The sequence below is a fragment of the Gemmobacter nanjingensis genome (assembly GCF_014652195.1).
Taxonomy (GTDB): Bacteria; Pseudomonadota; Alphaproteobacteria; order Rhodobacterales; family Rhodobacteraceae; genus Gemmobacter; species Gemmobacter caeni.
The window spans coordinates 1-57,671 of sequence record NZ_BMYI01000019.1 but is presented as its reverse complement, the minus strand read 5'-3'; the positions used below and the strand labels follow the sequence as shown (position 1 = coordinate 57,671).

At 63.4% G+C, this 57,671-nt stretch carries 43 protein-coding genes and 2 pseudogenes (1 of these 45 running past the window's edge); 18 read left to right on the top strand and 27 right to left on the bottom strand.

Annotated features, from left to right (window positions below; genetic code table 11):
* Positions 1 to 107 carry the 5' end (the start) of a hypothetical protein gene (locus IE126_RS21235; protein WP_189382151.1) on the bottom strand. Its footprint begins 430 nt before the window's first position, so the window shows 107 of its 537 coding nt (coding positions 1-107); it begins with the start codon at positions 105 to 107; its stop codon lies beyond the left edge, outside the window.
* A 234-nt stretch (positions 108 to 341) separates the two neighbouring features.
* On the opposite strand from IE126_RS21235, the gene glmU reads away from it, so the two are divergent.
* The 5 genes from glmU to galU all read left to right on the top strand — a co-directional run bounded on the left by glmU (position 342) and on the right by galU (position 7,957).
* A complete protein-coding gene (gene glmU / locus IE126_RS21230; RefSeq protein WP_189382150.1) occupies positions 342 to 1,697 on the top strand; it encodes a bifunctional UDP-N-acetylglucosamine diphosphorylase/glucosamine-1-phosphate N-acetyltransferase GlmU in 1,356 nt (451 codons plus the stop codon).
* Complete coding sequence (glmS, locus tag IE126_RS21225) at positions 1,697 to 3,511, top strand: glutamine--fructose-6-phosphate transaminase (isomerizing) (protein WP_189382149.1); 1,815 nt, start codon at positions 1,697 to 1,699, stop codon at positions 3,509 to 3,511. The genes glmU and glmS overlap by 1 nt, the downstream gene beginning before the upstream one ends.
* Positions 3,512 to 3,606: 95 nt before the next feature.
* Positions 3,607 to 4,947, top strand: coding sequence for a phosphoglucosamine mutase (gene glmM, locus IE126_RS21220; RefSeq protein WP_189382148.1), 1,341 nt, complete (start codon positions 3,607 to 3,609; stop codon positions 4,945 to 4,947).
* A gap of 110 nt (positions 4,948 to 5,057) precedes the next feature.
* Positions 5,058 to 6,896, top strand: a complete 1,839-nt coding sequence (gene ilvD / locus IE126_RS21215; protein ID WP_054303361.1) for a dihydroxy-acid dehydratase — start codon at positions 5,058 to 5,060, stop codon at positions 6,894 to 6,896.
* Positions 6,897 to 7,060: 164 nt separating this feature from the next.
* Complete coding sequence (gene galU, locus IE126_RS21210) at positions 7,061 to 7,957, top strand: UTP--glucose-1-phosphate uridylyltransferase GalU (protein WP_189382147.1); 897 nt, start codon at positions 7,061 to 7,063, stop codon at positions 7,955 to 7,957.
* A gap of 69 nt (positions 7,958 to 8,026) precedes the next feature.
* Here the strand turns inward: galU and IE126_RS21205 are convergent, their stop codons facing one another.
* A complete protein-coding gene (locus IE126_RS21205) occupies positions 8,027 to 10,339 on the bottom strand; it encodes an ELWxxDGT repeat protein (RefSeq protein WP_189382146.1) in 2,313 nt (770 codons plus the stop codon).
* A 183-nt stretch (positions 10,340 to 10,522) separates the two neighbouring features.
* On the opposite strand from IE126_RS21205, the gene cysD reads away from it, so the two are divergent.
* The 3 genes from cysD (at position 10,523) to IE126_RS21190 (ending at position 14,960) form a co-directional block, all read left to right on the top strand.
* The gene (gene cysD, locus IE126_RS21200; protein WP_054303370.1) at positions 10,523 to 11,455 is read left to right on the top strand and encodes a sulfate adenylyltransferase subunit CysD; all 933 of its coding nucleotides are present in this window, start codon (positions 10,523 to 10,525) and stop codon (positions 11,453 to 11,455) included.
* A gap of 1 nt (position 11,456) precedes the next feature.
* Complete coding sequence (gene cysN, locus IE126_RS21195; RefSeq protein ID WP_054303371.1) at positions 11,457 to 13,370, top strand: sulfate adenylyltransferase subunit CysN; 1,914 nt, start codon at positions 11,457 to 11,459, stop codon at positions 13,368 to 13,370.
* A 141-nt stretch (positions 13,371 to 13,511) separates the two neighbouring features.
* Positions 13,512 to 14,960 (top strand): mannose-1-phosphate guanylyltransferase/mannose-6-phosphate isomerase, encoded by a 1,449-nt coding sequence (locus IE126_RS21190; RefSeq protein ID WP_189382145.1) that lies wholly within the window; start codon positions 13,512 to 13,514, stop codon positions 14,958 to 14,960.
* Here IE126_RS21190 and IE126_RS21185 read toward each other — a convergent pair whose 3' ends face one another.
* The gene (locus tag IE126_RS21185; RefSeq protein ID WP_189382144.1) at positions 14,961 to 16,331 is read right to left on the bottom strand and encodes a phosphohexomutase domain-containing protein; all 1,371 of its coding nucleotides are present in this window, start codon (positions 16,329 to 16,331) and stop codon (positions 14,961 to 14,963) included. It abuts the gene before it with no gap.
* 173 nt (positions 16,332 to 16,504) lie between these two features.
* Between IE126_RS21185 and glf the strand changes: the two genes are divergently transcribed.
* Complete coding sequence (glf, locus tag IE126_RS21180; protein WP_189382143.1) at positions 16,505 to 17,668, top strand: UDP-galactopyranose mutase; 1,164 nt, start codon at positions 16,505 to 16,507, stop codon at positions 17,666 to 17,668.
* Between the two features lie 53 nt (positions 17,669 to 17,721).
* Here the strand turns inward: glf and galE are convergent, their stop codons facing one another.
* From galE to IE126_RS21160, 4 genes are all read right to left on the bottom strand, one after another.
* Positions 17,722 to 18,705, bottom strand: coding sequence for a UDP-glucose 4-epimerase GalE (galE, locus tag IE126_RS21175; protein WP_189382142.1), 984 nt, complete (start codon positions 18,703 to 18,705; stop codon positions 17,722 to 17,724).
* Between the two features lie 145 nt (positions 18,706 to 18,850).
* Positions 18,851 to 23,710, bottom strand: coding sequence for a calcium-binding protein (locus tag IE126_RS21170; protein ID WP_189382141.1), 4,860 nt, complete (start codon positions 23,708 to 23,710; stop codon positions 18,851 to 18,853).
* 169 nt (positions 23,711 to 23,879) lie between these two features.
* Positions 23,880 to 24,914, bottom strand: coding sequence for a ParB/RepB/Spo0J family partition protein (locus tag IE126_RS21165; RefSeq protein ID WP_189382140.1), 1,035 nt, complete (start codon positions 24,912 to 24,914; stop codon positions 23,880 to 23,882).
* 107 nt (positions 24,915 to 25,021) lie between these two features.
* Complete coding sequence (locus IE126_RS21160; RefSeq protein WP_189382139.1) at positions 25,022 to 26,416, bottom strand: AAA family ATPase; 1,395 nt, start codon at positions 26,414 to 26,416, stop codon at positions 25,022 to 25,024.
* A gap of 454 nt (positions 26,417 to 26,870) precedes the next feature.
* Here IE126_RS21160 and IE126_RS21155 point away from each other — a divergent pair, with 454 nt between their 5' ends.
* Positions 26,871 to 27,914 (top strand): replication initiator protein A, encoded by a 1,044-nt coding sequence (locus tag IE126_RS21155; protein ID WP_189382138.1) that lies wholly within the window; start codon positions 26,871 to 26,873, stop codon positions 27,912 to 27,914.
* A 220-nt stretch (positions 27,915 to 28,134) separates the two neighbouring features.
* Here the strand turns inward: IE126_RS21155 and IE126_RS21150 are convergent, their stop codons facing one another.
* The 3 genes from IE126_RS21150 to IE126_RS21140 are packed head-to-tail and all read right to left on the bottom strand — an operon-like array spanning position 28,135 to position 29,746.
* Entirely contained in the window at positions 28,135 to 28,347 is a 213-nt protein-coding gene (locus IE126_RS21150) for a hypothetical protein (protein WP_189382137.1), read from the bottom strand.
* Positions 28,344 to 29,021, bottom strand: coding sequence for a hypothetical protein (locus tag IE126_RS21145; protein ID WP_189382136.1), 678 nt, complete (start codon positions 29,019 to 29,021; stop codon positions 28,344 to 28,346). The genes IE126_RS21150 and IE126_RS21145 overlap by 4 nt, the downstream gene beginning before the upstream one ends.
* Positions 29,021 to 29,746, bottom strand: coding sequence for a nucleotide-binding protein (locus IE126_RS21140; protein ID WP_189382135.1), 726 nt, complete (start codon positions 29,744 to 29,746; stop codon positions 29,021 to 29,023). The genes IE126_RS21145 and IE126_RS21140 overlap by 1 nt, the downstream gene beginning before the upstream one ends.
* Before the next feature lie 573 nt (positions 29,747 to 30,319).
* Here IE126_RS21140 and mobC point away from each other — a divergent pair.
* Complete coding sequence (mobC, locus tag IE126_RS26080) at positions 30,320 to 30,832, top strand: plasmid mobilization relaxosome protein MobC (RefSeq protein ID WP_229825761.1); 513 nt, start codon at positions 30,320 to 30,322, stop codon at positions 30,830 to 30,832.
* The gene (locus IE126_RS21130; RefSeq protein ID WP_189382134.1) at positions 30,825 to 32,648 is read left to right on the top strand and encodes a relaxase/mobilization nuclease domain-containing protein; all 1,824 of its coding nucleotides are present in this window, start codon (positions 30,825 to 30,827) and stop codon (positions 32,646 to 32,648) included. Before mobC ends, IE126_RS21130 begins: the two co-directional genes overlap by 8 nt.
* Positions 32,649 to 32,731: 83 nt before the next feature.
* Here IE126_RS21130 and rfbA read toward each other — a convergent pair whose 3' ends face one another.
* From rfbA to IE126_RS21100, 6 genes are read right to left on the bottom strand one after another with little or no spacing between them, the layout of a single operon-like run.
* On the bottom strand, positions 32,732 to 33,619 hold the full coding sequence (gene rfbA, locus IE126_RS21125; protein ID WP_189382133.1) for a glucose-1-phosphate thymidylyltransferase RfbA: 888 nt from the start codon (positions 33,617 to 33,619) through the stop codon (positions 32,732 to 32,734).
* A 2-nt stretch (positions 33,620 to 33,621) separates the two neighbouring features.
* Positions 33,622 to 34,470: a dTDP-4-dehydrorhamnose reductase gene (rfbD, locus tag IE126_RS21120; protein ID WP_189382132.1), complete on the bottom strand. Its 849-nt coding sequence runs from the start codon at positions 34,468 to 34,470 to the stop codon at positions 33,622 to 33,624.
* A complete protein-coding gene (locus tag IE126_RS21115; RefSeq protein ID WP_189382131.1) occupies positions 34,467 to 34,931 on the bottom strand; it encodes a metal-dependent hydrolase in 465 nt (154 codons plus the stop codon). The genes rfbD and IE126_RS21115 overlap by 4 nt, the downstream gene beginning before the upstream one ends.
* Positions 34,931 to 35,992: a dTDP-glucose 4,6-dehydratase gene (gene rfbB / locus IE126_RS21110; RefSeq protein WP_189382130.1), complete on the bottom strand. Its 1,062-nt coding sequence runs from the start codon at positions 35,990 to 35,992 to the stop codon at positions 34,931 to 34,933. The genes IE126_RS21115 and rfbB overlap by 1 nt, the downstream gene beginning before the upstream one ends.
* A complete protein-coding gene (gene rfbC, locus IE126_RS21105) occupies positions 35,989 to 36,549 on the bottom strand; it encodes a dTDP-4-dehydrorhamnose 3,5-epimerase (protein WP_189382129.1) in 561 nt (186 codons plus the stop codon). The genes rfbB and rfbC overlap by 4 nt, the downstream gene beginning before the upstream one ends.
* A gap of 48 nt (positions 36,550 to 36,597) precedes the next feature.
* Positions 36,598 to 37,443 carry an ABC transporter permease gene (locus IE126_RS21100; RefSeq protein ID WP_189382128.1) on the bottom strand — a complete coding sequence of 282 codons (846 nt, stop codon included), beginning with the start codon at positions 37,441 to 37,443 and terminating at the stop codon, positions 36,598 to 36,600.
* Positions 37,444 to 37,620: 177 nt separating this feature from the next.
* On the opposite strand from IE126_RS21100, the gene IE126_RS21095 reads away from it, so the two are divergent.
* A complete protein-coding gene (locus tag IE126_RS21095) occupies positions 37,621 to 38,967 on the top strand; it encodes a sugar transporter (RefSeq protein ID WP_229825757.1) in 1,347 nt (448 codons plus the stop codon).
* 9 nt (positions 38,968 to 38,976) lie between these two features.
* Positions 38,977 to 39,633 (top strand): ABC transporter ATP-binding protein, encoded by a 657-nt coding sequence (locus tag IE126_RS21090; protein ID WP_189382127.1) that lies wholly within the window; start codon positions 38,977 to 38,979, stop codon positions 39,631 to 39,633.
* Between the two features lie 49 nt (positions 39,634 to 39,682).
* On the opposite strand, the gene IE126_RS21085 is transcribed toward IE126_RS21090, so the two are convergent.
* From IE126_RS21085 to IE126_RS21070, 4 genes are all read right to left on the bottom strand, one after another.
* The gene (locus IE126_RS21085; protein ID WP_054304706.1) at positions 39,683 to 40,618 is read right to left on the bottom strand and encodes a hypothetical protein; all 936 of its coding nucleotides are present in this window, start codon (positions 40,616 to 40,618) and stop codon (positions 39,683 to 39,685) included.
* A 128-nt stretch (positions 40,619 to 40,746) separates the two neighbouring features.
* On the bottom strand, positions 40,747 to 42,552 hold the full coding sequence (locus IE126_RS21080; protein ID WP_189382126.1) for a hypothetical protein: 1,806 nt from the start codon (positions 42,550 to 42,552) through the stop codon (positions 40,747 to 40,749).
* The gene (locus IE126_RS21075; RefSeq protein WP_189382125.1) at positions 42,549 to 45,158 is read right to left on the bottom strand and encodes a polysaccharide pyruvyl transferase family protein; all 2,610 of its coding nucleotides are present in this window, start codon (positions 45,156 to 45,158) and stop codon (positions 42,549 to 42,551) included. Before IE126_RS21075 ends, IE126_RS21080 begins: the two co-directional genes overlap by 4 nt.
* A gap of 531 nt (positions 45,159 to 45,689) precedes the next feature.
* Positions 45,690 to 46,622: an IS5 family transposase gene (locus IE126_RS21070; RefSeq protein WP_189382124.1), complete on the bottom strand. Its 933-nt coding sequence runs from the start codon at positions 46,620 to 46,622 to the stop codon at positions 45,690 to 45,692.
* 437 nt (positions 46,623 to 47,059) lie between these two features.
* Between IE126_RS21070 and IE126_RS21065 the strand changes: the two genes are divergently transcribed.
* The 3 genes and pseudogenes from IE126_RS21065 to IE126_RS26410 form a co-directional block, all read left to right on the top strand.
* The gene (locus tag IE126_RS21065; protein WP_189382123.1) at positions 47,060 to 48,313 is read left to right on the top strand and encodes a hypothetical protein; all 1,254 of its coding nucleotides are present in this window, start codon (positions 47,060 to 47,062) and stop codon (positions 48,311 to 48,313) included.
* Positions 48,310 to 50,421 (top strand): glycosyltransferase family protein, encoded by a 2,112-nt coding sequence (locus IE126_RS21060; RefSeq protein WP_189382122.1) that lies wholly within the window; start codon positions 48,310 to 48,312, stop codon positions 50,419 to 50,421. Before IE126_RS21065 ends, IE126_RS21060 begins: the two co-directional genes overlap by 4 nt.
* Before the next feature lie 141 nt (positions 50,422 to 50,562).
* A pseudogene (locus IE126_RS26410) lies at positions 50,563 to 50,775 on the top strand (IS110 family transposase); the annotation flags it as partial.
* Between the two features lie 101 nt (positions 50,776 to 50,876).
* Here IE126_RS26410 and IE126_RS21055 read toward each other — a convergent pair.
* The 7 genes and pseudogenes from IE126_RS21055 to IE126_RS21025 all read right to left on the bottom strand — a co-directional run.
* Positions 50,877 to 51,164, bottom strand: a pseudogene (locus tag IE126_RS21055) (transposase domain-containing protein); the annotation flags it as partial.
* Positions 51,148 to 51,321, bottom strand: coding sequence for a DUF1153 domain-containing protein (locus tag IE126_RS21050; RefSeq protein ID WP_229825763.1), 174 nt, complete (start codon positions 51,319 to 51,321; stop codon positions 51,148 to 51,150). The gene IE126_RS21050 and the pseudogene IE126_RS21055, both read right to left, overlap by 17 nt.
* A 45-nt stretch (positions 51,322 to 51,366) precedes the next feature.
* Positions 51,367 to 51,606 carry an IS66 family insertion sequence element accessory protein TnpB gene (gene tnpB / locus IE126_RS21045; protein ID WP_189382121.1) on the bottom strand — a complete coding sequence of 80 codons (240 nt, stop codon included), beginning with the start codon at positions 51,604 to 51,606 and terminating at the stop codon, positions 51,367 to 51,369.
* Positions 51,603 to 51,992 (bottom strand): IS66-like element accessory protein TnpA, encoded by a 390-nt coding sequence (gene tnpA, locus IE126_RS21040; protein ID WP_189382120.1) that lies wholly within the window; start codon positions 51,990 to 51,992, stop codon positions 51,603 to 51,605. Before tnpA ends, tnpB begins: the two co-directional genes overlap by 4 nt.
* Before the next feature lie 223 nt (positions 51,993 to 52,215).
* Positions 52,216 to 53,364, bottom strand: a complete 1,149-nt coding sequence (locus IE126_RS21035; RefSeq protein WP_189382119.1) for a glycosyltransferase — start codon at positions 53,362 to 53,364, stop codon at positions 52,216 to 52,218.
* A gap of 7 nt (positions 53,365 to 53,371) precedes the next feature.
* Entirely contained in the window at positions 53,372 to 55,963 is a 2,592-nt protein-coding gene (locus IE126_RS21030; RefSeq protein ID WP_189382118.1) for a glycosyltransferase family protein, read from the bottom strand.
* A 20-nt stretch (positions 55,964 to 55,983) separates the two neighbouring features.
* A complete protein-coding gene (locus tag IE126_RS21025) occupies positions 55,984 to 56,970 on the bottom strand; it encodes a polysaccharide pyruvyl transferase family protein (RefSeq protein WP_189382117.1) in 987 nt (328 codons plus the stop codon).
* 25 nt (positions 56,971 to 56,995) lie between these two features.
* On the opposite strand from IE126_RS21025, the gene IE126_RS21020 reads away from it, so the two are divergent.
* Positions 56,996 to 57,616 (top strand): hypothetical protein, encoded by a 621-nt coding sequence (locus IE126_RS21020; protein WP_189382116.1) that lies wholly within the window; start codon positions 56,996 to 56,998, stop codon positions 57,614 to 57,616.
* Positions 57,617 to 57,671: the final 55 nt, after the last annotated feature.

Genomic DNA, 57,671 nt, shown 5'->3' with positions numbered 1-57,671 from the left:
AGGCCCTGCCCGGCAGAATGGGGCGCCTCGTCAATATCCAGTTCCCGCAACACGGCAAGACGTGAGTTGATCCCCGTTTCAGGGCCGAGGTCGAGGCTGTCGGTCATCAGAAATCCCTTGCGTTCCGGCGGTAAGGTCACAGATCCAGTTTATATCAATCCCGCCCTGACCGGAAGTGCCGGGCGGCACGGGCGCCGCGATCCGGGGCATTTCCGCCCGTGTTTCTGGATTGGTATTGTTAGACTCGGCCCGCTGTGGCACATAGCAGCCGCGTGTTGATTTGCCCGTTTCCCCCGGCTTTCGCTTATCTTATTGAATATTTGACTCAACCTTGAGGTATCATGCCCGTCTCTCTCGTCATTCTTGCCGCGGGGCAAGGCACGCGGATGAATTCGGATCTGCCGAAAGTGCTGCACCGGGTGGCCGGTGCACCGCTTCTGCATCACGCGATGCAGGCCGGAGCCGCGCTGTCGCCCGAGCGTGTGGTGGTGGTTGCCGGGCACGGAGCCGAGGCGGTCGGCAAGGCGGCCCGCGCCTGCGACGAGGCTTGCGAAATCGTGGTGCAGGCCGAACAGCTTGGCACCGGACATGCGGTGGCGCAGGCCGCCCCCGCCCTTGCGGGGGTGGCGGGAGATTGCGTCGTGCTTTACGGCGACACGCCCTTCATCCGCCCCGAAACGCTGGAGGCGATGCTGGACGCGCGCGCGCGTCACGCCGTGGTGGTGCTGGGCTTCGAGGCGCGCGATCCGGGGCGCTATGGCCGGTTGATCGCGCAGGGCGAGGTGCTGGACCGTATCGTGGAATACAAGGATGCCACGGATAAGGAACGCGCGATAACGCTTTGTAATTCTGGCGTGATTTGTGCCGATACCGCTTTGCTGCTCGATCTGGTCGCAGCGATTGGCAATGACAATGCAGCCGGGGAATATTATCTGACCGATGTGGTAGAGCTTGCTCGCAAGCGCGGTCTTTCGGCGGGCGTTGTCACCTGCGACGAGGCCGAGACGCTGGGTGTCAACACCCGCGCCCAACTGGCCGAGGCGGAGGCCGCCTTTCAGGCGCGCGCGCGGGCCGAGGCACTGGACAACGGTGTAACCCTGACCGCGCCGGAGACGGTGTTCTTTGCGCTGGATACGGTGGTGGGGCGCGATGCGATCATCGGGCCGAACGTGGTGTTCGGCCCCGGTGTTACCATCGAAAGCGGTGCAGAAATCAAGGCTTTCTGCCATCTGGAAGGCTGCCATGTCAGCCGCGGCGCGGATGTCGGGCCGTTCGCGCGGCTGCGCCCCGGTGCCGAGCTGGCCGAGGATGTGCATGTCGGCAACTTCGTCGAGATCAAGAACGCCATTCTGGAAGAAGGCGTGAAGGTCGGTCACCTGACCTATCTGGGCGACGCCGATGTGGGTGAAGGCACCAATATCGGCGCGGGCACGGTGACCTGCAATTATGACGGGGTGAACAAGCATCGCACCCGGATCGGCAAACGCGTCTTCATCGGGTCCGACACCATGCTGGTGGCGCCGGTGACGGTGGGCGACGGGGCGATGACGGGCTCGGGCTCTGTCATCACTGCGGACGTGCCCGCCGAGGCGGTGGCGCTGGGACGGGCGCGGCAGGTCGTCAAACCCGGTCTCGCCCCCAAGATGTTTGAAATGTATAAGTCGATTAAAGAAAAACGACAGAAAGGCGCCAAATAATGTGCGGTATTGTCGGGGTTCTGGGAAACCATCATGTTGCGCCCCTCCTGGTCGAGGCGTTGAAACGGCTGGAATATCGCGGCTATGACAGCGCCGGGATCGCCACAGTGAACGAGGGGCGGCTGGATCGCCGCCGGGCTGTGGGCAAGCTGGTAAACCTGTCAGACCTGCTGGTGCACGAGCCGCTGACCGGGCGGTCGGGTATCGGCCACACCCGGTGGGCGACGCATGGTGCGGCAACCGTGGCCAATGCGCATCCGCACCGCGCCGGGAATGTCGCCGTGGTGCATAACGGGATCATCGAGAACTACCGCGATCTGCGGGCTGAACTGACGTCCGCAGGCTACAGTTTCGAGTCCGAGACCGACACCGAAACGGTCGCCCTGCTGATGCGGCACGAACTGGCACAGGGCCGCACCCCGGCCGAGGCGACGGCCGGCATCCTGCCACGCCTGCACGGCGCCTTTGCCTTGTGCTTCCTGTTCGAGGGCGAAGACGATCTGATAATCTGCGCCCGGAAGGGCTCGCCTCTCGCCATCGGACACGGGGATGGCGAGATGTTCGTGGGCTCGGACGCCATCGCACTGGCGCCGATGACCGACCGCATCACCTATCTGGAGGAAGGCGACTGGGCGGTGATCACCCGTAAGGGCGCCGAGATCTTCGATTCCGAAGGCCGCCATGCCAATCGCGCGATGACCCGCATCCAGATCGACGCGACCCGCATCGAAAAGGCGGGCTTCAAGCATTTCATGGCGAAGGAAATCGCCGAACAGCCGGTGGTGCTGGCCGATGCGCTGCGCCACCATCTGCGCGACGGCGGGTTGAACCTGCCGGCCGAGGTGGATTTCAACGGCGTGGACCGGCTGACACTGGTGGCCTGTGGCACCGCGCATTACGCCTGCCATGTGGCGAAATACTGGTTTGAAAGCCTTGCTGGCCTGCCTTGCGACATCGACATCGCGTCGGAGTTCCGTTACCGTGCGCCGCCTTTGTCGGAACGCGGCTGGGCGGTTTTCGTCAGCCAGTCCGGCGAAACCGCCGATACGCTGGCGGCGCTGCGCTATGCGCAGGACAAGGTGGCGCGCACGCTTGCAGTGGTGAATGTCACAACCTCCTCCATCGCGCGGGAATGCGATGTGACGCTGCCGATCATGGCGGGGGTCGAGGTCGGCGTCGCCTCGACCAAGGCCTTCACCTGCCAGTTGACAGTGCTGCTGGCGCTGGCGCTGAAGGCCGCGCAGGATCGCGGCCGTCTGACCGAAGCACAACTGTCGGCGCATCTGGCCGACCTGCGGCTGCTGCCGGGGCTGATGAATGCAGTGCTGACCCTTGCACCCGAGATCGAGGCACTGGCCGAAGAACTTGCCAAGGCGCAGGACGTGCTGTTCCTCGGTCGGGGGGCGATGTATCCGCTGGCGCTGGAAGGCGCGCTGAAGCTTAAGGAAATCAGCTATATCCATGCCGAGGGCTATGCCAGCGGCGAGCTGAAACACGGCCCCATCGCCCTGATCGACGCCAGCGTCCCGGTGCTGGTGCTGGCCCCGCGCGATGCACTGTTCGAAAAGACCGTGTCGAACATGCAGGAAGTCATGGCCCGCCACGGCAAGGTCTTGCTGCTGTCGGATCAGCCCGGCATCGCCGAAGCGGGCGCCGAATGCTGGCGCTGCCTCACGCTGCCAAAGGCCCCCGACCTGCTCGCCCCCATCCTCTACGCCGTCCCCGCGCAGCTTATCGCCTACCACACCGCAATCGCAAAAGGCACAGACGTCGACCAGCCCAGAAACCTGGCCAAATCCGTAACCGTGGAGTAGTCTGGAGGCAGTTCAGCGGGCCGCAAGGGCCGCCATTGTCATTTTTCCGGCCGGTTTTCCCGGTCACCACCTGCATTTTCAGAAGGAACACCGGAATGGACAAATTGTTCGGAACAGATGGTATCCGGGGGCAAGCCAACCAGTTCCCCATGACGGCCGAAATGGCCCTGCGGCTCGGGGCTGCGGCCGGGCGGTTCTTCCGCCGCGATCACAGTGACGGGCACCGGGTGGTGATCGGCAAGGACACGCGGATGTCGGGTTACATGCTGGAAAACGCGCTGACCGCCGGTCTGACCTCGACCGGGATGAATGTGCTGCTGCTGGGGCCGGTGCCGACGCCGGCGGTGGGGTATCTGACCCGCTCGATGCGGGCCGATCTGGGGGTGATGATCTCGGCCAGCCACAACCCGCATACCGACAATGGCATCAAGTTCTTCGGTCCCGACGGGTTCAAGCTGTCGGATGAGGCCGAGGCCGGGATCGAGGCCATCGTAGCGGGAGAGATCCAGCCAGCGCAGCCGCAGAACATCGGCCGCGCCCGGCGGATCGAGGATGGTCGCGGGCGTTATCAGGAATTCGTCAAGACTTCGTTCCCGTCGGGGCTGCGACTTGACGGGCTGAAGGTTGTGGTCGATTGCGCCCATGGCGCCGCCTATCGCACCGCCCCCGAAGTGCTGTGGGAACTGGGTGCAGAGGTCATCCCCGTCGGCGTCGCGCCGGACGGGCGCAATATCAATGCGGGCTGTGGTTCGACCCACCCGGAAACGGCGGCGGCGGCGGTTCTGGCGCATGGCGCGGATATCGGTATCGCGCTGGATGGCGATGCCGATCGTATCATTCTGGTGGACGAGACCGGGAAGGTTGCCGATGGCGACCAGATCATGGCCCTGCTGGCGGTTCGCTGGGCGACCGAGGGGCGGCTGCGCGGCAATACGCTGGTGGCAACGGTCATGTCGAACCTAGGGCTGGAAACCTTTCTGACCGGGCAGGGGCTGCGGCTTCAGCGCACGGCGGTGGGTGACCGTCATGTCGTTACCGCGATGCGTGCGGGCGGGTTCAACCTGGGCGGCGAACAATCCGGCCATATCGTCATGACGGATCATGCCACCACGGGTGACGGCCTGCTGGCCGCGCTGCAATTTCTGTCCGAAATGGTGCGCTCGGGTGAAAAGGCAAGCCGTCTGGTCCGTCAGTTCCAGCCGGTGCCGCAACGGTTGCGCAATGTGCGTCTGCCCGCCGGGGCCGATCCGCTGAAAAGTGATCTGGTGCAACGGCTGATCGCTGGCAAGGAAAGCAGCCTGATGGGCCGGGGGCGGTTGCTGATCCGTAAATCCGGGACCGAGCCGCTGATCCGCGTCATGGCCGAATGCACGGACGAGCATCTGCTGGCCCAGACCGTGGACGAGATCGCCGAGGCATTGCAGGGCGCAGCCTGACCGCCCCGGCAGGAAAGCCCGGAAACGGGACAAAAATCGCAGGGGCGGTTGATTTTTCTCGCCCGAAGGCGCAGTGCTGTCCCCGGACAGCCAGCCTTCGGATCAGACACATGCCCGCATATCGTTCCCGCACCACTACCCATGGCCGCAACATGGCAGGGGCCCGTGGCCTCTGGCGTGCGACCGGCGTGAAGGACAGCGATTTCGGCAAGCCGATCATCGCCATCGTCAACAGCTTCACCCAGTTCGTGCCGGGCCACGTGCATCTGAAAGACCTTGGCCAGATGGTCGCGCGCGAGGTCGAGGCGGCGGGCGGCATCGCCAAGGAATTCAACACCATCGCGGTGGATGACGGTATCGCCATGGGTCATGACGGGATGCTCTATTCCCTGCCCTCGCGCGAGCTGATTGCCGACAGCGTGGAATATATGGTCAATGCCCATTGCGCCGATGCGATGGTCTGCATCTCCAACTGCGACAAGATCACCCCCGGCATGCTGATGGCCGCCATGCGGCTGAACATCCCCGCGATCTTCGTCTCGGGCGGGCCGATGGAGGCGGGCAAGGTCCAGATGGGCGACGGGCGGGTGCTGAAGCTCGACCTGATCGACGCCATGGTGGCGGCGGCCAATGACAAGGTCTCGGACGAGGATCTGGCGGCCATCGAACAGGGCGCCTGCCCGACCTGCGGCTCGTGTTCCGGCATGTTCACCGCCAATTCGATGAACTGTCTGGCCGAGGCGCTGGGTCTGGCGCTGCCGGGCAATGGCTCGACCCTTGCCACCCATGCCTTCCGCAAGGGGCTGTTCCTTGAGGCCGGGCGCCGGTCGGTCGAACTGGCCCGCCGCTGGTATGAGGAAGAGGATGCCTCTGTGCTGCCGCGCACGATTGCCAGCAAGGCTGCTTTCGACAATGCGATGTCGCTGGATATTGCCATGGGCGGCTCGACCAATACCGTGCTGCACCTTCTGGCCATCGCGCAGGAAGGTGGGGTGGATTTCGGCATGGATGACATCGACCGGCTGTCGCGCAAGGTGCCGTGCCTGTGCAAGGTCGCGCCGAATATCGCCAATATCCATATGGAGGACGTGCACCGCGCCGGGGGCATCATGGCCATTCTGGGCGAGCTGGACCGCGGCGGGCTGATCGTGCGCGACTGCCCCACCGTCCATGCCCCGACCATCGGTGCCGCCATCGATCAGTGGGACATCGCCAAGTCGAACAATCCCGAGGCGCGCAAGCTTTACCTCGCCGCGCCGGGCGGCGTGCCGACGCAGGTGGCCTTCAGCCAGGCCTCGGAATGGCCGGATCTGGATCTGGACCGCACGCAGGGCGTGATCCGCTCCACCGAGGCGCCGTTCTCCAAGGATGGCGGGCTTGCGGTGCTGAAGGGAAATATCGCGCTGGACGGCTGCATCGTGAAAACCGCCGGTGTGGACGAGTCGATCCTGAAATTCACCGGCAAGGCCGTGGTCTTTGAAAGCCAGGATGCGGCGGTCTACGGCATCCTGAACGGCAAGGTCACGGCTGGCGATGTGGTGGTGATCCGCTACGAGGGGCCGAAAGGCGGCCCCGGCATGCAGGAAATGCTCTATCCGACCAGCTATCTGAAATCGAAGGGTCTGGGCAAAGCCTGCGCGCTGATCACCGATGGCCGCTTCTCGGGTGGCACTTCGGGCCTGTCGATCGGCCATGCCTCGCCCGAGGCGGCGGCGGGCGGCACCATCGGCCTCGTGCAGGATGGCGACCGGATCGAGATCGACATTCCGAACCGCACCATCCATCTGGCGGTGCCGGAGGCGGAACTGGCGACCCGCCGCGCCGCGCAGGAGGCGAAGGGCTGGAAACCGGCGGAACCCCGCAAACGGCAGGTGTCCACCGCGCTGAAAGTCTATGCGCAATTCGCGTCTTCCGCCGACAAAGGGGCCGTGCGCGTCCTGCCGGAGTGATCCGGCACAAGCGGGACTTGCCTTCCACTGGAAACTGCGGATGCCCGTCCTTCTCCGGGGCGGGCATTGATCCACGCGGCATCAGGCAATAGGGTTTGCGCCGCGCCCGTCTTTGAGCGGCTCATTGCGATTCATGTTTCATGCATTATCGGACAGGACATTCCATGACAAAGAAAGTGACCAAGGCGGTATTTCCGGTTGCGGGTCTCGGGACCCGTTTTCTGCCTGCGACGAAGTCGATCCCGAAAGAGATCATGACGCTGGTGGACCGTCCGCTGATCCAGTACGCGATCGACGAGGCGCGGGCGGCGGGGATCAAGGAGTTCATCTTCGTGACCTCGCGCGGCAAGTCGGCGCTGGAGGATTACTTCGACCACGCGCCGGAGCTGGAAAGCGCGCTGCGCAAGAAGGGCAAGGATGATCTGCTGGAGGTCCTGAAGGACACCAACATGGATTCGGGCGCCATCGCCTATGTGCGGCAGAACCGGCCGATGGGGCTGGGCCATGCCGTCTGGTGCGCCCGCCGCCTGATCGGCAACGAGCCCTTCGCGGTGCTGCTGCCCGATGACGTGATCGCGGCCGAGAAATCCTGTCTGGCGCAGATGGTGGAGGCCTACGAACAGACCGGCGGCAACATGGTCGCCGCGATGGAAGTGCCGCCGCCCAAGGCCTCGGCCTATGGTGTGCTCGACATCGCCGAGGACATGGGCACCATCGTCCGGGCCAAAGGCATGGTCGAGAAGCCGAAGGCGGAAGAGGCGCCGTCGAACCTTGCGGTCATCGGCCGCTACATCCTGTCGCCGAAGGTGCTGACCAACCTGAACCGGATGAAACAGGGCGCGGGCGGCGAGATCCAGCTGACCGATGCCATCGCCGAAGAGATTGGCGAGGACGGCTCGGGCGTCTACGGCTACCGCTTCCGGGGCCAGCGCTACGACTGCGGCTCGAAAGCCGGGTTCCTGCAGGCCACCGTCGCCTTCGGCATGGCCCGCGACGACCTCCGCGACGAATTCTCCGCCTACCTCCACGACACCCTGGCCCAACAGAAAGCCGCGCAGTAACACGCGTGCCCGCCAGAGGAATGACACAGGCCCGCCGTCCGGCGGGCCTGATGCATTAAGAGGGCCGGGTCAGATGAAGTCGAACATATGGGCGCGCAGATCGCCTTCCTCGAACCCTTCCAGCAGGATCCGGTTGCGCCCGACCACGATCAGCGTATCCAGCCCGCCGTTCACCGACCTTGTGTCCAGATCGCGGAAGGTCAGCCCGCGTCCCGACAGGTCGATGATGTCGCGGCCATCGCGGAAATCGCTGATCACATCCTGACCGAACCGCCCGGTGAAGACGAAACGGTCCGCATCGGCCCCGCCGGTCAGCGTATCCTTGCCGCTTCCGCCATCCAGCGTATCGCGGCCGGTGCCTCCCAGAAGAATGTCATTGCCGCTGCCGCCGTTCAGGATATCTCTGCCGCCTTCGCCGCGCAGCAGGTCGGCTCCGGTCTGGCCCGCCAGAGAGTCATTGCCGCTGCCCCCCAGCAAGGTGTCGTTGCCACTGCCGCCCAGCAATGTGTCCCGACTGCTGCCGCCCAGCAGGCGATCCGCGCCACTGCCGCCGTTCAGTGTATCGTTGCCGGATTCGCCATAGAGACTGTCATTGCCCGACCCGCCCAGCAGCCGGTCATTGCCGCGGCCGCCGCGCAGGATATCGTGGCCGCGGTCCCCCGACAGCTGGTCATCGCCGCCGAGCCCGCGCAGCACATCATCCCCGGCAAGGCCGCGGATCGTATCGGGCCCCGCCGTGCCCGGCAGCGTGTCATCGCCCGGGGTCGCATCGTTCAGGTTGCGGATGTCGATGGTGAAGCTGCGGCTGATCTTGCCGCCCGCGCTGTCATCCACCTCGACCGTCACCTGATGCGTGGTCGCCGTCTCGAAATCCAGCGCACCGGCCACCACCAGCCGGTTGCCATCCAGCGCGAAACGCCCGCCCGCATCATCGGTCAGCCGGAAGGTCAGGCTGTCGCCATCCGGGTCATCGGCTGAAAGCCTGCCGACCAGCGTGCCTGCGGCCGAATTCTCGTTCACCGCCGTGCCCGACAGCGCCAGATCGGCAGGTGCGCCGTTCACATCCAGAATGCCCATGATATGCGGGAAAGAGCCGTTGGCACCCGGATTGATATCCTCCACCCGCTGCGTGCCGTCGGCGGTGCCGTCCGTCACCCAGAGTTCAGTGCCGCCGTCAGCATCATAGGCCACGAAATAGACCAGATTCCCCACCGCAGTCAGCGAATAGGGATTGGAGGAGCTGCCGCCCGCCACGATATCCTTCAGCAGCACGGTGCCGGTCGCCGTGCCGTCGGAAATCCACAACTCCGTGCCGCCCGATCCGTTTGTGCCGGCAAAGACCACCTTGCCGCTGGCGCCCAAGGCCGCGATCTGGCCGGTGCCATAGCCCACACCATCGAAGCTGCCGTTCAGGTTCAGAACCTGTTTCGTCCCCGTCGAGGTGCCGTCGGAGACCCAGAGCTCATTGCCCTGACCGGCGGCCTGGGCCGCGAAGAACAGCTTGCCGCCCGCCAGCGTCATCGGCTGCGGAGAGCTGCTGCTGTTGCCAGGATTGATATCCTTCACGATCTGGGTGCCGCCCGTGGTGCCGTCGCTGCGCCACAACTCCAGCCCCTGCCCCGTGGTCGAGGCAGCGAAATAGGCCACGCCATCCATCAGCACCAGATTCTGCGGTGCGGAGGATCCGGCCCCGGCATTGATGTCCTTCAGAAGTTCGGTGCCCTCCGTGGTGCCGTCCGTCACCCAGAGCTCGGACCCCTCGCCTGCGGTATAGGCGCTGAACAGCGCCCGACCGTCGCCCAGGGCCAGGAAACCCCACGGGCCACTGCCATCGGTGCCCGGGTTGATGTCCTTCAGCAGCCGGGTGCCGAATTCGGTGCCGTCGCTGATCCACAGCTCGGTGCCATTGGTCGCGTCATAGGCCTGGAACAGCAGCTTCCCATCCAGATCCAGCAAGGGCCAGGTGCCGGAACCGCCGCTGCCGGGGTTGATGTCCTTCACCAGCACCGTGCCGTCGCCGGTCCCGTCGGTCTTCCACAGCTCATAGCCGTTGGTATCGTCATAGGCCGTGAAATAGACGGTCTGTCCCACGGTCAGGAAGTTGTAGGGCAAAGAGCTGTCAGGCCCGAAGCGGATATCCTTCAAAAGCGTGGTGCCCGCCTCCGTCCCGTCCGAGATCCAGAGTTCGGAGCCCGCCGTGCCGTCATTGGCAGCGAAGATCATCTGCCCGTCCAGCAGGGCGAAAGGAATGGAGGTCAGACCATCGTCATTGCCGTCCCGGATGTCGCGCACCAGGCTGGCGGATGTGCCGGTGGTATCGGTGGTCCAGAGCTCATAGCCAAGCGTGCCGTTATGGGCCGCAAACAGAAGTTTGTAGGTCATTGTCATAATCCCTGAAATAAACAAATAGTGTATCCAGAGTGCCACAACCCCCTTTTTGGTCAAGGAAAACACGCCTTCGGCCCGCCAAAAGACGGATTTCCCCCGGCCCGCCTCCCCTCCCCCCTTGGAGAGGATGCAAAAATTTGTCAAAGCGCAGTCCAGCCAGTTTCAAAGGGGCTATTCATGACGACGCGCACCTCTGCCGATACGCTTTCTCCGGCCACGCTGACCCACCTGCAACGTCTGGAGGCCGAGAGCATCCACATCATGCGCGAGGTGGTGGCCAATGCCGAAAACCCGGTGATGCTGTATTCCGTGGGCAAGGATTCAGCCTGCATGCTGCATCTGGCCAAGAAGGCCTTCTACCCGGCGCCGCCGCCTTTCCCGCTCTTGCATGTCGACACGACCTGGAAGTTCCGGGCGATGTATGACCTGCGTGACAAGGCGGCGAAGGATGCCGGGATGGAACTGCTGGTCCATCACAACCCGGAAGCCATGGAAAAGGGCATCAACCCCTTCGACCACGGCAGCCTGCATACCGACATGTGGAAGACCGAGGGTCTGAAACAGGCGCTGACCAAGTGGAATTTCGACGTGGCCTTCGGCGGTGCGCGCCGCGACGAGGAAAAGTCGCGTGCCAAGGAACGGGTGTTCTCGTTCCGCTCGGCCAACCATCGCTGGGACCCGAAGAACCAGCGCCCCGAACTGTGGAAGCTTTACAATACCCGCAAGGCCAAGGGCGAAAGCATCCGGGTCTTCCCGATCTCCAACTGGACCGAGCTGGACATCTGGCAATATATTCATCTCGAAGGCATCGAGATCGTGCCGCTTTACTTCAGTGCGCCGCGTCCGACGGTCATCCGCAACGGCCTCATGCTGATGGTGGACGACGACCGCTTCCCGCTGGCCCCCGGCGAAACCCCGGTCATGCGCTCGATCCGCTTCCGCACGCTGGGCTGCTATCCGCTGACCGGCGCGGTGGAATCCGAGGCGAAGACCCTGCCCGAGGTCATTCAGGAAATGCTGCTGACCACCACCTCGGAACGTCAGGGCCGTGCCATCGACCACGATCAGTCGGCCTCGATGGAGAAGAAGAAGCAAGAGGGGTATTTCTGAGATGACCGCGACCCAGGATCCCGTTTACGTCACCGACACGCTGATCGCTGAGGATATCGACGCCTATCTGCTGAAGCACCAGCACAAGACCATGCTGCGCTTCATCACCTGCGGCTCGGTCGATGACGGCAAGTCGACGCTGATCGGCCGGCTGCTTTACGACACCAAGATGATCTTCGAGGATCAGCTTGCAAGCCTTGAGCATGACAGCAAGGCGGTGGGCACGCAGGGCGGCGACATCGACTTCGCACTTTTGGTCGATGGTCTCGCGGCCGAGCGTGAACAGGGCATCACCATCGACGTGGCCTATCGCTTCTTCGCCACCGAGAAGCGCAAGTTCATCGTGGCCGATACCCCCGGACATGAGCAATATACCCGCAACATGGTCACCGGCGCCTCGACCGCCGATCTGGCCGTGATCCTGATCGACGCGCGCCAGGGCGTGCTGACCCAGACCCGGCGGCACAGCTATCTGGTGCAGCTTCTGGGCATCCGCAACGTGGTGCTGGCCATCAACAAGATGGACCTCGTCGGCTACAGCCAGGAACGCTTCTACGAGATCGTCAAGGATTACTCGCATTTTGCCCAGCAGATCGGGATGGAAAGCTTCCTGCCGATCCCGATTTCCGGGCTGAAGGGCGAGAATATCGCCACTAGGAGCGCGGCGATGCCCTGGTATCAGGGGCCGACGCTGCTGCAGCATCTGGAAGAGGCGCCGGTCAACGATGCCCGCATGCAGGATTATGCCTTCCGCATGCCGGTGCAGTGGGTGAACCGCCCAAATCTCGATTTCCGCGGCTTCACGGGCCAGATCGGCACCGGCGTGGTGCGGCCGGGTGATGCGATCCGGGTGCTGCCCTCGGGCAAGACCACCACGGTGAAGCAGATCGTCACCTTCGACGGCAATCTGGACCGGGCGGTGGCGGGCCAGTCCATCACGCTGACCTTCGCCGACGAGATCGACTGCTCGCGCGGCGATGTCATCGTGCAGGCCGATGAGCCCTGCGAGGTCGCCGACCAGTTCGAGGCGACGCTGGTCTGGATGGACGAGCACGAGATGCTGCCCGGCCGTCCCTATCTGCTGAAGCTTGGCACCCAGACGGTGACGGCGACGGTGACGGAGCCCAAATACGAGGTCAACGTCAACACGCTGGAACATCTGGCCTCGAAGACGCTGGGGCTGAATGCGATCGGCGTGGTGAACATCTCGCTCGACCGGGCGATCCCGTTCGAGGCCTATGCGGTGAACCCCGATCTGGGTGGCTTCATCCTGATCGACCGCATGACCAATGCGACCGTGGCTTCGGGCATGATCCATTTCGCCCTGCGCCGCAGCCAGAACATCCACTGGCAGGCAGTCGATGTGAACCGCGAGGCCCATGCCGCGCTGAAGAACCAGAAACCTGCCGTGGTCTGGTTCACCGGCCTTTCCGGCTCGGGCAAGTCGACCATCGCCAATCTGGTGGAAAAGAAGCTGCATGCCATGGGCAAGCACACTTTCCTGCTGGATGGCGACAACGTGCGCCATGGCCTCAACCGCGATCTGGGCTTCACCGATGCCGACCGGGTGGAAAACATCCGCCGCGTCGGCGAGGTGGCGAAGCTGATGACCGATGCGGGTCTGATCGTGCTCACGGCCTTCATCTCGCCCTTCCGGTCGGAACGCCGGATGGTGCGCGAACTGATGGCCGGGGGCGAGTTCATGGAGGTCTTCGTGAACACCCCGCTGGAAGTGGCCGAGGCGCGCGACGTGAAGGGGCTCTACAAGAAGGCCCGTTCGGGTCAGCTGAAGAACTTCACTGGCATCGACAGCCCCTATGAGGCCCCGGAACTGGCTGAACTCACCGTGAACACGGTCGAGCTTTCGGCCGAGGAAGCCGCGGACCGCGTGATCGAGGCCATCCTCGCCCGCTGATCGCGCCAAACCCGCCGGGTGGCCGCCTGCCTGACCGCAGGCGGCCTTTTTTTCTTGCAGGACAGCCAACTTGCGGATGCCCGGCTTGAGCCGCGCCCGGAAACGAGGATAGCCTTGTTTCAAGCTTCAGGAGGCCATGCCATGCTGATCACGCCCGTTCTTCTAGCCGGTGGCTCCGGCACGCGCCTTTGGCCCGCGTCGCGCAAGGCCTATCCTAAGCAATTCGTGCCGTTGACTGGCGAGAATACCCTGTTTCAGGCCTCGGCGCTGCGGTTGTCGGGCGAAGCGCCGGGTTATCGTTTCGCAGCGCCCGTAGTGGTGACCGGATCGGACTTCCGCTTCATCGCGACAGAACAGCTGGCTGCCATCGGCGTCGATCCCGGCACGGTGCTGATCGAGCCCGAGGGGCGCAATACTGCGCCCGCCATCCTTGCTGCCGCGCTGTGCGCATTGGATCAAGACCCGCAGGCGGTACTGCTGGTCGCGCCGTCTGACCATGTCGTCCCTGATGCCGCCGCCTTCCGCGACGCCACCGGGCGCGGGCTGGAGGCGGTGCGCCAAGGGCAGATGGTGCTGTTCGGCGTTGCCCCCAATCGGCCCGAAACCGGCTATGGCTGGCTGGAACTGACCAGCGCCCCGGACGGGGAGATGCCAGTGCTACCGCTGCGGCGCTTCGTCGAGAAGCCGGATGCCACGCGCGCGGCACAGATGCTGGCGGCGGGCAATTACCTGTGGAATGCCGGGATATTCCTGTTCCGGGCTGCCGACATTCTGGCCGCAGCCGAAACCCACGCGCCCGATCTTGTCGCCCCGGTCCGGGCCGCAGTGAAACAGGCCCGACCGGATCTGGGGTTTTTCCGACTGGCCCCAGAGCCTTGGGCCCGGCTGCGTGACATTTCCATTGACTATGCGGTGATGGAAAAGGCCGACAACCTGGCCGTGGTACCCTATGGCGCAGGCTGGTCCGATCTGGGGGGCTGGGATGCGATCTGGCGCGACAGCCCTGCCGATGCGCAGGGCACCGTGACCACCGGCCCGGCCACCGCCCTTGATTGCCGGAACAGCCTGCTGCGCTCCGATTCCCCCGGGCTGGAACTGGTCGGAATCGGGCTGGAAGACATCATGGCCATCGCCACCCCCGATGCGGTGCTGGTGGCGCATATGTCCCGTGCGCAAGAGGTGAAACAGGCCGTCGAGGCGCTGAAGGCCCGGGGAGCGCCGCAGGCTGTGCAGTTCCCGCGCGATTACAGGCCTTGGGGCTGGTTCGAGACCCTCGCCCTCGCCGACCGCTTTCAGGTCAAGCGCATCGTGGTAAAGCCCGGCGGCACCCTGTCGCTGCAAAGCCATTTCCACCGTGCGGAACACTGGATCGTGGTATCCGGCACCGCCCGCGTCACCATAGACGATGAGGTTCGGCTGCTGGCGGAAAACCAGTCGGTTTACATCCCGCTCGGGGTGAAGCACCGGATGGAAAACCCCGGAAAGGTCCCCATGGTGCTGATCGAGGTGCAGACCGGCGCCTATCTGGGCGAGGATGACATCATCCGCTTCGAGGATGTCTATGCCCGCGGCCAAGGGGCGAAGGGCTGATCAGGTCAGACGCACCGCCAGCAGTGCCAGTCCGCGTTCCAGCATCCTGGCCGCGAGCCTAGGGCTTTCCGCCTCCGCATAAAGCCGAAGTTCGGGCGCATTGCCCGAGGGGCGCAGATGCAGGATGCGCCCCGAGGCCAGTGTGACCCGCAGCCCGTCGGTGCGGTCCTGCCGGTCCCCGGTCTCGCCCAGCGCCGCCAAAAATGCCGCTAGCGTCACCGGATCGGCCTCCATCCCGGCAAGCAACGCTTGGCTGCGGGCAGTTTCCACCTGTTCCAGCCGGCCGGTGGCGGTGAAGCGGACCGGCTCTGCCGCCAGCAGCGCAGCCAGCCCCCCGGCACGGCGTGCGGCGGCCAGCACGGCAACCAGCGGCAGCAGGCTGTCGCGGGTCATCAGCCGCGGCAACGGCCCGGCCGGCCCCTCGGCATCGAAGCCCAGCAGGAAGCCGCCATTCGCTTCGTATCCCGCGACGCGCCCGCCCGCCTGCTCCATCGCCGCGATGACATGGGGCGAACCGATCCGGGTGCGCAGCACATGGGCGAACCGGCCCGCAAGCTCGGCCCCGGTATTGGAGCTGACCGGCGTCACCACGGTTTCTGCCTCCAAAACCCCAGCGGTGATCTGGCCGAGAATATCGCCCGGCACCACCTGACCCGCCGCATCGGCCAGTAGCGGCCGGTCACCATCGCCATCGGTGGAAAGGATCGCATCGAACCCAGGTGCCCAGCGGGCCAGAGCCGCGCGCGCATCTGGGCTGACGGCCTCGGTATCTACCGGAATAAATGTTTCTGAACGGCCGATAGAGACAGTTTCGGCCCCCAGCGCCCCCAGCGCCTTGGCCAGAAGATCGCGTGAAACCGCGCTATGTGCCCAGACCCCCAGCCGCAGGCCAGACAATGCCTCCGGCCCGAAGGCCGTGACGATCCGCGCTACCCAGTCGGGGCCGGCGGTTGCAACCAAGCGCGGCGCAGGACCGAGGCTGCGGGGCGAGGCTCCCAGCCCGGCCAGTATCGCGGCTTCGTCCGTCTTGGTGATCTCGCCCGCGGGCGTGTAGAATTTCAGCCCGTTGCGATCAGCCGGAATATGGCTGCCCGTCACCATGACCGAAGCCGCGCCCGCCCGCATCGCCGCTAGGGCCAGCGCTGGCGTCGGCACCGCGCCGCAATCGACCGTCGCAAGCCCCATGCCCCGCGCCGCCTCCAGCACCACGGCGGCCAGACCGGACGACGAGGGCCGCAAATCCTGCCCGACCCAGACCTCTCCCCCCGTCGGGCAGGCCGTCACGAACGCGCGGATATGGTCAGCCACAAGCGCGGGGGTCAGGTCCACCACCAGCCCGCGCAACCCGCTTGTCCCAAATTTTGGTGCCATGCCAGCCTTCCCGCATCGTTTCGGGCAAGAATGTCAGGAACTGGACCGTCCCGCCAGCCCCGGCGCGCCCGACCGTAAAATCGCCTGCGACAGCCCGGCCCACCGTATTCCACCTTGCCATGCCGCGCCCCTTGGCAGATAGGAACCCGGCATAGTGATTTCAGGAGCGTCTCATGCATGATCGTCCGGCAAAAGATTGTCTCATGGTTGGGGCGGGTCTTTCGGGGGCCGTGATCGGGCGTCTGCTGGCCGAGGCGGGGCATCGTGTCACGGTGCTGGATGCGCGCGGCCATATCGGGGGCAACTGTCATACCGAGCGCGACGCCGGGACCGGGGTCATGGTACATGTCTACGGGCCGCATATCTTCCACACCGACGATGCCGAGGTCTGGGACTATGTGAACGGGTTTGAAACCTTTCTGCCCTACAAGAACCGGGTGAAGACCACCTCGCAGGGGGCGGTCTATTCGCTGCCGGTCAACCTGCACACGATCAACCAGTTCTTCGGTCAGACGCTCCGCCCCGACGAGGCGAAGGTCTTTCTGGAAAGCAAGGCCGATACCTCGATCACCGACCCGCAGACCTTCGAGGAACAGGCGCTGCGCTTCGTCGGCCCCGAGCTTTATGAGGCCTTCTTCAAGGGCTATACGATCAAGCAATGGGGGTGTTCGCCCTCCGATCTGCCCGCCTCGATCCTGAAGCGGCTGCCGGTGCGGTTCAACTATGACGACAATTACTTCTTCCATAAATTCCAGGGCATGCCGGAAAACGGCTATACCGCGATGATTGAGCGCATCCTCGATCACGCCAATATCACCGTGACGCTGAACACCCTAGTCAGCCGTGATCAGGCGGCCGGGTATGACCATGTGTTCTATTCCGGCCCGATCGACGGCTGGTTCGGCTTCGAGCTGGGCCGGCTGGGCTATCGCACGCTGGATTTCGAACGCTTCGACTATCAGGGCGATTATCAGGGCTGCGCGGTGATGAATTACGGCGATGTCGGTGTGCCCTATACCCGCATCACCGAGCACAAGCATTTCGCCCCCTGGGAAAGCCATGACGGGTCGGTGCTTTACAAGGAATTCTCGCGTGCCTGCGGGCCCGAGGACATCCCCTATTACCCGATCCGCCAGGTGGCCGAGAAAACCCTGCTGGCTGAATATGTCGCCAAGGCCGAGGCGGAGCCCAATGTCACCTTCGTCGGCCGTCTGGGTACCTACCGCTATCTCGACATGGATGTGACCATCCGCGAAGCACTGGATTGCGGCCGCCGCTATCTGGCCACACTGGAAAGCGGCGAACCCATGCCTACCTTCACGGTGAACCCGCTCTGATCCCGCGCCCGGGGGGTCCGGGCGTAGAATTTGCTGAACCGACGGTCCCCGGGTTACTTGCTGTAGCCCGATCCCTGCGCCCAGCCCCAGGCATCGCCGATCATCTGCCGCAGGGTGGAATGCACAGGCTCCCAGCCCAGTTCCTCGATGGCGCGGGCAGAGCCCGAGACCAGCGCGGTCGCATCGCCTGCCCGCCGCGCGCCCTCGATGATCGGCACCTCGCGATTGGTGACGGTGCGGCTGGCCTCGATCACCTCGCGCACGGTGAATCCGGTGCCGGTGCCAAGGTTGAAGACCCGGTTGCCCTTGCCCTCCAGGAGCCATTGCAGGCCCAGCACATGCGCCTGCACCAGATCCATCACATGCACATAATCGCGCACGCAGGTGCCGTCGCGGGTGGGATAGTCGCTACCAAAGATCGTCAACGCCGGGCGCTTGCCCGCCACTGCATCCAGCATCAGCGGGATCAGATGGGTTTCCGGCACATGCTGTTCGCCCACCTCACCATCGGGGTCCGAACCCGCGACGTTGAAATAGCGGAAGATCACATGGTTGAGTCCGTGGCTTTCGCCGAAGTTGACCAGCATGTCTTCGATGGCGCGTTTCGAGGCGCCATAGGAATTGATCGGCTTCTGCACCGAGTTTTCATCCAGCAGCACCCCGTCCTGATCGCCATAGGTGGCGCAGGTCGAGGAAAAGACGAAATTCCGGCATCCTGCCACCAGCGCGCCCTCGATCAGATTCAAGGCTCCCATGACATTGACGCGCCAGTATTTGCCCGGATCCTTCATGCTTTCGCCCACGAGGCTCAACGCGGCGAAATGCAGCACGGCGACGGGCCGGTATTGCGCGAAGGCCGCATCGACATCGGCGCGGTTCATCAGATCGCCCTTGAAGAAGGGGCCGAATTTCACCGCCTCTTCCCAGCCAGTGTTCAGATTGTCGAAAGTCACCGGGGTGAACCCCGCAGCTTTCAATACCTTGCAGGCATGAGAGCCTATGTAGCCTGCGCCACCCGTAACCAGAACCGTCTGCACCTACTTCGCCCCTTTTTCTTTGAGGGCATATTTAGGCTACACACTCCCACTAAGACAATCACTTGGGCAGTAGTATCGGCCCCAAAAGAAAGCACCAATGTATCAACTCCCGATGTTTCGCGTACGAAACATCGGGAGCACAGTCCTAGAGAATGACGTCGAAATCCGCCGCCGTCAGCTTCAGCCCGCTGTCCAGAACGGCGAATTTCACCGCCGCCCCCTTCCCCGACCCGTCGGCATCGTAGAACAGCGCGCCGGTCTTGCTGTCATAGATGATCCGGTCATCGGCCTCGCGCGCCTTCGCACCGATGGCAAAGGCCTCCGCCGCCAGATCACCCGCCTTCAGCTTGCGGAAGACCGAGCGATCCAGTTCGAACGTATCCGCCGCCACGTTGAAATCGGTCACGCGGTCCAGATTGGTCTTGCCCAGGGCCGTATCGAAGACAAAGACATCCTTGCCCGCGCCGCCGGTCAGCACATCCTTCCCGACCCCGCCTGACAGACGGTCATTGCCCGCGCCGCCCTCCAGCCGGTCGGCCCCGCCCTGCCCCGACAGAATGTCGCGCCCGCCATTGCCCTGAAAGACATTGGCCTTGCCGTCGCCGGTCATGCTGTCCGCCTTCTTCGAGCCGGAGAAGATCTCGATCGAGACGAAACGCGGGGTCACCGCCGCTGCCAGGGTGCCCACCCGCGCCGCAGGCTGGTCGCCCAGATCGAAGATGGCCGCCTCCTCAAAGATCACCCGGTCGCGGCCCGCCCCGCCACTGACCAGATCCTCGTCATCGACCATCTCGAACGTATCTGCGCCGCCGCCGCCCGACAGTGTATCGGCCCCGGCCCCGCCGGTCAGCGTGTCGGTCCCGGCCCCGCCCGACAGGCTGTCATCGCCCGTGCCCCCCTCAAGCGCATCAGACCCCGACCCGCCATCCAGCGTATCGGCATCGGCCCCGCCATCAAGGCTGTCATCGCCGCCCTCGCCGATCAGCTGGTCGGCCCCGCCGCCGCCCGAGGCCGTGTCATCGCCCGCGCCAAGCGCAACGATATCGGCCACGATGGCGCCGGTATAACGTTCCGCCACCTTGCTGGTATCGAAGATGAAAGCCGCGCGGCCCAGTTCCTCCAGATCGTCGAAGCCCAGGATGGTGATACGCTGGGTGAAGCCGTAGGCGGTGATGTCGATGGCGCCATCGTCGCCCAGATCCTTCCAGAAATAGGTCTTGAGCGTGGTGAAATTCTCGATCCCCAGCTCGCGCAGGTCGATCAGATCCTCTTCTGCGCGCGAAAAATCGGCGATCACCGCCCCGCCGTTCGAAGTGCCGCGGCCATAATCGTTCAGACTGTCGATGAATCCGGTCCAGGAACCCATGACAAAGCGGTCGGCCCCGGCCCCGCCATACATGGTATCCGATCCGGCCCCGCCCGAAACCTCGTCATTGCCGGCCCCGCCATAAAGCTGGTCCGAGCCGTCGCCGCCTTCCATCTCGTCGGTGCCCGCGCCGCCATAAAGCGTGTCGGCTCCGGCTCCGCCGGACAGGCTGTCATTGCCGGTCTCGCCGAACAGCCGGTCACGGCCCTGCCCCAGCCCGCCGTCCAGCGCATCATTGCCGCGCCCGCCGAACAGATCATCATGGCTGCGCGTGCCGGTGATGCTGTCCGCCGAGACATTGGTCGAGAACAGGAAATTCCCGGCATTCAGCGTGCCCACCGTGGCGGCGGCCCCCAGCTCCAGCTTGTTGAGGAAGCCGTTCTGCGTCACCAGCAGCGAAATAGAGCCGTTTTCAGTGATCAGCAGCCGCTGCACCGTCTCGACATCCGAAATGCCCAGTTCGCGCAGATCGATCCGGTCCTCGGCGGTCCAGTCGGTGATGCGGTCGATGCTGTCCTCGATCATGCTGGCCGTGCGGTTGCCTGCCATGCTGAACATATCGGCCCCGGCGCCGCCGGTCAGCGTGTCATTGCCGCCCTGCCCGGCCAGCGTATCGGCCCCGGCCCCGCCGGTCAGCACATCGTCATAAGACAGCGCCCAGTCGGTATAGACGAAGGCATCTTCCTCGCTTTCGGTCACTGTATCGCCGAACAGCCGGTCGTCGCCATCGCCGCCCGACAGGCTGTCGCGGCCAATACCGCCCAGCAGGTCATCCGCACCCGCGCCGCCATCCAGCGTATCGTCGCCCGACTCGCCCTCCAGCCGGTCCGATCCGCCGGAGCCTGACAGCAGGTCAGCACCGGTGCCGCCAAACAGGCTGTCATTGCCCGCCTCGCCGAACAGCCGGTCACGGCCACCGCCGCCCGACAGGTTGTCATCACCTCCGCCGCCGAAGAAATCATCGGCCTGATTTCCGCCGGATCTGTAATCGGACTCGTCATTCACCGCCAGAACCACATTGGCCGAGCCGATGGCAGCCAGATCCGTCCAGTTCAGAAGCCGCAGCACATTGCGATAGCCGTTCATGTAGCTGACCAGTTCGGTCGTCTCGCCGCTGACGGCCAGCAGAGTCTGCACCGTGGCAAATTCGGTGATCCCCGCCTCGGTCACGTCGATCTTGTCGGCGGCGGTCCAGTCGGTCACCACATCGACCGTATCGGCTGAAAGCGTGTTCCAGCCCTCGCTGCTATAGGCCAGACGGAAAGCATCGGCGCCCTCGCCCCCGGTCAGCGTGTCATTGCCGGCGCCGCCCGCCAGCAGATCGTCACCCGCCCCGCCGGTCAGCACATCATGGTAGATCAGGTTCCAGGTGGTGATCGCCGTATCGCCCACCAGCGTATCGGCATCGGCGCCGCCGTTGATCGTATCGGCCCCCGCGCCGCCCTCGATACTGTCGAGCCCGGCCCCGGCCTGCACCAGATCGGCGCCCGCCCCGCCGAAGACCGTATCGGAACCAGCGCCACCATAGAGCGCATCCTCGCCATCGCCCCCGTCGATCCAGTCATTGCCGGTCTCGCCGAACAGCCGGTCGATGCCGCCCAGCCCCGAGATATTGTCGTCACCGCCGCCGCCGAAGAAATCATCGCGCGCCTCGGAGCCCTGAATCCAGTCTGCCGTCGTATCGACAGACAGCACCGCCCGCGCCGCCGTCAGATCCTCGGGGCGGAACAGTGTGCCCAGGGACAGGATGGTGCGATAGCCGTTCTGCCAGACCACCACCGACGAGGCAGTGCCACCCGCATTGTCGACCAGCAGCATGCGCGCGGTTTCAAGATCAGAGATACGGGCTTCGGAAAAGTCGATCTGGTCTTCCGTCGCATTGAAATCCACCGCCACATCGGTGGTATCAGCGGCCAGGGACAGACCCGAATAAGCCCAGTAGGCCCCGAAGCTCAGCCGGAAGGCATCGGACCCCGCGCCGCCGGTCAGCCGGTCATCCCCCGCGCCCCCGGCCAGCGTATCGGCCCCGGCCCCGCCCTCCAGCGTGTCGTTGAAAGCCTGCTGCCAGTTGGTATCCTCGTCATCGCCGCGGATCAGGTCATCATCGGCGCCGCCGGCCAGGCTGTCGGTGCCCTCGCCGCCGGTGATCTGGTCACGTCCCGCGCCGCCATCGACACTGTCATTGCCGAATGAGGCGGTGATCGTGTCGGAACCGTCGCCGCCGAACAGCAGGTCATTGCCCGCGCCGCCATCGGCATTGTCATTGCCGCTTTCGCCGAACAGCCGGTCATCATCCCCGCCGCCGCTGAGGGTGTCATCGCCCCGGCCACCGAACAGATCGTCCCGCGCTTCGGTGCCATAGACGTAATCGTTCTGCGTGACATTGGACAGCACGACATTGCCGGCGCCAAGGCTCTGCGGATCACTGACAGAGCCGTTCAGCGCCAGTTCGGTGCGGTAGCCATTATTCCAGATCGTCAGCATCATGCCGGTGCTGCCCTGGCTTTCCAGCAGATAGCGCAGGGTGGTGATGTCGCTGATCCCGGCCGTGGACACGTCGATCCGGTCCTCGGCGCTGAAATCGGTCACGGTATCGCGGGTATCCGCCGTAAGCTGGGCATTGGAATATTGCTGGGCATGGATGCGGAACGTATCGGCGCCGCTGCCGCCGGTCAGCTGATCCTCGCCCGCGCCGCCTGCCAGCAGGTCATTGCCCGCGCCCCCCGAGAGTGTGTCATTCCACAGGGCATCAGGCTGGGTGGCGGATTCGCCGAACAGCGTATCATTGCCATCGCCGCCATTCAGGGAATCGGCGCCATCCTCACCTTCGATGAAATCATTGCCATCACCGCCCTCGACCCGGTCGTCATCAGCCCCGGCGATGATCGTGTCGGAACCGGCGCCCCCAAAGAGACTGTCATTGCCCTCCATGCCATAGACGACATCATTGCCGCCCGCTGCCAGCACCCGGTCATCCCCGGCCCCGGCGTCGATCTGATCCCCGCCATTCGCCCCGAACAGGTCATCCCGGCCGCCGGTGCCATAACCGTACACCGGGCTGGTCGAGGTGGCGAGGATCACATCCCCCGCCGCCAGCGCCGAGACGCCATTCAGGCGGATGGTCTGAAGGTAATCGTTGACGAAGAACGACAGCACCAGCGCCCCGCCTGCATTGCCGGTGAACAGGGCCAGATCGGCAAGGCTGGTGACGGGCAGATGGCTGAGGTCCAGCCGGTCACCGGACTGGAAATCGGTGATGGTGACGGTGCGCGCACTGTCCTGGGTCGTGTAGCTGCCCTGCGGCAGAAAGCCGGTAATGCGGAACACGTCATTGCCGCCGCCACCGGTCAGCGTATCGTCGCCGCCTTCCGAAATCAGCAGATCGGCATCCGCCCCGCCATCGAGGCTGTCGCCGAAGGCCGAACCCAGCAGGGTATCGGCTCCGCCATTCCCGTAGATCGTCATACCATGCGCAGGCTGCATGTATTCGACCCGATCGGCCCCCGAGCCAAGCCGGATCACATCGACGAGGCTGTCGAAATCCCCCGAAACACCGGAGGTATCGGACCAGCTTCCGCCGATGTCGTATCCGTAAATTGTGATGGGCAGACTGCGGGCGGAGAGATTGAGCAGGGACATTGCAAGCTCCGGGAAATCACTGAAGGTTGTTGATACGGGAAAGTCACTGCGCAAATACCGCAGGCCCTGAGGATGCGGTGGCCCATGATTCCCGTCAAACGAATCTTTCAGCGCCCAGAACAGCGCACCGGAGGGCGAATGTTTCGCGCGCGAAACATTCGCAGACGGCCTATTGCTGGCGCAGCCAGTCCAGCAGCCTGGCGCGCAGGGCGGCATCGGCCCTGTCGCCTTCAAGGGCGAAACCGCCGCCCGGCAGATCGCGCAGCCGCAACCCCGGCGCGACGCTCAGAACAGTCTCTGTGACCGCTTTTTGAGACGGTTTTTCAACCGTGCCCAACCGCGAAAGCACGGCCTGTTCGGCTTCGGCGGTGGCCGGGGCTTTCGCCTCCAGCGCGGCAAGCAGGCGGGCGGGCAGGGCGGGATCAGCCTCGATCCGCTGCGCCAGCGCCAGACCCAGCTTCTCGCTGATCGTCTCGGGGAAGCGCAGGGCACCATCCAGTGCCCGCACCACGGTCAGGAAAGAGCCGATCTTCGACCGCCGCGCCCGAGGAACCGAACCGAACAAGCCGCGCAGAGCCGATCTGTCATCCGCATAGACCCTCGCCTCTACCGCCTTGGCCACAATGCGGGCGCGTTCGTAGAAGGACAGGCCGACGCGCAGCTCGTTCTCCTCGACCATGGCGACATAGGCATCCGACGCCTGTTCCGGCTGCCGCAAAAGTGCAAGCACAGAGCCGTATTTCCCGGCATCGCCGGTTTCAGCCAGAAGCTGCCGCAGCGCCTTGAGCCGCCGCCAGCCGGAAATCAGCCCGTAACGCTCCGGTCCCAGCGCCACCACCTCGACCGGGGTTTGCTGGCCACGGGCGCGCAGCGAGTCGACCAGCGCAGTCATTTCGTCATCATCCAGCGCGATCCGGTCGCGCATCAGGTGATCGGCCTGCACCTGATCCAGCGGCAGGGCCAGTACCATACGGCCGCTTTCCCGCGCATTGCGCAGAACCTCGGCCATTTCTTCCATGGCAGCGGTGGCGGCGGCGGCACCTGCCATATCGGCAATCGGCGCGGGCCGGACATAGGTGCCCGCATAGCCCTGCGGATAGCGGGTGAACATCGCCTTGGTTTCCAGATCCGGCGGCAGATCCTGGGTGGCATCCTCGGGGAGGGCGGGATCACCAAAGGGGGTCAGGCGTTTGCGTTTGGCCATGTCTCAGCTCCGCTTGCGGGGAGAGCAGGGTAGGGCGGCAGCCGGAAACAAGGCTCTAAACCGCCGTTCGATTGTGTTTCGCGCGCGAAACATCCGGAAGAAAAGCGTCACTGTGCGGCCTCCCGGGACTGTGCCAGTTCGTCACGGCGCCAGGAACCGAGGATCAGCGCCTTCACCGCTGCCCAGGTTTCGTCAAACGTCTCGCGGCCTCGGGCATAGGTCTCGCGGTTGAAATCGCGGTAATCAGCCTCGTAGATGCCGCGCACCTGTTCGCCCGCCTGCCCGATCAGCGCGGTGAATTCCTGCCGCTGCGGCGACAGGGTCTTGCCCATCCAGCCCTGCATCAGCGCCGCAAGTTCGGCCTGCTGGCTGCCGTCAAACCGGGTGATCAGCGCGCGCACCGCATCCCATTCAAAGCTGAGTTCGGGCCGCCCCAGCGCGCGGGCCGCGAGGTTCTCGCCGTCCTCGATCGACCGGAAGGTCGAATGCAGCATGTCGAAGAACCGCCCTGTGGAATCGAATTCCAGAAACGAGGCTCCCATCGGCACCAGCAGGATATCGGCGGCGGCAAGTCCGTTGATCGTCAGATACCCCAGCGCGGGCGGGGTATCGAGGAAGATCACATCATACTGGTCCAGCACCCCGTCAGCGGCAAGGCTTTCAGTCAGCGCATCCCACAGCTTCCAGCCGCGCGACTGCATGCGCCAGACCGGGATCTGGAACTCGGCCCAATAGAGGTTCAGCTGCGCCCCGATCAGGTCGATATTCGGCCAGTGCGTCTTCTGGATCAGACTGTCGGCTTTCATGGTCAGCGCCTCGGTCAGCGTCTCGTCCAGCGGCACCGGGGCATCGCCGCGATCCATGCGGCGCTGGTTGTCGATGCGCAGATGGGCCGCGTAGTGACGCGCCAGCAGCGGAAAGACGGTCTGCCATTCATCGGCGACCCTGCCACCGAAGATCGAGGTCATCGACCCCTGACTGTCGAGGTCGATCACCAGCACCCGGTAGCCATCGAGCGCGGCAGACATCGCCAGATGCGCGCAGGTCGAGGTCTTGCCGACGCCGCCCTTGAAATTGGCAACCGCCAGCATCTTGGCCGGCAGCCCCTTGGGCCGGTAGGGCAGATAGGGCTTCGCCTTGGACCCTTCGGCGGCGAAGAAGGCGCGCAGGCGCAACACCTCGTCCAGCGTGAACCATTTGGCGCCGCCTTCGGTTTCCGAGGCGCCCTGCGGCAGGTCGGGGTTCTGCTTCAGCACGCGGCGGAAATGGGCCTGCGCGACCGGGATCAGATAGCGGGTGATTTCCCAGGTCGAGAACATCCGCAGCCGCCGCTGTCCGCCGGCATCCAGACCCCGGCCTGCCAGATCGTCGCGGCCGATTTCGCAGGCGCGGGCGATGGTGCCGAAACTCTCGGTGGTGGTAGGCGCCCCGAGCGCTGCCAGAGCGGCATCGGGGTCGATCCCGAAATAGGGGGGGAGGGGGGTGCCTGCCTCGGGCTTCATCGCTGCCTCATGTACGCTGTTTTCTGCAATATACCGAAAAACACGGCATATGGAAGAAAACTCGGCATGTGGATGATTTTTCTCTGCTGATTCTATGGTTTGGCAGCAGGAATATCCGGGATTTGGCGGCTATCTCGCGCTTCGGGCAACCAATCGGGTCACCTCATATGCGGTTCTTTTGTTAGAGGGATGTTAAAGGATTCTGTTACGGATACAGAGCGTTTTTTGCAGGCTTTTGTTTTTCATGGAAAAAATTTGGTTTGAGAAGAGGCAGGCGACTCTGATCCCACGTTCGGGTGACTCTGATCCGACGCTGGGCCGACTCTGATCCCCCGCTCGGCAGGCTGGACGGGGGATGTGGATAACTCTAGGCTCGGTGTCACTGAAACCCCGATAAAAATCGGGGGCAGGATCAAGCAGAAAATCCCGCGACAGACGGGGCCAAGAGGCAGTGATGGCAGGACAGGCGGTTGCGGGCAGATTGTCCGCGAGGCAAGGCAATTCAAGACGCAAGTCCGAGCCGGCGGCGATCGGCGATCTCTTCGTCTGCGATGTGCTGGCGGCCAGTGCCAAGGATGACCTTGGCACCATGGAACATCCGATCTTTTCACTGTCCACCAAGCCCGACCTGCGGGTGCTGAGCTACGATCACAATGGCGCCTCGGTGCAGGTGACGCCCTCGGTCAAGGGGCGCGCCACGATCTTCGACAAGGACATCCTGATCTATTGCATCAGCCAGCTGATGGCGGGGCTGAACGCGGGGCGCGAGGTCAGCCGCACCTTGCAGCTGAAGGCGCATGATCTGCTGATCGCCACGCAGCGCGATACCGGCGGCGACAGCTATCTGCGGCTGCGCGAAGCCTTCGAGCGGCTGGCGGGCACCCGCATCACCACCAATATCGCCACCGGCGGCATCGAGACCACCAGCGGCTTCGGCCTGATCGAAAGCTGGGAGATCCTGCGCAAGACCCGCGGCGGGCGGATGATCTCGGTCATGGTGACGCTGTCGGACTGGCTGTTCCGCGCGGTGCTGGCGCGGTCGGTGCTGACGCTGAGCCCGGATTATTTCGGGCTGCGCAAACCGCTGGAACGGCGGATCTACGAACTGGCGCGCAAACATTGCGGGCGGCAACCGGAATGGCGCGTCTCGGTCGGAACGCTGCACAAGAAGGCGGGCTCGGCCGCGCCGGTGCGGGTGTTCCGCGCGGCCTTGCGCAAGATGATCGAGGAGGCGGGCCTGCCCGATTACCGGATGACGGAAGAGCCGGGCGATCTGATCCGCTTCACCCGCCAGGGCGTGATCGAGGAAGAGGCAGTCCCGGTCGCGGCGCCGCTGTTCGGCCCCGAGGTGCTGGAGGCCGCGCGCGCCCTTGCCCCCGGCGCCGATGTCTATGCGCTGGAGGCGGAATGGCGCGCCTTCTGGGCCGATGCCGGGCGGCCGCGGCTGTCGGCACCGGACAAGGCTTTCCTCGGCTGGGTGCGGGCGCGCCGGGGCTGAGGCGGGTCTGGCGGCAGGGTTAACGAAAAACCCGCAAGGGCCCTGCGGTTGCGGGTTTTGCCAGCTCCGGCATGAGCTTTTGGATCTCCTCGTTGCCAACCCTAGCTGCTTGATCCCACGGGTTAATGGTGCGACCTTTCTTTGTAATGAAAGGATGCCCTACAGAACAAATTCGTCACGCTAGCGCCATGACCACGCACGCCTGAGGGCATCCATCGCATCAGTTCACATCGACGACAACGAAACTTTTCGCGCGCCGTTTATTATGCGTGTACCAGACGGTTTTTCGCGTGCCTGTATGGCAGAACTCGTAGGTGACGCCGAGGATCTTGTCGGGATGATCCGGGTCGACCATCCATTCGACGGGATTGCCCACGTCGCATTCCGCTGCTGGCTGGAGGCAGGTGCGGGCGTCTGGCTTGTGGTCTGTCATTCTGCTTTCCCTCCGGGTTTCATCTGACGCTCCGCCTTTTCCAGAGCCACATCGAAGGCCTCATGGAACCGGGCGCGGTAGGCAGGGCCCATGACACGCGCCAGACCTATGAGGCCCAGCGGATCATGCCGGGCAGCCAGATCGGCGGCGAATTGCGGTCGCAGGGTCAGGGTCACGCTGGTCGGATATTTGCCTCGCAGCCCGCGGGGCTCGGTGATCTCCGGCATGCCGTCGCGCGCCCAGTCATCGAAGACCTGATCGCGCAGAGCTTGTGCCACGCGGCGGATCAGGAACCGGACCGGGCACCGGGCTGCCGCAGCCCAGACCTCCGCCCGCGCCACCTGACGGGGTGTCAGCGAGACCGCGACATAAACGACCTGCCCGCGGGCGGCGGGGGGCTGGGCAGAGGCTGCGGAATGTATGGGGGGCGTTACGGCGGCCGGAGGTTCACCCTCCTCTTTCCGGGCTTCTTCCCGGATGCGACTGGGCCGCCCGCCGTCATCGCCTTGCGGCATGGCCTGTACACTGTCGATTGTCGCGGGTGGCGCCTTTGGGGACGGCGGTGCTGGCGTTTCGGCGACCGGCCCCTCTCCACCCGCCGCACCGAATCCGAGCTTGGCCGAGAAGCCTGCATCCTGCCGGATGATCCGCATCTGATCCTTGCGCGGTGCCATCAGGCGACCTCCGCCGGGGACAGGATCAACTGATTTATCTCGTCGAGAAGTTCCCCTGCCTCTTTCACGGCCGTCTGCAGATGTGCGGCCAGCCCGCGGTTCGGGGTCTTGTCGGCGATTGGGCCGAGAAGTCCCTCCCTGTCCATCCGGACATAGGCGCTGCGGTTCGAGAGCCAGGCCTCGCAGGCGGGCAGAGAACGGAACAATTCCTCCGCCACGAGACGTTCGGTCTCTGACAACCGTGCGGGCACCCGGCTGAGGATCACCGAGAAACCGGCCAATGCCTCCGGCCTGTCGATCCGCTGGCGCAGGGTCAGATACCAGCGGGCGGTCTCCATGGTCTCGCTGAGATCACCGCGCGACAGCATCATCGGACAGACGATGCGGTGGGCCGCGACCGCCAGCATATCCTGGGCCTCCGACCCGCCGCCGAAGGTGTCGATCAGGATCAGATGCTCCTGATCCGGCTGTTCGTAGATCTGGTCAATCGCCTCGGCGACCCGGTGGGCATCGAGCGTATGGATCACCGCGACGGAAGGGGACCAGTTGCCCGCGGTCTGCCCGGCCCTCATCCAGTTCATACAGGATTTCGAACTGTCGGTGTCGAAGATGGTCACCGTCTCGCCGCGGGCCACCGCGGCTGAGGCGAGGGCGCGGCAGAGCGTGCTTTTGCCTGATCCGCCCTTCCTGTTCATCACCAGCACAACCCGTATTCCGTATTCCATCGCACCTTTCCCACATTCCACATGTCCTGCGGCATTTCTCTGAATACCGGAGGCCGAATTCCTTTATCCGAATGCGCATCTCTTTATTCCAATCCCACAGGCCGGATATCAGAATGCACCCCGCGCAAAGCGTAATGCGCAAGTCCTTTGTCTTTTATCCTTTGTCTGATGACCGGATGCGTTTGTCTTTTATCTGATCGCGCAATGCGTGTGGCGCAATTCACAAGACCTGACGCGCTTCCCTGATGCCATACCCCGCATCCCACCTGTCCTTTCTCCGCCCCGGGGACGGCGCTCCGGGGTTCAGATGTCAACAAAAACAATGCATTCCTGCACATATCATTCAGGAAACCCCGCCTTGTTACGATGTCCGCAGGGACATCGTTCCGACCGGTTTCCGGCGCCGTCCGTGATCCGTGACAGGCCTCGGGTAATGGATGGATGCCCTGAGGTCAACACAATCACAGATTTAATTGATCCCCCGTTGATTGTGCTTGATCGGGGAGAATGGAGGGGAATAGGAAGGGTGGCAGGAAATGCGATGTGTCTACAAATATTCGGTGGATAAGGTCTGTGGTAAAATATGACGCGCATGGAAAAGACCGGAATTCGGATGGGGCGGAGAGGAATGCCGCTGATCCCGTCCCCCGGAAATCCGCCGGGCGCGGGCGCCCCCGGTCGGCGGATCGGAGACAGGTCGTCAGCTGCCGTCTGCCGGCTGAAGAGCTGCGGGCCTTCGATGCGCTTTGCGCGCAGCTTGGCGCGAAATCCCGCTCGGACGGGGTGCGGTCGGTCGTGCGGATGGCCTCGGGCTTCCTCGAGTTCAGCCGGGAGGATAGCGCGCGTCTGGAGGAGATCCGCTATGAGTTGGCGAAGATCGGCACCAATGTGAACCAGATCGCGCTGGCGGCAAACCGGGGCCGGGCGCAGATGGTGCGGGCGCAATGGGCCTCGGTCGGGGAACTGCGGCGATCCTTGCCGGTCGTGGCGCGGGTCCTGAACCAGATCATCGCGGAACGTCGGCGGCAGGGCGTGGCGCTGTTCCTGAAGTTTGCCGAAGGTCAGGAAGGCGCGCGCCGTGGTTAAGCCTGGTTCGCGCCCAATCGGGCTGGCAGAAGCGGTTCTTGGCGACCTCGACTTTCTGCGTCCCCAGTCAGGGCGCGTGAAACCCGGGGCCTCGTCCCCCTCTCGGCAGGGCTTCCGGTTCTCGCCGCGCGCCAGCCAGCTCTGGCGGTTTTCGCTGGGGTCGAACGCCGCGGTTATCAAGAAGATCGGCAAAGGCGGCACGGCGAACGCCAAGGAGCTGGCGGCCCAGATGGACTATCTGTTCTCGAAATCGGCCTCGATCTTCGGCAACGGGGTCGTGCTGGATGCAGATGCCAAGGGGCTGACCAAGGACGAACGGAACGAGATCGTCGGCGATTGGGTCGAGGATTGGCGTGGGTCTCCCAAGAACGGGCACACCAGCCATCTGCTGCTGAGCTTTCCGTCCCATGTCCGCCCCGCAAAGGCGAAGCTGATCGCCGAGGCCTGGGCCTTCGAGATGTTCCAGTCGGGCGAACATCAGGACGATGTCTGGTCCTATGTCGCGGCGCTGCATACCGACCGGGCGCATCCGCATGTCCATATCGTGGTGAACAACCGGGGCATGCTGAACGACAGCTGGTTCTTCATGGCCAGGGAGCATGCGTTCAACCTCGACAGGATGAAGGACCGCATGGTGGCCATCGCGGCCGAGGAAGGCGTGTTCCTCGATGCCACGTCCCGGGCGGAGCGGGGGCTGCTGAGCTATGGCCCGTCGCGGGCAGAGATCGAGCGGGCACGGACGGAAGGCCGGGCGCCGGAAGAACGACCGCGCGAGGGCCGGGCGCTGGAGGATGCGCTGGCCACTCTGGCGCGTACGGCCGACACCATGCGCAGCCTGCACCATGTGGCAGCGCTGACCGGGGTGCCGGAGATCGGGGAAAAGATCGCCGAAGCGGAGGAGGTGCTTCGGCGGGGCGGGGTGCTGCATCCTTTCCCGGCCGAGGCGGCGACGCTTGAGCGCGCCGACTTGGACCTGCACTTCAGCGGCTGGATGGCCGAGACCGGGGACAAGATCCGCAAGGCACCCATGGCCGAGCGGAAGGACCTGCGGGATGAGCTTTATGGCTATGCCGTCGACATCGCCCGTGGCCTCGGTGATGCCCGCGGCGCGCAGCTTCTGCAGATGATACCGCAGTCGGTGATTTACGGCATGGCGCTCGATGGCGATGTCCTGATGCGGGGCAAGCTGGAAACGACCCTGCAGCCCGGGGCAACGGAGCGGCTGCGGGACGATATCCTGGCGGGTGCCGCCGCGATTGGCCTCAGCCGTGATCGCATCGCCAGCCGTCTGGAAACGGGCGCGGCGAACGCCTGGGAAGAACGGGATTGGGTGCGCAGCGATCTTCTGCTCCTCGCCGGACGGCGACGACTGGACCTGCGCGACCCGGAGCAGGGACGGCGCATGGCCGGGGAGCTGCAGGCCTTCTATGACCGAGCGGCGGCGGCGATTGACCATACCGTTACCCATGAAACCGCGCCTGAGAACGACCGGCTTGTGCGCGCGCTGCGGTCCATGGGACGCATCATGCAGGCCGGGGGCAAGGTTGAATTCCGGGAGGATGCTCATGCGGAGCGTTTCGCAGACGAGCTGCGGCGGCGATATGGCGAAGGCATCGTGGCAAATCTTGCAGCGGGTCGGACAGATGCCCTGGCGCAGGATGTCGGGGATGAGGCCGAACGCCACCGGATCGCCCGCGCAGTGGTCTCAGCCGCGAAATCGCATGTGGCCTTGGGACTGACTTTGCGTGAGGTGGCAAAGACAGAGCAAACGCTCGCTTCGTTGCCAGCGCGGGACGAGCAAGACTGGGAGCGATAGTGTGGGCTAAAGGAGACTACCTTGCTATCCCAATCCATCCAGCCGCGCCGGAGATTTGTGTGACGGTGAATTGCGCTGCTCGCCTATGCGGAGAACGCGCCGGGGTCGGCCAGTGCCTGAAGATAGGCGCCATAGCCGGTCTTGCCGAACAGGGCTGCCCGTTCGGCCAGTTGCTCGCGGCTGATCCAGCCCCGGGCGAAGGCGATTTCCTCGGGGCAGCCGACCTGCTGGCCCTGACGTTCGGTCAGGGTGCGCACGAAATTCCCGGCATCCAGCAGGCTGGCATGGGTGCCGGTATCGAGCCAGGCAAAGCCCCGGCCCATCTGTTCGACCGACAGCGCGCCCTCGGCCAGATACATCTCCAGCAGGCTGACGATTTCCAGTTCGCCCCGGGGCGAGGGGGTGACGGCGCGGGCGCGGTCGGGGGCGGAGCCGTCAAGGAAGTAAAGCCCGGTCACCGCGAAGGGCGAGGGCGGTCTGGACGGTTTCTCGACGATGCGGCTGACCCGGCCCTCCGCGTCGAAGCCCACCACGCCATAGCGTTCGGGGTCGGCGACGCGATAGCCGAAGACCGTGCCGCCGCTGTCGCGGCCATCGGCACGGGCCAGCATCTCGGGCAGGCCATGGCCGAAGAAGATATTGTCGCCCAGCACCATGGCCGAGGGGGCGCCGGCCAGAAAATCCTCGGCCAACAGATAGGCCTGGGCCAGGCCGTCGGGCGAGGGCTGCACGATATAGCTCAGGCTCAGCCCCCACTGGCTGCCATCGCCCAGCGTGCGGCGGAACTGTTCCTGATCCTGCGGGGTGGTGATGACCGCGATCTCGCGGATGCCCGCGAGCATCAGGACCGACAGCGGATAATAGATCATCGGCTTGTCATAGACCGGCAGAAGCTGCTTCGAGACGCCGATGGTGATCGGGTAAAGCCGCGTGCCCGAGCCGCCGGCCAGAATGATCCCCTTGCGCTGCATCGTCACACTCCCTTCACTTCGGCAACCACCCGCGCCAGCGCGGCCCGCCAGTCCGGCGGTGTAATGCCGAATTCCGCCGTCAATGCGGAGCAATCAAGGCAGGAGTTCAGCGGCCGCCGCGCCGGGGTCGGGTACTCGGCGGTCGGGATGTCCTCGATCGTGACCGCCCTTCCGGCAAGGGCGAATGTTTCGCGCGCGAAACCGGCCCAGCTGGTGGCGGGCGTGCCCGCGAAATGATGCGTGCCGCCCGGCGCGCCGTCGCGCAGCGCGCGGGCCAGATGTAGGCAGGTGGCCGCGATGGCATCGGCCGGCGTCGGGCCGCCGGTCTGGTCGGCGACGATGCGCAGATGATCGCGGCTGGCGCCGAGCTTCAGCATGGTTTTCACGAAATTCGTGCCATGGGCCGAAAACACCCAGGAGGTGCGCAGGATCACCTGCCGCCCGCCTGCCGCCCGCACCGCCTGTTCGCCTGCAAGCTTCGTGCGGCCATAGGCATTGAGCGGGGCAGGGGTGTCGCCGGGCTGCCAGGGCGTGCTGCCCGACCCATCAAAGACGTAATCGGTGGAGATCTGCACGAAGGGGATATCCATATCCGCGCAGGCCAGCGCCATGGCGGCGGGGGCATCGGCATTCACCACCCGCGCGGCGGCTTCCTCGGTCTCGGCCCGGTCTACCGCCGTCCAGGCGGCGGCATTGATCACCGCCTCGGGCCGGTGCGCGCGGATCGCGGCGGCGCAGGCGGCGGGATCGGCCAGATCGGCCGCGTCGCGACCCAGACAGAGCGCCTCTGGCGCCAGCCGCGCCAGTTCTTGCGCCACCTGTCCGGTGTGTCCGAAGACCAGCAGTTTCATCCGCGCCTCCACAGCCAGGTCGCCCAGACCCAGATTGCCAGTTCCAGCCCGAAGCTCCAGTGCAGCAGGAAAGAGGCAACCCAATGACCGTGATCGGGCGGCACGGTGATCAGGCTGAACAGCCGGTCGCTGAAGGACACGCCCCAGAGAATGCCCCCGCCGACCGTATCCAGCACCAGATGCAGAAAGATCACCGCGAAGAACAGGATCGCCGTCACCCGCCAGCGGCTGCGCCACAGCAAGGGCAGCGTGATCGCGGCGATAACCGCCCAGAAAGCCGGGATATGCACCCAGTAGCGGTGATGGTGGAGACTGCCGTGATCGACCAGATGGAACCAGATCATATCGGCATCGGGCAGAACCGAAGCCACCAGCGCCACCGGCATCGCGGCGGGAATTGTCCGGTGCCGCTGTGCCTGCCGCCCGGCGATGAACCCCGAGGGCAGATGCGCGGTCAGCATCAGGCCCCCTGCTTTTCGCCGGTTCCCAGCCGTTCGCCCACGCCCTGCCGGGCCTGCAACGGGCGCCACCAGGCTTCGTTCGCCAGATACCAGTCGACGGTGCGGGCGAGCCCTTCCTCGACCGTGACCGAGGGGCGCCAGCCCAGTTCGGTGCGGATGCGGGTCGGGTCGATCGCATAGCGCGCGTCATGGCCGGGGCGGTCGGTGACGAAGGTGATCTGGTCGGCATAGCTGCCTTCCGCCTTCGGGCGTTTTGCATCCAGAAGCGCGCAGAGCGTCTTCACCAGGTCGAGGTTCGTGCGTTCGTTCTCGCCGCCGATATTGTAACTGCGGCCCAGGGCGCCCTTTTCCAGCACCAGCAGCAGCGCCTCGGCGTGATCCTCCACATAAAGCCAGTCACGGATGTTCGAGCCATCGCCATAGACCGGCAGCGGCTTGCCGGCGAGGGCGTTCAGAATGACCACCGGGATCAGCTTTTCGGGGAAATGGTAGGGCCCGTAATTGTTGGAGCAATTGGTCAGCACGACGGGCAGGCCATAGGTCTCGGCCCAGGCACGGACCAGATGGTCCGAGGCAGCCTTGGAGGCCGAATAGGGACTGCGCGGGTCATAGGGCGTGGTTTCGGTGAATTTCACCGCGGGATCGGCGGGCAGCGAGCCGAAGACCTCATCGGTGCTGATGTGATGGAAGCGGAAGCCCGCCGGACGGCCCGCGCGCGTCCAGAAGGCGCGGGCGGCCTCCAGCATGTTATAGGTGCCGGTGATATTGGTCTCGATGAAGGCACCCGGCCCGTCGATCGAACGGTCGACATGGCTTTCGGCCGCCAGATGCATCACCGCATCGGGGCGATGGGCGGCGAAGATCCGGTCCAGCGCGGCGCGGTCGCGGATGTCGGCCCGTTCGAAGGCGTAAAGCGGGCTGTCCGAAACGCTCGCCACATTGTCCAGACAGGCGGCATAGGTCAGCGCGTCGAGATTCATCACCGCATGACCGCGCGCGATGGCCAGCCGCACCACGGCGGAACCGATGAACCCGGCGCCGCCGGTGACGAGAATCTTCATGCCCTGGCCTCGTATACGAAGGGGCTGCGGAACTCAGCCAGCGGCACCGCTGCCGCATCCTTTGCAGACAGCACCGGCGCGGAGGTCAGCCCCCAGTCGATGCCGACGGAATCCCAGGCCACCGCGCCATCGCAATCCGGCGCATAGTAATCGGAGCATTTATAGACGATCTCGGTATCGTCCTCCCGCGTGACGAACCCGTGCAGAAAGCCCGCGGGGATCAGCAATTGCCGGCCATTGGCGGCGGAAAGCTCCACCCCCACCCATTGGCCGTAGCCGGGTGAACCCACCCGCACATCCACCGCCACATCCCACAGGCAGCCGCGCCCGCAGCGCACCAGCTTGGCCTGGGCATGGGGGGGGCTCTGGTAATGCAGGCCGCGCAGCGTACCGGCTCTGGCCGAAACCGAATGGTTGTCCTGCACAAAGTCGATGTCGAACCCGGCTGCCGCCATGCGCTGCCGGTTCCAGCTTTCGGAAAAGAACCCGCGGGCATCGCCATGACGCGCGGGCGTCAGGATCACGACACCTGGCAGGGAGGTCGGTTCGATCTGCATGAAGGGCCTTTCTGCGGCCTGAGCGGAGCGAAGGGGGCGGGGGCCACCCTAGTCGTTCAGGATAGTGACATTATGCCGGCGCACCAGCAGGAACCCCAGCGCCACAAGGACCAGCCCGACCCCTGTTACATAGGGGATGCTGACGTAGGAGGCGGAATACATCGGGTAGAACCCGGTGCGGATTTCTCCGATGATATGCAGCAGCGGGTTCCACCACAGGATATCCTGCGCAAAATGCGGCAGATCCTCGTAAAGCAGGATGACACCGGAGGCCAGGTAGAGCGGCCGGGTCGCAATGTTCCAGATCATGCCCCAGGCGGGGAACAGCCCTTCCAGCACGCAGTTCATCAGCCCGGTCCCGAGGCCGAGCAGCGCCGTCATCAGAATGCCGGCCAGGATCGGCCCGAAATTCAGCACGCTGCGGGTTTCCGTCACGATCAGGATGCCGGCCAGCACCAGCACCATGATCAGAAGCTTGGTCAGCAGATTCAGCAGGAAACGCGCCAGAACGGCATCAATCCAGCGGACGGAGGGATACATCAGCAAGGCGCGCGAATAGGACAGAGAGCGCATCACCGCGCCATCCACCGCGTTGTAAAGCGTAAAGGGCATCATCCCCGTGGCGAAGAACAGCATGAAGGAGGTGCCAAGCGCGGGGTGACGCACCAGCAGCGAAAAGCCGATCGCCATGATCATGGTGGCGCCCACCGGCTCCATCACGGCCCAGAGATACCCGCCCGGGGAACGGCCGTAGCGCGTGCTCATCTCGCGCAGCATCAGCGCGACAATGGTACGCACCGTCGCGCGCAGGTCACGGCGGGTGCGCTTTTTCCAGTCGGAAGGCGGATCTGCAGACGGGCCTGAAGACGGGACGATCTGGGAGGCGGGGACCATCTGGGCCTGTCTATGACGTGCTGGTATTCTTCCCTGCCATTATGTAGAAGGATCGGGCGGAAATCAAACCGTTTACCTCGAGGCAAGGCATTGCAGGACAACGAAACCCCATCATCCGCTGCGGGCAGTCCCCGTCGCAAGGCTGCTGGTGTGAGCCGCAGTGCCGCCGGAAAGAGGGTGCGCAGCAAGGCCGCTGCCGCCCCGCGTCGTCGCAAGGCGGCTGGGGTTCAGGCCGCGACCGGAGATGATCCTGTACGGGAAGCCCGTCTGGAGGCTATCACGGCCCATCTGCGCGACGGAACCCCGATGCCTGCCGGGCAAGACCCGTCCGGAGAGCCATCCCCGGCGCCTGTCGAGGCCGCCCCGGCTCCGCAACCAGCCGGAATCCGCGCACCGGCGGGGCCTGCACGGGTGCACCGGCGCCATCGTGGCATCCTCGTCAGCTTTGTCATTCTGGTGATGCTGCCCTTGCTGGTCACCATGGCCTATCTGTTCTTCGTGGCGCAGGATCAATACGCCTCGACCGTGGGCTTTACCGTGCGCCGCGAGGAAGGGGCGACCTCGTCGACCGAGCTTCTGGGCGGGCTGGCCCAGTTTGCGGGCGGTGGCAGCTCCTCGGAAACCGATATCCTTTACGAATATATCCAGAGCCAGGAAGTCGTCGCGGTGATCGACGAAAGGCTGGGGCTCGGCGATCTCTATGCGGTGCACTGGCCCTCCGATCCGCTGATGTCGCTCTGGCCCGATGCCACGATCGAACAGCTCCACTGGTTCTGGGGCCGCATGGTGCGGATTTCCTATGACCAGTCGACCCGGCTGATCGAGCTGCGCGTTCTGGCCTATTCGGCCGAGGATGCGCAGCGCATCGCCACCGAGATCGTGAAAGCCAGCCAGAACCGCATCAACGACCTGAACACGCAGGCGCGGTCCGATGTGATGCGCTATGCCAACGAGGATCTGGAAACCGCGCTGAACCGGCTGAAAGCCGCCCGCGAAGCGCTGAGCCGCTTCCGCACCCGCACCCAGATCGTGGACCCCTCCGCAGATATTCAGGGGCGGATGGGGGTGCTGAACAACCTGCAGCAGCAGCTGGCCCAGGCCCTGATCGAGAATGACATCGTGCTGGGCACCACCCAAGAAGGCGACCCGCGCCGCCAGCAGGCGGCCCGCCGCATCCAGGTGATCCGCGACCGCATCGCCGACGAGCGCAAGACCTTCTCCTCGGACAGCGAGACCCATATCGCCGGTGAGAATTACCCTGCGCTGATCGCCGAATTCGAAAGCCTGACAGTCGATCTGCAATTTGCCGAAGAAACCTATCGCGCCGCTCTGGCGGCGGTGGATGTGGCACGCGCCAATGCCTCGCGGCAGAACCTCTATCTGGCGCCCTATATCATGCCGACTCTGCCGCAGACCGCCGAATTCCCGCAGCGCTTCGTGCTGTCGGCGCTGACCGCGCTGTTCCTGCTTCTGGCATGGTCGATCGGGGTTCTGATCTATTACAGTATCCGTGACCGGAACTGAGACGGGCCGATGATCAGCTTCGTCAACCTCTGCAAGAGCTATAGCCTTGGCCATAGCCGCAAGGTGATCGTGGATAATCTCACGCTCACCCTGCCGCCGGGAAAATCTCTGGCGCTGCTCGGGCGCAACGGGGCAGGGAAGTCGACGCTCTTGGGGATGGTCGCCGGCTCGATCCAGCCGGACAGCGGGCGCATTCTGTCAGATGGCACGATCAGCTGGCCGGTGGGTCTGGGCGGATCTTTGCACAGGGAAATGACGGGCGCGCAGAATGTGCGCTTTCTGGCGCGGGTCTATGGTGTGGATACTGAGGAGCTAGAGGATTTCGTTGCGGATTTCGCCGAGCTGGGCAGCCATTTCCACATGCCGGTGCGCAGCTATTCCTCGGGGATGAAATCGCGGCTGGCGTTCGGCGCCTCGATGGGGATCCGATTCGACACCTATCTGGTGGACGAGGTGACGGCCGTGGGCGATGCCCGGTTCCGCAAGAAAAGCCGGACAGTGTTCCGGGACCGCATGGCGCAATCGGGGGCCATTCTGGTGGCGCATGACCTGAATGCCCTGCGGGATTATTGCGATGCCGGTCTGATCCTGGAAAATGGCCGGCTGTATGTCTTTGACGATCTGGACGAGGCCATCACCGTCCACAAGCGCCTGATGGAAGTCTGAGCCCGCGCGGGCCAAAGCAGGGCTGCGCACAGCCCTGCTTCCTTTCGGCTCATGCCTGGATCAGGCGTTTTTCGATGTCATCCAGACTGATCGTGAGAGTCGAGAGATCGTCATTGCCCTGTTCCGGGAAACGCGAAAAATCGTCATCGAAATATCCGGGCAATCCTTCCGGATCATATTTCCGGGCCAGCAAGGCGTTTGACGCGGCGAAGCGCTGCATGAAGGCGATAGCCTCTGACCGCGCCGGCATGAGCTGCTGGTCATCCTCGATATCCGCGATGATCCGCGGCACATCCTTGCAATCGTGATTTCTGGCCTGAAGCCACATCCCGACCAGCAGCTGGCTCCGGTTCCATTTGGTGTTCTGTTCCTTGACGGCGATCTTGCTGTCGATCCCGAGGAGGCTGCAGAAATCGGTGACCGTATCTCCGCCGACGAGATGTTTCTTGTCGTATTTGCGGACGATGACGTTCTCGGCGCCAAAGACGTTTTCCCAGAGCTGAAGCTTTTCAGCGTAGCAGAAATACCTGTCCATATGGGGCTGGTATTCGGGGAAGGCGCCAATTCTGTCCCCGAAGAAACGCCGCCCGACCTGGGTCGCGACGGTGGTTTTCCGGAACGAAACGGCCAGAAGATCCTGACGCCTGAGATAGGCCACGACCATGATGCGATCAAAGCGGCGGCGGAGGATCTTCGCAATCCTGGCGATTTCCGCCTGATCATCCAGCCAGAACAGGCGTTCGGCTGAAATGATGCAATCCCCTTCCTCCGGAATCCGCCGCTTCAGGATGAGCGGATTCAGGGTCCAGCGCATGTCTTCGCCCTTGCCGGTGACATCGATCAGCGCGTTGGAATTGATCTTGCCGACCGGGTGGCAGTAGGACATCCCCTGCAGGGCATCTTTGCGCCCCGCAGCCTTCAGGGCGCTTTGCAGGGTGGTTGTCCCGGTCTTGTGTGAGCCGATGTGAATCCAGATCGTCCGCATCTTTTCGTCCTTTGTCATATCCCAGCTCGATCCGAATCGCACAGGACATCACACTGTGCGGCGATCTTGCTGATGTGATTCATCATGGCCAGCGCAGGCTGTCCGCCGGAGCACCGAGGCCGGAACGGCTAGGTGCCACCCGTTGCGACCGCAAGTTTCGCTTTCCAGAATTCTTCCGAGGTCAGCCCGGCATAGGTGCCCTGCCATTCTGCCCGCAGCTGCGGCAGCTGGCGGCGCAGGGCCAGGCAGTTCCGGGCCAGACGCAGGCTTTCGCGCCAGAAACGGCGGCGGTCGCGGGTCACCGTATACCCGGAGGTGCGGGCGGCGTTGAGATAGGTGATCTGCCGGGCACCGTAGATCTCGCGGTGGTTCTCGCGGTGCGCGGCCTCGATCACCAGATCGCTGCCAAAGCGGGTGGCGAGGGGCAGAAGATGGCCGTTCAGTGTCAGCAGCAGCAGCGCACGTTGCCAGCGCGACAGCTTGCCATGGCGGATCGTGGGGACAGGCTTCTGCGGGTCCAGCTTCTGCCAGGCCTCTGTCACCGTCATCGCCTTCAGATCCTGCCGCCGGGTGGCCATATCGGCATGGGCGTCGAAGAACTGCGGACCGCGCAGCACATCCTCGATCGCCAGGTTCACCGCCGAGAGGCTGTCGTAATGGAACCGCAGGACGGTGCGCAGATAGAAGTTCACCACCATCCGCATCATCCGCCCCCAGCTGGCCTGTTTATGGGGCAGGCTCAGGTGATGGGCCAGATGGCTGCGCAGATCGAGATACCAGGTCAGCGGCGCAGCCTTGTCGGTAAAGCTTTCCTGGAACGAGGCGACGCCCGGCAGCGAGACGCAGCGGAAGTCATTGGCCAGCGAGAAGCTGACATCATCGCCGCGCACGAAGAAGGGGAAGGGCATATGCCGGGCCTGGTCGACCGGGAAGGCGAAATACCACCAGCCGGCATAATGCCCCTCGGGCATCGGGCCGGTGGTGTCGAATTCCATCCTGAAGACCTTCTCGCGGTCGCGCAGGTCGGTGCCATGGAACAGCGGCCGGCAGCCGCCGTTGAAGACGGCGCCGTTTTCCCAGATCTGCCAGCGGTGATCCGCATTGATCATGGCCCCGGCCACCGCGGTGCGGGGGTCCGTGGCATAGGCCAGCAGCGTCCAGGTGCGGGTGATCGCCTCCATATGCACCGAGGCGTCGTCATCCATGAACAGGCAATGGGTGGCACCGCTGGCCCTGGCCTCCAGCAGCCCGCGCGAGAAGCCGCCCGCCCCGCCCAGATTGGCATTAGGCAGAAAGCTGACGCCGTCCCCCGGTTCCAGCGCAAGCGACTGGCCATTGTCCACCACCAGCATCCGCAGATGATCGCGCAGCGGCGAGGCGGCACGGAAGCGGCGGAAGCGGGCCACGGTATCGGCCACCTCGGCTTCGCGCCGGAAGGTGGTGACCGAGAGCATGAGTTCGGGCAACTGGCGCGGCGGAAGAGGGGTTCCCCAGGCGAAATCTTCCAGCTTTCCGTCGCTCAGCGCGGTGATCTCGAAGAACAGGACCATCTGCGGCGCCTGCGCCTCCGACAGGTCCAGCGGCAGGGTCATCTCTCCCAGAAGGGTGACCGGCTCACTGAGGATCCGGTCCCACGACTTGTCATGGCGGGCCAGCCAGACTGTCACATGCAGCCTGCCCTCGCCGCGCAGGCGCAGCGACAGCGGAATGTCGCCGCAGCAGTCGCGCCATTTGCCGAGGTTGAACAGGTTGAAATACCCGTCGACGGAAAGCGTACCGCCCGGCGCGAAGGTCACGCCCCCCCGGCCCAGCGAGGACACACAGGGGCCGCGCGGGGTCATATAGGGCATGATCTCGGTCGAGATACCGGCCTCGGGCCAGATCGCGGGCTGCAGGACGTGGAACGTCGTCCGGGAAGCGGGGCCTTGTATCACTTCACCGCCTCGGTCTGCGACGGCGCAGCCGCTTCCCCGGTCGTGGCGGGCCGGTCGTGGCGGCGCATCACCTCTTCCACATCCAGACGGCGCGACCGCGGCGTCAGGATCGCCGGATCATAGTGACCCGCCGCGACGAAAGAGATGAAGACCTCGCTCTCGGGAATATCCAGCAGCTTGCGCAGGGCATTCTCGCGCTCGGTATTCATCGCGGTATTGAGCGGACAGCCGCCCAGGCCCACATGTTGCAGGCCCAGCAGGAGGCCCATCATGAACAGACCGCCATCGACGAAGGCCTGGTTGCGTTCCGAGGCGAAGAGGAAGGCGTTCAGGTCGGCGGTGACCAGCAGAAGCCGCGGCGGCGTGTTGTAGCCGCCAAAGCCCCCCTGGATGTCAATGGCCGCCTGGATGCGGAACGGGTCCGAGAAGACATGCACCCGTCCGGCCTGGCGGTTGCAGACCGAAGGCGCCTGCATGGCCAGTTGCACTGCCCGCGCCAGATCGGCATCCGCCACCGGAGCTGCGGTGAAATCGCGGATGCTGCGGCGGCCATAGACCACGTCGAGGAAGCGGTTGTCGGGATTCACATCCGGCACCGGCTCGCGGTAAGCGGCGGCGGTCAGCACGCCGCCCTCTGCGGGTCCGGCCTGCGCGATCAGCTCCAGCGCCGGTGCCCCGAACAGGGCATGAAAGGCCGAGACATCGACATCAATCCGGCGGTGCCGGTCGAAATAGGCCTGCATGACCGAGGCGGCGGTCCGCAGGAAGGCATCCTGCCGGTCGCGCCCGGCGTCGAGCCAGTTGTTCATCTCCCGTGCCAGGGCCGGAACCGAGATCTTGCCGAAGCCGCCCCGGAAATCCAGCCGGCTCAGGCCCTTCTCGATGGCATGGGCATGGAACATGAGCCGCGCCCGGGCGCTGGTGATCGAACGGCCGGACTGGGCATGGGCCTTGACGAAACGGTCGTTGTCATCAAGCGCCAGCTTGAGCGCGATTTCGGCATGGGTGGCGGGCTTGGGCTTCGCCGGTGCCTTGCGCATTTCGGAGCGGGCGATCTCTTCCAGCGCCAGGCCGGTGACGAGGGCACCGCCGCGCGGGCCGGTGAAATGCACGGCCCCCAGCATGAGCTGGCTGAACTCGCCCGATGGCATGATGAAGTCGACGGTGTCCCGGCGGGCCTGGTCGACGCGCCCCTCCACGGCCACCTTGCCGATCACCTGGAAATCGCCGGTGGCGGGATTGCGCAGATGCAGGTTCAGGGCCGGGGCCGTGGTGCGCAGTTTCCAGTCCAGTACCAGCCGGCAGGCGCTGCCGGGGGCAGGGCGTGCGGGCAGATCGCACCAGACCTGGTTGCCGCGCACCGCGCCGCCCGGTGCGACGGTCAGATCCTCGCCCTCAGCTCCGGGTGTGATTTCCCAGGCGGCATTGCTGGCCGTGAACCGGCCCGGGCGCTGCGCGCCTGCGGCCTGCGGCGGGGGGGCGATGGCGGCGGTGGTGCCCGCCTCGCTGGTCAGGGCGGCCTGAAGCCAGGCGCGCGAACGTGCGCGTCCCTCGGCAATCCGGGCCATGGCGCCGGTATAATCCAGCGTCAGGGCGATATTCGGATTGTTGGCCAGGGTCTCGGCCGTATCGTTTTCCGTCAGGCGGCGGGTTTCGCCGAAGCCCAGCCAGTCCAGCAGGTTCTTGAACCGGTCGATCCCGCGATGGGTGTTGTAGATCGACGAGAAGGGTTTGCCGAAGATCGTGGCAAAGGCGGTGCCGTGGAAACTGTCGGTGACCACATAGCTGGACTTGCGATAGGCGTGCAGGAAATTCTCGGGCGCATCCTCGGCGAGGATTTCGAAACGCGGATCGGCGAACAGCTCTTCCGACAGCGGCCGCCCGCCATCGGGGTTGGGAATGACCACGATCCGCTGCAGCCCGAGCCGGTCGGCAAGGGCAAGCGCGACCGCGCGTTTCTCGGGTGTCGGGTCAAGATAGAAGACGGCCAGGTAGTCGCCGGACATGTCAACGCCGGCCTTGTCGGCCAGCGTGTCATAGGCGCGGGCGGGCAAGAGGAAGACCGGGTCCACCACCTGGGTCGCCTCGACGCCGAAGACCTCGCGGGCCGTATCGACCGCATAGCCCTCACGCACAGAGATGGCGTTGAACTTCTGCAGGTTGGCGCTGTGTTTCTGAATGAAATCGGGCTTGAACTTTTTGGTGCCGCGATTGCCGAAGGAGGTGGCATAGGCGACGCGGCGGTTTTTGGGGCTGACGAAATCCAGGAAGAGATCGTCGTTCACCCGACCAATCAGCGGATTCCACAGCTGGTCGGAGCCGACAATGAACGTGCCCGCCCGGGCGTTCAGCGCGGGCAGTTCCGAGAAATGCATCTGCGTGGTGTAGTGATAGCCGACCCGGCGGGCGAATTCCACCGACAGGATGTCATCGGGCCAGAGCACGCGGTAGCCGTTGTAGCCCAGAGGCTCATGTACCATGAGCGTGCGAAAGCCCAGTTCCTCGATGGCACGGTTCAGCCCGTAATAGGTCAGGATCGACCCATAATTCTTGCCGTACCACCAACCCAGTATTCCAACGTCATATGTCTGTTCCGGGTCGTTCATCGTCGGCTTCCTTGCATACATGGCCGTTGCGACCGGCGTGGGTGCTGCCCGGTCGGGTGAGATAAGGGGAAGGGAGGCCCGGAATCATGTTGGATCAGACGGCCCCTGCAGCAAGACCGGCAAGGGACGGTGCGGAAACTGGGCCTGTCATCTGCATGGTCGCTCCGGGTTCGAGATGCAGGTTTTCTCTATGCAGAAAGGGATGAAAGGTCAATGTGCGGGGCTATCGAGATGCAAGGCGGTGCTTGCTGTGAGCACTCAGCATTTACAAACCCGTGCTCTCGGCACATCCGGGCGAGCCGCAGGGGCGACCATATAACGGAACGGGCTCTCGGCCCGCTGCTGTAGCTCGGTCTGCCGACACTCACGTGCTCCTGATGTCCCAAGCTCCGGATACCATCACAATAGCAGATCCGAAACCAAGAGCACCGCCAGCATAATGCCGGATAATGGCATGGTCGAGCGCGTGATCCGGACGGCGTTGTTGCAGAAGTCTGCTGTTGTCCGGAAGCGCCCCTTTCCCCTTTGTATTCATGCCACGCGTTTGATCTCGGCGGTGCCGAGTGCATTGAAGCGGTTCATGAGTGCAACGCGGATCTGGACTTCGGCTGTCTGGCGGTCCGGATCACGTGATGCGAGGCGTTCTCCGAAGGCCTTGAGGCACCTCATCTTGGCCTCGATCCGGCTTCGGGCGTGATATCCGGACCAGCGTTTCCAGGCTGCCCTTCCCAAGCGTTGGGTGGCGCGGAGGATCTCGTTGCGTGCAACGGCGGCGGGACAATCCTCCCGCCATCGTCGCCCGTTCTTGCGGATGGGGATGATTGCTGCCGCGCCGCGCTTGAGGATTGCAGTGTGGCAGCGCCTTGTGTCGAAAGCCCCATCGCCGGTCACGGTGCCGATCTGTTCATCGGGAGGGATCTGGTCCAGCAGATGCGGCAGAACGGGGCTGTCACCCTTGTCGCTCGAGGTGAACTCTACTGCACGGATGTCGCCGGTGGCCGTATCCATCGCTAGATGGACCTTACGATATTGGCGTCGGCGCTGTGTGCCATGCTTGCGCGCAAGCCATTCCCCATCGCCGAGGAACTTGATCCCCGTGCTATCCACCAGCAGGTTCAGTGGACCCGGCGCACGGCGGTTCGATATCTGCACCGTGATGCGCTTCTGCCGACGGCTCAGGGTCGAAAAGTCAGGCACCGGCCAGTCGAGACCGGCCATCGACAGAATACTCTCCACCATCCCGGTCGTTTGTCTCAGCGGAAGCCCGAATAGAACCTTCACCATGAGGCAGAACTGAATGGCCGCATCGCTGAACACCGCTGGCCGGCCGTTCCCACCAGTCCTGGCGCCTTGCCAGGCTAAGTCCTTGTCGAGCCAGATCAGCAAAGAACCGCGATGCTTCAGGGCCCTGTTGTAGGACTTCCAGTTCGTCGTGCTGTAGCGGGCGGGTTCAGGCTTGGTCATACAAGCCACTTAAACCCATGGATTCGACGTGTGAATCCTGCTCGCTGCGGAATTCTGCAACAACGCCGGTGTGTGTTTTTATGGAATTCGCAGCGGGGCCCTGATAAAAATCAGCCCGGATCAAAGCAGGGGTGCGCGTGTTACAGACAAGCCAGAGCGACGGGCAGGGGCCGCGGCCTGTGCCTCACTTGCCCGATTTCCGCTCTCTGGATCTGTCGGCGAAAACACTTGCGGCCCTTGATCGAGGGCATTCTGCACAAGTATTGCGGGCTGTGGCAGGCTGGTTTCACGGCGGCAATGAGAGCGGGGTCTGCCTTCCGGTGGATCGCGGCCCTGATCCGGCGTCGCGCGGCCCTGCCTACCGGGTTCGTCCCGGTCAGGTCTTGCGGCTGCTCTCTGGTGATCCGGCCATCGACGCGCGCTTGCGGGCATTGCCTATGCCCGCCCCGCGGCCTCTGGCGACAGAGCTTTTCCCGGAACGTGCCGGGTCGCTTGAACGGCTCGCGGCCCGAATTGCAGAGTGTCGCGCCGCGCTGGTCGTCACCGGCGGCGGCGGCACGGCGGCGATGCTGGCGCTAAAAGCGGCGCGGATCGCGCGCTGCCCCTTGCTTTGGGATTCGCCAATGGCCGGTCAACGGCCGCATCCGCTGGCGCCAATGGCCGATCACCTGCTGGTGCGGGATATGGCAATGGCCACAAAACTGATCTCTGCCGGCTGCCGGCCCGACCTGATGGACGTATTTCCCGATACGCCGACATCCTTCCCCGATAGCGGGCTGATCGCCGAGGTGATGCGCGATCTGATCCGGCACTCCGCCGGCCTTGCCCCGGCGGGAAAAGCCAACCCCATGCTTCTGGGCTGGCCCGACCCCGATGGCCGTGCCGCCTGGCGGGCAATGGCGATACTGGACAAGGCCCAGGTAGCCCTTGCCGGGCAGGATTTCGGGCTGGTGTTGCCCAGACCTGACAACTGGCGTGCCCTGCTGGAACGTGATCGCCCGCATCTGTTGCTGCTTGGCGGGGCCAGATTTGGCAATGGGGGCAGCTGGCGTGGCCGGATGCTACAGGCCGGCGCACCGCGGCCTGAACTTCTTGAGATGGTCGAGACCTTCCACGCTCGCCAGCTTCCGGTCATTTACCTGGATGATCAGCCGGATGAGCCGGAGTTCGATGCCCTGAGAGGGCTTTGTGACCACATCCTGCAATGCGAGCCGGTTCCGGCTGCGGACGGGCGGCAGAAGCTCCGCCATGATGCCGTCCGGCGCGAACAGATCGCCATGCAGATCGGCGCGACGCCACCATCCTGCCGCTGGGCGGTTCTGACCACCGGCACCGGGGGGGCCGCCTGCGGCCCTGTGCTGCCATTGGCCGAAACCGTCCGGTCCGGGGAATTGCCCCCTGATGTAAGCCATGTCGTCCTGCCCGAAGAACAGTTTCTGCCCGACCCGGGCCTGATCGGGGATCTTCTGCTCGGGCTGGAACATGGCCGGGCCAAACTTGCGGTTCTATATCCTGATGACGGGCCGGGTGGCCCCCTGCTTGCCTTGCGTCGGGGGGATTTCATCCGCAGCCTTGCATTCTGCCCGCCGGAAGGGGCCGGGAACCCGGCGGTTCTGGCGCATTGTCTTCGCCAGCGGTTTGCCGCCAGCCTCGTGGAGTTCCGCGGGACCGGCACCGGGCTATGCGCATGAGCGATGCGGTCAGGATTTTGACCCGCGGGCCGAAGCCGCCGGGCTGGGAAGGGCTGGAGATCGCACTGACGGCGAGGGCGGGGGCCATCTTCCTTTCCGATGTGCCCGAGGCCGAAGCCGATCTTGTTCTCGCCCACGGGTTGCGCGCTGTTCCGGCTTTGCCGGGAAACCGTTTGATCGTGCATCTTCTGCCCTCGGATCTGGAGGTGGACCCCCCCCCGGATCTGACGGGTGTCGAGCGTTTTCTTTGTAGCGACAAAGCTTTGCTGGAACTCTTGATCCGGCGTCTGGATCTGCCTGCCAGCCGGATCACGCTGCTTCCCGCCGTGTCCGGGGAATCCTTCCGCTCCCCGATCAGGGCGGAACAAACGGATATGGGCCTGATTTCGGCCTCCCCCGCGGCGCTGGCGGCAGCTCTCGACCTGCTTGTGGCACTTTACAAGGACATGCCGGATGCCGGTATACGGCTGCGCCTGCTTGATCCGCTTCCCGAGACGGCAAGGGATCGCATGCTCTGGCGGCGCATCAACAGCGCGCCGGGGCTGCGTTACGCCATTGATGTCGCACCAGAGGCAACAGGACTTGACGCATGGCTGTCAGAGACGGGTTTTCTGCTGATCCCCCCGGACTTTTCTCATGATGCTGAAACACTCCGCCCCGCAGCCTTGGCCGCAGGCACCCTGCCGATGCCCGATGTTCATGCTTCGGGCTGGCCACCCCTGCTACGCCCGGCCCTGAAAGAGATGCGGGCGCGGCTGATCGCGATGCTGTCCCGCTCGCAGGGGCGGATCAAACTGCTTGCCCAAGCGCGCAATCAGCGGCGGATTGATCACGCCGTCGACAAGACGCTCGCCGATTGGCATGCGATACTACATCCCGCCGGGCCTGCGGCTGTCGCCACGGCGGTGCGGCGCGTGCTGGTGGTGTGGGGCATCGCCGACTGGGAGGGCTTTCACCGCCGTGAGATGCTGATCGCGCTTGCTGACAATCTGCCCGCCGACAGCCGGCTACTGTTCATCGACCCGCACAGCCATTATGCAACCCTCTTGAAGCGGGATCCCGCAGCCGGGGGCCGATTGCGGGACGAGGCGCTGTTGCATCCACGCTCTCCCCACCCCGGGGTGCTGGCAATGCGGCTGCTGACTGGCGGGCTGCCGCCTGAAATCCCCACCAGCCCCCTGCTGAAGCGCGGGTTGTCGCGGGGGGATCTGGCCGAAGCGGTGGCGCGGGAATTTTTCGGTCCCGAAGTGGTCATTACCCATTGGCTGTACAAGCCCGACCAGTTCCAGATCCTGTCCGAGAATGCCGATGCAATCTATGAAGTCTACGATGACTATACGCTGGACTTTTCGAGCGGCGCGCCACTGCCCGAGGTCGAGAGGCAAGAGGCTCTGGCTCTGGCCGCCGCCCGGCATGTGTTTTTCACTTCGGATGTTCTGGCGCAGCGCAAGGGAGCGCAAGCGCGCAGCCACAGTACGGTAACCAACGGGGTCGCCTTGTCGGCGTTTGCCGCAGCGCGTGGCGCCTTGCCGGAAACGGCTGCATCCGGTGCCCGCCCGCTTGTCGGCTATCTGGGCAATCTGTCGGACTTCTTTGACTGGGAACTGATGGCAGAGCTTTGCGAAGGCCGGCCCCAGACCGACTTCCTTTTATGCGGGAACATCGAATGGGGCCGGCTGGGCGCCAGGTCGGTGCTTGCCGAGAAAATGATGTCGCTGCCCAACGTGGTTTTCACAGGCGCCGTTGCACGCCCGGAAGGGGCTGCGGCCATGGCATGCTGTGATGCCCTGATCATCCCGTTTCGGGTAAACTTGGCAATGGATGCGGTTAACCCGCTAAAACTATGGGAGTATTTCTCTCTTGGCTTGCCGGTTGTCTCCTCTCCGATGCAAACGATCAACCTGCCTTCACCACTTTTGCGGATTGCCCGGGAGGTGACGGAATGGCAAACAGCCCTGACCGATGCGCTGGCTTCCGACGATCCGGTATCGGCCTCCCGGAGGCGCGCCATGGCCGCCGAACGCGACTGGCATATCCTGACCCGCAGATATCTGCGGGACGCAGGTTTTGACGTATCCGTCCGGCGGGAGGCGTCTGGCCGAGGGTGAGGCACCAGTCGTAGATCATGCTCTAGACCCCATGATCGTTGGACGAGTTGACCAGGTCGGTGGCCTCTCCCGCGGCATTCTCTATTCGAGGGTTGCGCCAGATTGGCTGGCACCGAGCCTCAGGAACGGGGGAGAGACCACATGCAGAATAGCACGTTCATCGGGCTGGATGTCCACAAGGCGACGATTTCGGTGGCGATTGCACAGGGCGAACGAGGCGGTGAAGTCCGGCACTTCGGAACGGTGCCACATCGGCCCGATCAGGTGCGCAAACTGGTTGAGAAACTGGCGTCAGGCGGGGCGCGGCTGCATTTCTGCTATGAGGCTGGGCCGTGTGGCTATGGCCTCCATCGTAAGCGGCGGCCATGCCCCATTGATGTCGCGCTTGCGGGGTGTTGTGTTGGGATGAAGCGGAGGGCGGTCGGTAGCTCGTCAGGGACTACGAGACGAGGTCCCTATGCCTCCCGGCTCTGCTGGGCGTAGGCCCACGGCATCAGGTCGTCGATGTCTTGAGCGAGATGGCCGTTGGCGAGCTTCGTGAACAGATCGCGCAAGTATATATAGGGCTCGACGCCGTTCATTTTGCAGGTGCCGATCAGGCTGGCGAAGCGGGCCCAGTTGCGTCCACCTTCGTCATGGCCGGCGAAGAGCGCTTTGCGGCGGTTCATGGCAGGGCTGCGGATGGCGTTTTCGACGAGGTTGGAGTCGATGTCGACGCGGCCATCCTCAAGAAACAGCCGGCTCCATCCCCCGCTTCGCGTCATCGACCCACCCCTCAATCTCCGAGGGCGACAGGTCGAAGGACCGGCTGGCCTCCGCCACCGTGGTCTTGCCCTGAATGATCTCGATCACCAACGCGGTTTTACGCTTCGCCGTCCAGCGCTTGATGCTGTCGTCCATGGTCACACTCATCGCTACCTTCTCCATTGTAGCATGAGCAGATTTTCACTGGGTCAATACAGTTGTGCCCTCCAGCCGCTTGTAGGCCATCACCAGACCGGTGCCGTCCCAGTAAAGCAGTTTCAGCCTGTCCAGCCGACGCGAGCGGAACACGAACACCGTGCCGGTGAACGGGTCCTTGCGCAGCACCGAGGCGACCAGCGCGCACAAGCCGTCATGTCCCTTCCTGAAGTCGACGGGCTTTGTCGCGACCATGATCCGCACCCGGTTCGACGGAAACATCATGGCCGCGCTGCCAACGCATGCGCGACCGCGGCAATCCGCTCCGCCGTGGCCCCGGTTTCCAGGCGGATCACCACGGTGCCGGCGACAATCTCGGGGCGGACCGCGGCGCCCGCGTCTCCACCCCGGGTCTCATCAACCGGGTCGACCATCAGCGCCGCAAATTCCACCGGATCCTCCGGCGCGGGCAGAACCAGTCGCCCTTTTCGTGCCAGCGTTCGCCACGATGACAAATGGTTCGCAGGCAAGCCGTGCCGGCGTGCCACTTCATTCACCGTTGCGCCCGGCAGAAGCGTCTCCGCCACAATCCGCGCCTTTACCTCATCCGGCCACTTCCGGTTCCGGCGGCTACGCACACCGACCGGGAGAACCTCCAATGCAGTCTCCATGGAGAAAATCCGTTCCGATCATCACAACCCTCAAATGCGACAATCAGGACAAAGGCTGGAAGGTGTGGTCCAGGAAACGTTTACGTTCAATCCACACACGCCCCGGGTTTACCGGAGAGTAAAACACTCAAAGGATGAGCCCATGACAAAGCAGAGATTCACCCCCGCCTATCCGGCCGAGCTGCGCGAACGCGATGTTCGGCTTGACCTGCCACGGGATTTTTCACCATGGCTCCCCGGCCTGCCCGACATAATCGAGTGCGTCGAAGGCATATTGATAGACCCCGCCATAGGCGCGAAATGCAGCTTTGGCACGGGTCGCAAGTTCGGTACGCGCCCTGCTGTAGACAGTCTGTGTTTCTAGGCTGCGGCAGATCGCTGCAACAGATGGTGTCTCTGGCAGGTGCGGAGGCTGTGGCGGCGCCAGCAAAGCATCGGCGGTGACTTCCGGGGTTCGCCCCATCCCGCGGAGCGCTGCATTCGCATAGAGCAGGCGCGGCAAGGTGTCGGGCGTTACAAAACCACTCAACCGTGCGGCGCAAACCAGGGCCGGCACTCCGGCGGCAAGAGCTTCGAGGACAACCCGCCCTTCCCCTGCAATTACATCATAGTTACGGATCTGGTCCGTGAAATTCATATTGGTGCCCAGAAAGCGAATTCTGGACCCCAAGGGCGCTGCAAGGGTTTCCAGCCGGGCCCGCAATGCTCCGTCACCAAAGATGTCGAGGCGCGGACCGCCACGCAGGCTTGCAAGAAGCGAGAACAGGGCTTCCAGCCCCTCGGCCTTATTATGTTCCAGTCGTCCTGCAAAAGCGATGGCGGTCGGCGGTTGCGAGGGACGGGCGTCCGGCTGTGGGCGCAGCAGCGCGGCGGCATTGCTGAGTGTGACCACAGGGCGCGATGCGATGAGGGCATGGATCCTGTCGGTCATCTCGTCCGAAACACCAATGAGGTAATCGACGTTTCGGGCCAGAACCGCCTCATAAATCTTCCGCCCCTTGCCCTGCCAGGGCAACCACATCGGCCCGTGTAAGGTATGTACATGGGTCATGTCCGGGGTTGCGCCGATCGCAAGCAGGATCGCTGCATAGGGGGTGTGACTGTGGAGCACCACAGAGCCGGCACCGGCATTCAGCCGAAGCAGCCAAGGCGAAAACGCCACGGCATTGGCAATGCTCAGTTTATCATCAAGATCATAGGGAAGCTCGACGAACGAGCCTCCCCAAAAAGCACTGACGGCTACCTTCGCATGCGAAGGAGCAATAATGACGTGCTCGGCCACCGGATCAAGGCGTCTGATCGTTTCGAGCCGCGTCTCCAGACCGCCAGCGCCCGCTGCCTCGAGAAGGTGTAAAACCCGCCTCGTTGTCATCAGACCATCATGACCGGGTCAGCCTGGCAATGCGAAATGCCTCCAGCCCTTGCGGTGCAGCGAATATCGCGGTGCCGGCAGGAGAGCTTGCACCGGGCTGGACCGCGCCATCAGGAGGCAGAAGTTCGATATCGAATAACTCGACACTGCTAAGATCGCGCCATTGCCATCCGGCATCATTGTCAATGCACAGAAGCCCGATCCGTATCTGCCCCGTGGCCGGAACGATCAGTTCGTTCAATCCGGCAAACAGGCAAACGTCTTCAAAATAAACCACATCTTCCTCACAGGCGACATAATATATCACCCTCCCGGAGGTTCCGGGGTTGTAGTGGGGGGAACATAGCTTCAGGCGCATCAGCCGATCAACCGCGACCAGTTCTGACGTCGGCTCGATCAACATCTCCACCATATCACCGGTTTCCGGGCGATCAGGCAGCACGAGCGCGACAGGACCGTCTGGAAGATTGAATGAAGAGGGAGAAAACTGTTCGATTTTTTCGACCGGTCCGGCGAGCCGTTGCAACCGCGCACTGGTCAGGATGGATTGCGCCTGCGGCGGTGCGATTTTAGGGCGATGGCCATTCCGTTCGACAGGGGTGGCATTGCAATAGATTTGCGCATCCGCATTCAGCCAGTGGAAATTGGAAAAACGGAAGGCTGTGTTGTTCGAGTTGAGTTGCAGATCATTGTAACTTTGAATGCGCAACGCGATCTCGTTACATGCTGCCGCAATTGGCAGCCTTACCCTGCGCATATCCGAACTGCCCGCACCATGCGCTGTCGTGGAAAAACGAAAACCCTCGTCTCCACTGAGCAGATCAATGCTGACAACATTGTCGTTGCCGGAAATCGCAAACCCGAAATCGAATTCCAGAACTGCGTTTTCCGCACCGAATGCACTACGCGGCACCTGAAGGCGCCAGTTCAGAACGCTGCCCGATGCGGTAGAGACCGTGTTTGGGAAAAGAGTAATCTGATCGTCAATGACTTCGTAGCTCAATCCACCTTTTCTTAGATTTCGACTGCTACTGGCAACAAAAATATCCTCGACATGCACCGGAGTCCCTGCCATCGGACGAGGAGAATCCAGACGCTTCAGGAAGTCGACAAAGTCCTCGGCACGGCGCAGCCAGTCATGCTCGGCCGCAAGCGCACGACTGGCCGCGGTATCGGCTTCAGTCCATCCATCAAGAGCCTCGTGGATATGGACCGCGATTTCCTCTGCAGTTCGGCCGTGACGAACAATGGGGAACTGGATGCACTCGAGCATCCAGGACGTCACCACGACCGGCTTCGCGAGCTCAAAATACTCGAAAAGTTTAAGTGGAGAGGTTGTCGAGGCAATATCGCCCTTCTCGAACGGGATGAAGGACAGGTCAAACCAGACGGCGTAATGAGGCAGATCAAAATAATCTACCGCGCCGTACCAGAATATATTTGGCGCCACAGGCAGATCGGCCTGCTCCTTGAGGTAGAGGGGGCCAATATATACAAAGTCGATTTCAGGGCAAACCGCGGCCAACTGTGCAATTAGCTCGTAGTCAATCCACGGGGCGATAGCGCCGTAATATCCGACAATTGGTCGATTTCGGTCAATAATTTCGCGAAAACTTGGCGGAATGGTCTGGCGGTCGCGTGCGTGCTGGAAATGGCTGCGATTGACGCCATTGGGGATAAGCGCAACGCGGTCTTCTTCAAAACGGGTAAGAACTTCTTCGTGCAAAAGTTTTGCTGTGGCAACAATTGCGTGAGTATTGGAGTCCGACAGGCTGCGCCAATTTCGAACGCAGCCTTCCGTCCAGCCAGCGGAAATTTTAGGGTCGATGTGGTCGACATATTCGTAAATCAGGCGCTGACCTGTTTCTTGAAATTTCTGAATAAGATCCTGCGGCGATGTGGAGTAGAGAATATAATGAACATTATTTACCTCGATCAGAAATCTCTCAAAGAAATCTCGATCAAGCGCAACAATTATCAGATTTTCACCATCAAAAACAATTTCTCTGTTGGTATCCTGATAGCAATCGCTGAAGTAAATAAAAAGCCCGCCAGCCTTAGCTATGGCAGACGCCATGTGTTGAGGCCTCTGAAACAGTGGAATATTCCAACTGATAAACGGAGGCAATGCTAAAACTATTTGCCCTGCAGCCTGCCTATTACGAACAAGCTCAACAAAACTCCGAAAACTCAGATCTTGAAGATCTTTATCGTCGAGGCTGATATAACGGCTTGTTTTAACAGGGCTGCCTCGAACCAATTTATTCTTGACAACGAGGGGCGATCCATTCAGGTCGCGCCCGTATTTAATATCCTTTACTGAAACCTCCGAGTAATCCTGAATAACATCAGACCCAAGTGTTATTTGGAAAAATCCCACTGCGGAGGCAAGGGACTCCATCGAAATTTCAGGGTGCGCGGCGCGGATCGACCGCAGCGCCCATTCCGGAAGCTTCTCTTTCGCCTCCACTGGAATGGATTTCCCATCCTTTGCGACGACCTGCAGCTTTCTGGGCTGACCCGAGGCCAATGGGTCAAAGCACCAGCCCAAAATGCGACGCCCGTCCTTGACGCTCACATGCGAAATCAGAGATGACATGATAAATTTCCTACTTAGTCTTATTCTTGCGCGTTATTTTTTACGCCAATTACGGCACTGCGCAGCGCCTCAACACCTTTGCGTGCTTCATTGACAAGATCATCCTGATTGGAGAAATCCCCGCCATCGGCGAACAGCTTCTCCAGTTTTGCAGGAAGGGCCGGGTCAGCCCAATTGCTGGAATATGCCTCATTATGGGTTTGCATACAGAAAGATTTGAATTTGTCTGCACTGCTCAGCGAAATGAACGGGACCCTGCATTTATAACTGGCAACAACGCCATGAAACTTCATACTGACCAGATGGCTGCAACTGGCAATGGCATTGCTTTGGCCCTGCAAGCTGTCACGATGAATCAAGTCGATATTCGGGAAGTCGAAGTGCCGCATGACCTCCAGATCATCATTCTTGGAGCGTCCCGTAGAAAGAAAAATCAGCGCGAGATCCTTGTTGGCAGCGGCAACGACCTCTGCTGCGCGGTAAAGCGGTTCCGTCACATAGGTATTTTGATGCCGCAGGACAAAGCCCACCCGGTTGGAATCCGGTTGCTGTACCGGAAAATCCAGTGCCAAAACCATATCCGGCCAAAAGCCAAACGGCCCTTCCGCAAGCAGGTTCTTCTGAACCCATGCCAGGCTTTCAGCATCTCGCAGCCCGATCAGGCGAACATTGGGATGAGAAAGGAACCGACGATAATGCTCCATGACCTCCGTATTTATTTTCCCCCAGGTCGGAACACCGATTCCAAAAATAAATACAGGTTTTTTTAGAAACCGTTCATCCCAGTACAACCAGGATTTATACCACGGGATCAGCAGGTCACCGCCACCGATCACGATCGCATCGACAGAGTCAACCAGATCCTCGACATCGGATTTCAATCCTGCAGGTTCCGCCGTATGGAAGAAGATCAGCTCGTGCCCGGCGAAAGCGCGCTTGTAGACCTCGAGAAAAAGTTCATCTCCATAATTTCCCCAGCCAAAGTAGCCGACAAGCCCTATCCGCAATGCTTTATCCCCCGATGCCCTGCTCTTGCTCTACCGCGACAAGACAGAAATTTCAATTGATTACCTTACTTGCTACGAAAGCGAGGACATCATCCTCGCGCCGATACTATTCGCGGCCGCGCAAAGCCTGTTTGACGCTTCGCAAAGGCCTGGTAACGCGCCAGGATGCGCTGGCCAGCAAGGCGTCAACTTCGGACCGGCTTTGGCCGAGGTCTTCTTTCAGTCCTTCGATCTGGGCCTGATGTGCATCACGCGACTCCTGTGCTTCGCGCAGATCATCTTGCAGGCAACGGATACGGTGTTCAAGTTCAGCGGCCATCCGATGCACGTCGGCGCGGCTGGTATCGCGTTCGAGGGTCAGGGTCGCAATTTCTCCGAGCCGATCGTCTTGCGCCTGTTTCAACCGGGCGTTTTCCGCCATCAGGGCCTCGACGCGGGCCCAATGGGCGCTGCGCTTTTGCTGCGCCTCGCGCAGATCATCCTGCATGTGACTGATCCGTTGCTCGCGTTCGGTAACCGCCTGATGCGCGGCGGCAAGACTGGTATCGCGCTCGAGGACCAGAGACGCGATATCCCCGAGCCGATCTTCATGCGCCTGTTTCAGCAGGGCATTTTCCGCCATCAGGGCCTCGATCTGGCTGTTTGAGGTTTTGGCTTCTGCCTGCAACGCCTCGACGCGGGCCCAATGGGCGCTGCGCTTT

Coding starts and splice junctions, on each gene's coding strand:
- IE126_RS21170 (WP_189382141.1), bottom strand. CDS start 23,710: ATGTCCCTGCTCAATCTCTCCGCCCGCAGTCTGCCCATCACAATTTAC.
- IE126_RS21115 (WP_189382131.1), bottom strand. CDS start 34,931: ATGCTGACCGCGCATCTGCCCTCGGGGTTCATCGCCGGGCGGCAGGCA.
- galU (WP_189382147.1), top strand. CDS start 7,061: ATGACAAAGAAAGTGACCAAGGCGGTATTTCCGGTTGCGGGTCTCGGG.
- IE126_RS21155 (WP_189382138.1), top strand. CDS start 26,871: ATGGCAGGACAGGCGGTTGCGGGCAGATTGTCCGCGAGGCAAGGCAAT.
- IE126_RS21050 (WP_229825763.1), bottom strand. CDS start 51,321: ATGGACGACAGCATCAAGCGCTGGACGGCGAAGCGTAAAACCGCGTTG.
- rfbA (WP_189382133.1), bottom strand. CDS start 33,619: ATGCAGCGCAAGGGGATCATTCTGGCCGGCGGCTCGGGCACGCGGCTT.
- IE126_RS21075 (WP_189382125.1), bottom strand. CDS start 45,158: ATGAACGACCCGGAACAGACATATGACGTTGGAATACTGGGTTGGTGG.
- IE126_RS21060 (WP_189382122.1), top strand. CDS start 48,310: ATGAGCGATGCGGTCAGGATTTTGACCCGCGGGCCGAAGCCGCCGGGC.
- IE126_RS21100 (WP_189382128.1), bottom strand. CDS start 37,443: ATGGTCCCCGCCTCCCAGATCGTCCCGTCTTCAGGCCCGTCTGCAGAT.
- tnpA (WP_189382120.1), bottom strand. CDS start 51,992: ATGGAGACTGCATTGGAGGTTCTCCCGGTCGGTGTGCGTAGCCGCCGG.
- rfbD (WP_189382132.1), bottom strand. CDS start 34,470: ATGAAACTGCTGGTCTTCGGACACACCGGACAGGTGGCGCAAGAACTG.
- IE126_RS21190 (WP_189382145.1), top strand. CDS start 13,512: ATGCTGATCACGCCCGTTCTTCTAGCCGGTGGCTCCGGCACGCGCCTT.
- IE126_RS21205 (WP_189382146.1), bottom strand. CDS start 10,339: ATGACCTACAAACTTCTGTTTGCGGCCCATAACGGCACGCTTGGCTAT.
- IE126_RS21070 (WP_189382124.1), bottom strand. CDS start 46,622: ATGACCAAGCCTGAACCCGCCCGCTACAGCACGACGAACTGGAAGTCC.
- IE126_RS21185 (WP_189382144.1), bottom strand. CDS start 16,331: ATGGCACCAAAATTTGGGACAAGCGGGTTGCGCGGGCTGGTGGTGGAC.
- ilvD (WP_054303361.1), top strand. CDS start 5,058: ATGCCCGCATATCGTTCCCGCACCACTACCCATGGCCGCAACATGGCA.
- IE126_RS21030 (WP_189382118.1), bottom strand. CDS start 55,963: ATGTCATCTCTGATTTCGCATGTGAGCGTCAAGGACGGGCGTCGCATT.
- IE126_RS21165 (WP_189382140.1), bottom strand. CDS start 24,914: ATGGCCAAACGCAAACGCCTGACCCCCTTTGGTGATCCCGCCCTCCCC.
- glmM (WP_189382148.1), top strand. CDS start 3,607: ATGGACAAATTGTTCGGAACAGATGGTATCCGGGGGCAAGCCAACCAG.
- rfbB (WP_189382130.1), bottom strand. CDS start 35,992: ATGAAGATTCTCGTCACCGGCGGCGCCGGGTTCATCGGTTCCGCCGTG.
- IE126_RS21160 (WP_189382139.1), bottom strand. CDS start 26,416: ATGAAGCCCGAGGCAGGCACCCCCCTCCCCCCCTATTTCGGGATCGAC.
- rfbC (WP_189382129.1), bottom strand. CDS start 36,549: ATGCAGATCGAACCGACCTCCCTGCCAGGTGTCGTGATCCTGACGCCC.
- IE126_RS21090 (WP_189382127.1), top strand. CDS start 38,977: ATGATCAGCTTCGTCAACCTCTGCAAGAGCTATAGCCTTGGCCATAGC.
- glmU (WP_189382150.1), top strand. CDS start 342: ATGCCCGTCTCTCTCGTCATTCTTGCCGCGGGGCAAGGCACGCGGATG.
- IE126_RS21085 (WP_054304706.1), bottom strand. CDS start 40,618: ATGCGGACGATCTGGATTCACATCGGCTCACACAAGACCGGGACAACC.
- IE126_RS21150 (WP_189382137.1), bottom strand. CDS start 28,347: ATGACAGACCACAAGCCAGACGCCCGCACCTGCCTCCAGCCAGCAGCG.
- cysD (WP_054303370.1), top strand. CDS start 10,523: ATGACGACGCGCACCTCTGCCGATACGCTTTCTCCGGCCACGCTGACC.
- IE126_RS21065 (WP_189382123.1), top strand. CDS start 47,060: ATGCCCGCCCCGCGGCCTCTGGCGACAGAGCTTTTCCCGGAACGTGCC.
- cysN (WP_054303371.1), top strand. CDS start 11,457: ATGACCGCGACCCAGGATCCCGTTTACGTCACCGACACGCTGATCGCT.
- glmS (WP_189382149.1), top strand. CDS start 1,697: ATGTGCGGTATTGTCGGGGTTCTGGGAAACCATCATGTTGCGCCCCTC.
- glf (WP_189382143.1), top strand. CDS start 16,505: ATGCATGATCGTCCGGCAAAAGATTGTCTCATGGTTGGGGCGGGTCTT.
- IE126_RS21035 (WP_189382119.1), bottom strand. CDS start 53,364: ATGACAACGAGGCGGGTTTTACACCTTCTCGAGGCAGCGGGCGCTGGC.
- IE126_RS21145 (WP_189382136.1), bottom strand. CDS start 29,021: ATGGCACCGCGCAAGGATCAGATGCGGATCATCCGGCAGGATGCAGGC.
- IE126_RS21140 (WP_189382135.1), bottom strand. CDS start 29,746: ATGGAATACGGAATACGGGTTGTGCTGGTGATGAACAGGAAGGGCGGA.
- tnpB (WP_189382121.1), bottom strand. CDS start 51,606: ATGATGTTTCCGTCGAACCGGGTGCGGATCATGGTCGCGACAAAGCCC.